The sequence below is a fragment of the Kurthia populi genome (genome assembly GCF_042686175.1).
In the GTDB taxonomy this organism is placed as follows: domain Bacteria; phylum Bacillota; class Bacilli; order Bacillales_A; family Planococcaceae; genus Kurthia; species Kurthia populi.
Window position 1 is genome coordinate 1 of the sequence record NZ_JBHUOR010000039.1, and the last position, 52,899, is coordinate 52,899.

The following is a 52,899-nucleotide window of genomic DNA, read 5'->3' on the forward strand; positions in this document are numbered from 1 at the left end:
TGGTAATTCCCAATTTATACATAAAAATAGAGAAGGTGATGTCAAATTCGACATCACCTTCTCTATTAAAGGCTGGAATTTTCACTTATGTCCCAGCCTCTTTCAATTTAATAATTAACGCATTTTGATTTCTTCTAAAGCAGTAAGGAATTTATTGTTTAAAACTTTAATATAAGTTCCTTTCATACCTAGAGAACGTGATTCAATAACCCCAGCAGATTCTAGTTTACGTAAAGCATTTACAATCACAGAACGTGTAATACCAACACGGTCAGCAATTTTAGAAGCAACTAATAGACCCTCTGAACCATCTAATTCTTCAAAGATATGTTCAATTGCTTCAAGTTCTGAATAAGAAAGTGAATTGATAGCCATTTGTACAACTGCTTTTGAACGTGCTTCTTCTTCAATTTCTTCCGCTTTTTCACGTAGAATTTCCATACCTACTACTGTTGCGCCATATTCAGCTAATACTAAATCTTCATCTTCAAATGAGTTTCCGATACGACCAAGTACTAATGTACCTAAACGTTCTCCACCACCAACGATTGGAACGATAGTTGTTAAACCATCTTTGAATGTATCTTTATTTTCTACAGGGAATACTGTATGTTCATCATCGATACCTATGTTTGCAACTGTTTCTTGAAAATCATATAAATTTTTAGTATATGCTTCTGGGAAACGACGTTCTTCAAACATTTTTTTAATACGTTCGTTTTCGATTTGTTGATTAATTGTAAGACCTAATAGTTTACCTTTACGACTTACGATATATACATTACTATCAATTACTTCGCCAAGTGTTTCTGACATTTCTTTAAAGTTCACAGGCTTACCAGCTGACGCTTGAAGCATTGAGTTAATTTTACGAATTTTTGCTAATAAATTCATTTTAAAAGTGTTCCTCCTGATTGAATTGTCCTTTATTTACGGAATATTCAAAAGTTTTTATACATTTCAATTATAAACTATAAAATAAACTCTGACAAATCTTTGTTCTTAACGATTTTTCCGAGCTTACTGTTCACATACTGAGGTGTAATATCAATATGTGCTGGTGCGATATCAGAAGCCTCAAATGATAGGTCTTCTAATAGTTTTTCTAAAATAGTGTGCAAACGACGAGCACCGATGTTATCAGTATTCAGATTTACTTCCATCGCGATATCTGCTAAACAATCGATGGCTTCGTCGGTAAATGCAATTGCAATACCCTCTGTTTCAAGTAATGCTTGATATTGTAAAATTAATGAATGATCTGGTTCTTTCAAAATTCGTACAAAGTCTTCTTTCGTTAATTTTTCTAATTCAACACGAATTGGAAAACGACCTTGTAATTCTGGAATTAAATCAGATGGTTTTGACATATGGAAAGCACCTGCTGCAATAAACAGCATAAAATCTGTGCGTACAGTACCATATTTCGTATTTACTGTTGAACCTTCTACAATTGGTAAAATATCTCGCTGTACACCTTCTCTAGATACACCAGGTTGACCACCATTATTACCTCTAACTGCGATTTTGTCGATTTCATCAATGAAAATAATACCCATTTGTTCAGAACGACGAACAGCTTCTTCAGCTACCTCATCACTATCAATAAGTTTATTCGCTTCTTCAATCGTTAATACGCGGCGCGCTTCTTTTACTTGTAAGCGGCGTTTTTTCTTTTTCTTTGGCATCATACTAGACAATAAATCGCCCATACCTGTGCCATTCATATCCATACCAGGCATTCCTGGCATCATCATCATGCTCATTTGTTCTTCAACTTCAACAGTGACCCATTCGTTTTCAAGTTTTCCGGCAGCTAAATCTTCAGCAATTTGGGAACGTTTAACACGGACTTGTGTATCTTCCGTTGTATCTTCATCCTCCTCTTGTTGATTGCCAAAAAACATTTCAAAAGGATTCGCCATATTTGGTTGTTTATTTTTGCGCATGCTTGGAACTAAAAGTTTAACAATTTGTTCATTCGCTAATTTCTCAGCTTGATCATGAACTTCTTCTTGTTTTTCTTCTTTTACAAGACGATTCGCAACTTCTACTAAATCTCTGACCATTGATTCTACATCTCGCCCTACGTAACCAACTTCAGTAAATTTTGTTGCTTCCACTTTTAAAAATGGCGCTTTTACTAACTTAGCGATACGACGTGCAATTTCAGTTTTACCAACACCCGTTGGTCCAATCATTAAAATATTTTTAGGAATCACTTCTTCGCGCATTTCTTCTGATAAACGTTGGCGACGATAGCGGTTGCGTAAGGCTACTGCTACAGATTTTTTTGCCTCTGTTTGGCCAACAATATAGCGATTTAAGTATTCAGTCATTTGTTTTGGTGTTTGTTGTATTGTCATACGTCTAAATCCTCCACAATGATATTATGATTTGTAAAAACACAAATATCTGAAGCTGTTTCTAAAGAAGCTTTTGCAATTTCTTTAGCAGTCATATACTCTCCAGCGTGTTTTTGCAATGCTCTACCTGCTGCAAGTGCGTAGTTCCCACCTGAACCAATTGCTAAAATCCCATCATCTGGCTCAATAACTTCTCCTGAACCAGAAACAAGAAGTAACGTTTCTTTATTCATGACAAGTAATAATGCTTCAAGCTTCTGAAGCATTTTATCTCCACGCCATTGTTTCGCTACCTCTACAGCAGCTCGCTGTAAATTTCCATTATACTCTGTTAATTTGCCTTCAAACATTTCAAATAATGTAAAAGCATCTGCCACAGAACCAGCAAAACCTGCTAGTACTTGACCATTGTATAAACGACGAACCTTACGAGCAGTATTTTTCATAATAACTGATTGGCCTAATGTTACTTGACCATCACCAGCCATTGCACTTTGGCCTTTATGTTGAACTGCAAAAATAGTTGTTGCGTGCATTTGCATATCCACAATCTTCACTCCTCTTTATCATTACGCTCTCGGATGAGCATTCATATAAGTATTTCGAAGATGTTCTTTCGTTACATGTGTGTAAATTTGCGTAGAAGATAACGAAGAGTGTCCAAGTAATTCTTGGACTGTTCTTAAGTCCGCTCCATTATTCAACAAATGCGTAGCAAATGTATGACGTAACATATGCGGATATATCACCCCGTGCATCTCTGCCTTTTTCAGCATTTCGTTTAAAATATAACGAACGCCACGTGATGTTAGTTCCCCACCACGCATATTTACAAATAATTTACTATGTGGCTGATTCATCAATGGTGTGCGCACTTCATTTATATAACGCACAATAGCTTCATGAGCATAATGACCAAACGGTACATACCGTTCCTTTCTCCCTTTCCCCATGACACGTACAATATCCAATGATAAATCAACATCTTTTACTGTTAATGATGTAAGTTCACTCACGCGAATCCCCGTTGCATATAGCAATTCTAAAAGTGCTATATTCCGCAACGACTTTACATCATCCCCTTCATTTCTCTCAAACAAATTCGTTAATTCTTCCTCATAGAAAAAGCGCGGTAAGCGGCTTTCTTTTTTCGGATGATATAACGCTTGGAATGCAGCATCATCCAATTGATACTCTTTATTTAAAAAGCGGAAAAACGAACGAATCGCAGAAATCTTTCGTGAAATCGTCGCACGCGCTTTTTGCTCATCATATAACTGTGTTACATATAATCGCGCATGAAGATACGCTACTCTTTCTAAATCTTCGACACCTTCTTGTTTTAAAAATTCAAAAAAGTAATATAAATCTTTTTCGTAATTTAAAACAGTTGAAGACGCGTAATTTTTCTCAAGTTTAATATATGCTATAAACTCATTAAGCGCTTGAATCTTCTGAATCTCCATTCGAACACCTCACATCGAGCAATCTATCTTTATTCTCTCATTGTCTCACTATTAAATAAAGCGAGAAGGCTCTAAGCAAAACATAGATTGTACTTATTTTCTGTCAATTCGTGACGATTTTTTGAACAACCTATTACTAAGTGAAGGTATCTTACTTGAAGCATTAAAAAAGCCCTTCAAAGTATAACAACTTTAAAGGACCGAATCAAATTTATTTCTAGAGAATACAATTGTGTACCATAGAAAGATTATCGAATTAAAGTACAGTTGAATCTTTAAATTGCTTTAATGCAGCTAACGCACGAGCTGCATGACGTTCGCCACGTTCTTGTTTTGATTTAATGCGTTCTCCTAGTTCAGGGAATAAACCAAAATTCACATTCATTGGTTGGAAATGTTTTGCATCTGCTTCAGTAATATAGCGCGCCATACTACCAAGAGCTGTCTCTTTAGGGAAGATTACAAGTTCTTGCTCTAATGCCATATGTGCTGCATTAATCCCTGCCACTAACCCTGCTCCAGCTGATTCTACGTAACCTTCAACGCCTGTCATTTGACCTGCAAAGAATACAGTTGGTTGTGCCTTTAGTTGATATGTTGGAGCTAATACTTTGGGTGAGTTAATGAATGTGTTACGATGCATAACACCATAACGTACAATTTCAACATTTTCTAAACCTGGGATCATTCTAAATACACGTTTTTGTTCGCCCCATTTTAGATGTGTTTGGAAGCCTACAATATTATAAAGTGTGCCAGCTGCATCATCTTGACGAAGTTGAATTACTGCATATGGACGTTTGTCTGTTTTAGGATCTTCAAGACCTACTGGTTTCATTGGTCCGAATAACATTGTTTTTTCGCCACGTTCAGCCATTACTTCAATCGGCATACAACCCTCGAAGTATTTTTCTTTTTCAAATTCTTTTAGTGGAGCTTTCTCCGCTCCGATTAGTGCTTCACGGAAAGCATAGAACTCTTCTTTATTCATTGGGCAATTTAAATATGCTGCTTCGCCTTTGTCATAACGTGATTTTAAATATACTTTATCCATATCAATTGAATCTTTTTCAATAATTGGTGCTGCTGCATCATAGAAGTATAAATAATCTTGACCTGTTGCTTCACGTACTTTTTCAGCTAATGCCGGTGATGTTAATGGACCTGTTGCAATAACCGTAATACCTTCTGGAATTTCTGTTACTTCTTCGTTAATCACTTCAACATTTGGATGATTTTTTACCTTTTCAGTAATATATCCTGAGAATTCGTGACGATCAACTGCTAATGCGCCACCTGCTGGTACTGAACAATTATCTGCCGCATCAATAATTACTGAATCTAATTGGCGCATTTCTTCTTTAATTACGCCAACAGCATTTGTTAAAGAGTTTGCACGTAATGAGTTTGAACATACAAGCTCTGCGAATTTATCTGTATGGTGCGCTGGAGTTTGTTTTACTGGACGCATTTCATATAAGCGTACCTTTACGCCACGTTTTGCGATTTGCCATGCTGCTTCACTACCAGCAAGACCTGCTCCGATTACATTTACGATTGGTGTCATGTTACATACCTGCCTTTTTTTCTTTTGCGTTTTTCGCAATATAAAATTCATTTTAACAGTACACTAAATAAAACGCTACTATGTTTTACCAAGAGAATCATTGTTTAGGATAGAACTGTTTTATCACATAGTAGCAGTTGCTCACTTTTTTTCATAATTAAAAAAGCGACTGAAACACAATTGTAGCTCATTTCAGTTTATTGGTGCACAAAAAAAGGAATCACGCGTCAGCACGATTCCCTCTTTTATTATGCTTATATGTTTAAGCTGAGCTTTCCCTTTTGGCCTAGCTTCTTACATAGCACTCTTATTTTTCAACTGTTTCTTCTTTATAATCACATTCTGTACATTGTACTTGTGTGCCTTTTTTAACTTTCTTCTCAACTAATAAATGGTCACCTTTTGGACATTTACGAGCAATTGGTTTATCCCATGATACGAAATCACATTCTGGATAACGATTACAGCCATAAAAGACACGTTTCGTTTTGCTCTTACGTTCAACAATTTCGCCTTCATGACAAGTCGGACATTTCACACCGATTTCTTTTATAATCGCTTTTGTGTTGCGACATTCTGGGAAATTACTACATGCCATAAACTTACCGTAACGACCAAGTTTGAATACCATTGGATGGCCGCACAGTTCACAATCTTCACCAGCAGGTTCATCTTTGATTTCAACTTTTTCCATTGCAACTTCAGCATGTTTTAAACTTTTTTCAAAATCTTGATAAAAGGCATCAATGATTTTAACCCATTCTATTTTGCCTTCTTCAATACTATCCAAATCTCGTTCCATTTTTGCCGTAAATTCAATATTAATAATTTCTGGGAAAAATTCATTTACTAATGAATGAACGATTTCACCAAGCTCTGTTGGTACAAAACGCTTCGTTTCAAGCGTCACATAGCCACGCTTTTGAATCGTATCTAGCGTTGGCGCATAAGTTGATGGTCGACCTATACCTAGCTCTTCTAAGGTTTTTACTAACCGCGCTTCAGAAAAACGTGGTGGTGGTTGTGTAAAATGTTGTTTCGGCGCAATTTCAAGGCTTTTAACAATATCGCCTTCTTGCATCGGTGGTAACAATTTATCTTTTGATTTATCTTCTTTCGAATCGTCATTACCTTCAATATAGACTTTCATAAAGCCTGAAAATTTTACATGTGATCCTGTTGCACGGAATGTAATATCTCCATTAATTAAATCAGCTGTTACGGTATCTAATACTGCTGGTGCCATTTGGCTCGCAATAAAACGTTCCCAAATTAGACGATACAGACGCAATTGATCACGTGATAACACTGCTTTTAATTGATCTGGATGACGTAATGTAGATGTTGGACGAATCGCTTCGTGCGCATCTTGTGCTTTCTCAGATTTTTTAGCTTGTTGTGAAACAGGCGTTGTATATTCTTCACCATATGTTTGCTCAATATAACTAAATGCTTCTTTTTTTGCTGTTTCTGAAATACGCGTAGAATCCGTACGCATATAAGTAATTAAACCTGTAATACCTTCTTTTTTACCTAGGTCAATCCCTTCATAAAGTTGCTGCGCTAACATCATTGTTTTCTTTGCGCGGAAATTTAACTTACGCGCAGCTTCTTGTTGAAGAGAAGAGGTTGTAAATGCCGCCGCAGCATTACGCTTACGTTCACGTTTTACAATTTTTGTAACTTTGAAATCTTCACCGTCTATTTGTTTTAAGATTGCATTTACTTCTTCTTCATTTGTTAATTTTACTTTGTCAGTGCCTGTGCCATAAAATAATGCATCAAATTGTTTTTTGTCCTTTTCAAATTGTGCATCGATTGTCCAATATTCTTCTGGTTTAAAATTATTGATTTCATTTTCACGGTCAATAATTAAACGTAAAGCAATAGATTGAACGCGACCTGCAGATAACCCTTTTTTGACTTTCTTCCATAGTAATGGGCTAATGTTATAACCTACTAAACGGTCTAAAATACGGCGAGCTTGCTGTGCATCAACTAAATCCATATCAATTGGACGCGGATGTTTAAAAGATTCTTTAATCGCATCTTTTGTAATCTCATTAAAGACGACACGACAATCCGAATCTTTATCAATATTTAATGCTGTAGCTAAGTGCCAAGCAATTGCTTCCCCTTCACGATCTGGATCGGCTGCGAGAAAGATTTTTTTCGCTTTTTTTGCTGCGTTTTTTAAATCTTGTAAGACAGGGCCTTTACCACGAATCGTAATATATTTCGGTTCGTAGTTATTTTCCGTATCAATACCCGTTTGACTTTTCGGTAAGTCACGAACATGACCTATAGAAGCTTTTACCTTATATTTTTTTCCTAAATATCGCTCGATTGTTTTGGCTTTCGCGGGCGATTCTACAATAACTAGATAATCTGACATGTGATTTCCCCCTTATGAGAGGTGAAGTTTCTTATTGAAAACAAATACCTGTTGCAAAATGTATAACAGAAATCCAAGTTTTGCAACCATTTTTCATTTCAAAAATAAAAAATCGGCCATTTCTTCAAGGATTTGAGAGCCATTCCATACAAGCGTAGCACCCTCTGAGGCCAATTTATGGGGTAATTCAGAGAGTGGTGACAAAATATTTCCAGGAAGCACAAAAATTGAGCGTCCGTGCTCTAATCCATAGTCAACTGTCGATAAAGTGCCACTCTTTTTTTGAGCTTCTGTCACAAGAATTCCCCAACTTATCCCACTAATCAATCGATTTCTCATTGGAAATTGCCATTTTTTTGGCCCCATATACGGTGGATATTCGCTAATCAGTAATTGTGTTTGACTCATCACTTTTATTAATCCCTCATGTTCCTTAGGATAAACATGTTGAAATCCATAGCCTAATACACCAATTGTAGCCCCTCCAAGCGTAATTGTCACATCATGAGCCATTTTATCAGCTCCTCTTGCCAAACCGCTTACAACGACAAATTCTTCGTTTAAAAGTGGTGGCAGTAAATGTTCTAGCGCATCTTTTGAATATTGAGTTGCTTTTCGAGATCCTACAACGGCAATTCTCCGTTCATTTTGTAAAATATTTATGTTTCCCTTTGTATAAATAACACTCGGTGGATCATAAATATGGCGCAAATTTTTAGGATAGGCTGCATCAAAAAAAGTAATCGGGATGATTTTTTGTTGTTTATAATATGAAGAAAAAGAAAAATGTCTATGTGCATTTAAAAAATGTTGTAATTTTAAGGCTTTTTGAGGTGTAATTTTGAGGAGTTTTGATAGTTGCATAGAAGAAATTTTTTCTAATGATTCGCATGATAACAAGGGCCATAAACGATTGATAGAAGCAGGCATAACATAATGTAATGCTAGTAAAAATTCTTTTAGTGATTGTTCGAACATACTTTTCATCCTCTCTTAAAAACACAAAAAGGACCGCGTATATAACGCGATCCCGATTTATTTATTTTAAAAATTAAACATGTTGTTTTTCAGCATGTGTTTTTACTTGATCGTAAAGACCTTGCTCTTTTACAACTTTAATAAATGTTTCACCAATTGTTGATGGTGTAGGAGCAACTTCAATACCTGCTGCGTTCAGTGCTGCGATTTTATCCGCTGCTGTACCTTTACCACCTGAAATAATTGCACCAGCATGACCCATTCGTTTGCCTGGAGGTGCTGTTTGACCAGCGATAAATGCAACAACTGGTTTTGTCATATTGTTTTTTACGTATTCAGCTGCTTCTTCTTCCGCTGTACCACCAATTTCACCAATCATAACAACACCTAATGTTTCTGGATCAGCTTCAAATTCTTTTAATACATCGATGAAATTTGTACCATTTACAGGGTCTCCACCAATACCAACTGCTGTTGTTTGACCAATACCTGCTGTTGATAATTGATGTACCGCTTCATAAGTTAATGTACCAGAACGTGATACAACACCTACATGGCCTTTTGTATGAATATATCCTGGCATAATACCAATTTTACATTCATCTGCTGTAATAACACCTGGGCAGTTCGGTCCGATTAAACGTGTTTTCTTGCCTTCCATATAACGTTTTACACGAACCATATCTAATACAGGAATATGTTCTGTAATACAGATAACCATATCTAATTCGGCTTCTACAGCTTCTAAAATTGAGTCAGCTGCAAAACGTGCTGGTACATAAATTACTGATACATTACATCCCGTTGCGTCAACAGCATCTTTTACAGTATTAAATACTGGAACACCTTCAACTTCAGTGCCGCCTTTACCTGGTGTAACGCCCGCTACGATTTTTGTACCATATTCAAGCATTTGTTTTGTATGGAAAAGTGCAGTTGAACCAGTAATACCTTGAACAAGCACTTTTGTATCTTTATTAATGAAAATACTCATGTTTATTCCACCCCTTCTTAGCCTACAAGCTCTACGATTTTTTGTGCGCCGTCTGCAAGTGATGCTGCTGCTACGATATTTAATGTTGAATTTCGTAGAATTTCTTTACCTAACTCAACATTTGTACCTTCTAAACGAACAACAAGTGGCACTTCTAAACCTAGTTCGCCTGCTGCCGCTACAACACCTTCTGCAATAACATCACATTTCATAATACCACCAAAAATATTAACGAAAATACCTTTTACATGTGCATCTGAAAGGATGATTTTAAATGCTTCTTTAACTTTCTCTGCTGTCGCGCTACCACCAACATCTAAAAAGTTTGCTGGACTGCCGCCGTAGTAACCGATTGTATCCATAGTTGCCATCGCAAGTCCGGCACCATTTACTAAACAACCAATTGAACCTTCTAGTGGAATATAGCTTAAATCATGTTTTGATGCTTCAATTTCTTTCGGATCTTCTTCATCGTAGTCCCGTAGTTCTACTACATCTGCATGACGATATAGACTATTACCATCAAAGTTGAATTTCGCATCTAATGCGATAACTTCATCCCCATTTGTTACAACAAGTGGATTAATTTCAACAATAGATGCATCTTTTTCGATGAATGTTTTATATAAACCTAGGAAAAGGTCTGCTGCTTTATTTATCAAATTATTCGGAATATTAATATTAAATGCAAGACGTCGTGCTTGGAAAGCTGTAAGGCCGACAATCGGATCCACCACTTCTGTGAAGATTTTTTCAGGTGTTTCTTCCGCAACCTCTTCGATATTCATACCGCCTTCTTCAGATCCCATTAATGTGACACGAGAAGTAGCACGGTCAACGAGTAAACTTACGTAATACTCTTTTTTAATATCTGAGCCTTCTTCTATGTAAAGGCGCTTGATTTCTTTACCTTCTGGACCAGTTTGGTGTGTCACCAATACTTTACCTAAAAGTTCTTTTGCATATTGTTCTACTTCGTCTAGTGATTTTGCGATTTTAACACCGCCTGCTTTACCACGCCCCCCAGCATGGATTTGAGCTTTCACTACTACTACCTCGGTGCCTAATTCTTTAGCTGCTTTCACCGCTTCTTTTGGTGAAAATGCAACGATACCTTTAGGAACCTTTACCCCATTTTGACGAAGAATCTCTTTCCCTTGATACTCATGGATATTCATGAAACTTCCTCCCATCTCTTTGTAAAACTTTCTGTTACCTATTTCATTGTATATAAAATATTCTGAACTGTCTATGTTTTATACTACAATATCTTTTATATTTTCTATAAAATTCTTCTTTAGACACAAAATCCGCTAAATTTCGCACCACGAAATTTAGCGGATTTTTTTTTGAACACCATCATATGTACGTTCTAATCGATAAATAAAAGCAAAAACCTCTGCAACTGCTTGGTACAATTCTTCAGGTATCGATTCATTTAAGTCCAATTGTCCAAGTAATTGAACAAGTGAGGGGTCTTCTTGAATTGGAATGTCATGCATTTTTGCCTGTTCTAAAATATTTTCAGCAATTTTCCCTTTACCTTTTGCCAGGACTTTTGGTGCTCCACCATCAGTTGGATCAAAACTTAATGCAACTGCCTCATGTCTTTTTTCATATTGTTCCGTCATATGCGCAAATCAACACCGCCTTCTCCATTAGTTGTTGTTGCATGAAAAATTGGTTTCACTTCTTTTTCCACACGTTCAAATGATTTTATTAAAACACCTGATAACTTATAATCATGTGTTTGTAATCCTTTTTCTAATGACTCACGTAGCGGTTCTGCAAATAATGCTAGATCTTGTTTTTCATTATACACAGTTACAGTAACTACGCGACTTTGAACTTGCATATCAATAATTGTTTCCTCTAGTGAAGCTAAATCTAAATAGAACATAACACGTGCATAATCCGTATCAATTTTACTATTCTTTTTCATACGTCCATTCCATTGCAAAGTTGCATCAGTTTGTCTACCAAATAATTCAAGAGGTACTTGCATAATCAATTGATGTTGTGGTCCATTCTCACCCGATAAAAAATGCATTCCATTCATACGAGATATGATATTTTCCGCTGCTTGACGTGTTGCAGAATGCGCTGATTCATCTTGTAATAGCGCCATTAATTGCGGTTTTAATTGTTGCTGCAATTGTTCTAAATTTGTCTCTTTATTATTTAAATTTGCTTCATAATTAAGTCCTAAATTTTGTAAGGTATGCCGTAAGATCGTTTCAAACGCTTTTCCATTCAGCTGCTGTTGTAATTGTAATTCAGTATTTTGCAATAGTTGCTGTGCTGTAGCATTTACATTTTTTGTTGTTTGATACGTTAGTGCTTCTAATGCTTCATCCATTAGCTTCGGTTGAACACCTAATAATTGCATCAATTGTGTTTTAGTTTGTTGTGACGCATTTTGTTGAAAAGGCTGTTGCTGTAGTTGGTCACTATAGTCTTTTACTAATTCTTGCTGAACTAGTTTAGCCAGATTTTGAATAGATTGTGCCGTTGCTGGCGTCGTATTAAATTTTTGGACCAATGTTTGGATAGCTTCTTTTGTAGCTACAGATAATTGCGTATCTTGATTCACAGATTGTGTTAATTGTGTTAAAACAGGTGCTATATTTGTTGATTTTGTTTGTACTACAGCCGTTAATAATTGTGCTGGCGTTAAAGAATCTGCTGTTTTCATTGCATTCGTCGTCGCTGTATTTAATTGAGCCGTATACGTATTCGTCGGTGAAATCTGCACCCGATTTAATGCTGTTATAATCGCTTCTTTGGAAGCTGTATTTAATCCTGTGTGATTTAAAACAGCCTGCTGTAATCCTATTCTAGCTTCTACATTTTGCGGACTTTGTTGAACAAGTTGTAACGCATTTTGTAGCGTCTGTGTTGGATTAGCATCAACTTTCCCTAAGGCGCCTGATAAGAAATTCATCATATTGGCATTTTGAGGTAATACGCCTGCTTGACGAAGCATAGATAACATCGCTTGTTTTGTTGACGCATTGGTTGCAGTAGAAATTAGACTATCTAGCATTTTCGCTAGCATTATACTACCTGTTTCAATCGCTAATGGTTTCTCCAAACGCAATAAACTATTTAATAATGTATCTTTAAGTGTCGTACTTAATGTTGCATCATTTTGAATCAATTGTTGCAAGTTATTTAATGCTGCCTGGAATCCTGTTTTAGCACCACCTTGAACAATCGCTTGCAATGAACTTTCTGTCATCGGTAGTTTTAATTGAACAATTTTGGATAAAGCATCTAGCGCTTGTGTCGTTGGAATCGTTGTGGCTCTCAACACTTGCTCTGCTTGAATAAGTTGTTCGCGTGACATTGGTACATCATTTTTCAAAAATTGCTTTACAATTTGCTGCATTTCTTTTGAATCCGGTAAATCCATGCTATTTATTAATTGTAGCGCCTGTTGTGACGCTGATTGTGACGTTAAGGGCCCTGAAACTACTTTTAAGGATAAATTAGGTGAAATAACCGTCACTTGAAAGAAATGCGCGTCACCGGCTTTTAATGGCGTTTCAAGTTGTGCCATCATTTTTTGATTCCCTACTTGAATTTCAACTTTCTGGTCCGGGTACAATTTTGTAATTGTGCCATGTAACACTTGTCCTTCTTTTACAACAACAGCTTGTTGTGTTGTTTGCATTTGTGACTGCTGTACATTTACACCTGTTAAATTCATCGTCTCATCCTTTCAAAAGCATTGTTTTTATCGGTTCAAATGTTTTACGGTGAATCGGTGTGACCCCAAGATGTTCCAACGCTTCTAAGTGTTGTTTTGTTCCATATCCTGCATGTTTTGCAAAACCATAACCAGGATATTTTTCATCCATCTCTTCCATATAATGATCTCGTGCAGTTTTGGCCAAAATAGAGGCTGCTGCAATAGCTAAGCTTTTTGCATCTCCTTTGATAATTGAACTTTGTGCTATTTCGATATCTAGCTTCATAGCATCGGCCAATACATAATCGGGCTTTACTGCCAAACGCTCAATAGATGTCTTCATTGATTCACGTGTTGCTTCATAAATATTAATATCATCAATCACTTCGACTGATTGAAAATGAACGGCGGTTGCTACTGCAGTTTGCATAATCTTCTCAATAAATTCTTCACGTTTATCATATGATAATTGTTTCGAGTCGTTTAACCCAAGCAATGCTTCACATGCATTATTCGGTAAAATCACAGCAGCTGTCACAACGGGGCCGGCTAGTGGTCCTCTACCCGCTTCATCAGTCCCGGCTATAAGAGAAGAACTGTTCTCACGAAATGATTGATCAAATGCTAACTTCGACTGGTGCTCATCTATTAATTTTTGCTGTTTCTCTTGTGCACGTTTCCATGATTTTAATGCATTTTGAGCGCCTGTACGTTCATCTTTGGCTAATTCATCCATCCAACTTTGCCATACTGTCTCTGTTGATAATTTCTCTTTAATTTCTTTAATCGTTGTCATCTACACTTACTCCTTTTATCGGTTAAAATTGTCACGATATAATGAAAAAATCGACAATGCCTAAAAGACATTGTCGATAAAGTGGCATTTACTCGTAATCTTCTACAAAATCAAATGTTAATTTTCCTAAATGTTCATTTCGAATGTCACGAACGATTAATTCAGATACCATTGAATAATCAATATCGCCACCTGACATTTTAATGTTGCGTAGTTTACCGATGTGATCAAATGTGCCAACAATTGGATCTGTTAAACCTTCAATTTGATAACGTTCATGTAAACGTTGAGGGTAATATGTTTCTAAAAAGTTTAGCCCAAAAATCGCTAAATCATCCATATTCATAATTGCATCTTTAATGGCACCCGTTACCGCTAATTTAGCTCCTACACGCTGATCTTCAAATTTTGGCCATAAAATCCCTGGTGTATCAAGTAATTCTAACTCTTTCCCAACCTTGATCCATTGCTGAGATTTTGTTACCCCTGGCATGTTACCTGTTCGTGCGATATTTTTTTTCGCTAAGCGGTTAATCATTGTCGATTTCCCAACATTTGGAATCCCCACAATCATCGCGCGAATGGCACGCGGTTTTAAACCTTTTTTACGCATACGATCCCATTTTTCTGCCAACACATCTTCCGCAGCTTTTGTAACGCGTTTTAATCCTTTACTATCAAGTGAGTTTACAGCTACTGCTTTATGTCCTTTTTCTTCAAAAAATTGAATCCAACGCTTAGTTTGCGTTTCATCTGCCATATCGGCTTTATTTAAAATGAGTAATCGTTTTTTTTGATGAATAATATCATCTAGCATGGGGTTACGAGATGACATTGGTAAACGTGCATCAATTAACTCAAAAACAATATCTACTAACTTTAAATTTTCTGTAACTTGTCGGCGGGCTTTAGCCATATGCCCTGGAAACCATTGAATTGTCATAATATCTCTCCTCTTAATCTATCGTACCAAAGTTTTCAATTGGCCAGAAGACAACGCTTGCCTTCCCTACAATTTTTTCTTTTGATACTAGTCCAATATGTCGACTGTCTTTACTATTTCGTCGATTATCACCCATTACAAAATAATATCCTTTTGGAATTATTTTTTTACCTGTGTAATCTAATAGGCTAAAATCTTCGGTTAGTGTACCACCATCAACAATTTGGTTTTTATAATCTTGTAAATACGTTTCATTTACTTTCTTGTCGTTAATGTATAGTTGATCATTTTTATATTCAAGTGTATCACCAGGAACCCCTATCACTCGTTTAATATAATCTTTCTTTTCAGGTGCGTGGAAAACAACAATATCAAAACGCTGAATATCTCCAACTTTATAATTTAGTTTATTTACAATCATACGTTCGCCACTTTCAAGAGTAGGCATCATGGACTCACCATCAACAACAATTGGTGTAAAGAGTACAAAGCGGATCAATGCTGCTAATAAAAAAGCAATAATAAGCGCTTTAATCCATTCCCATAAGTCGCTTTTTTCTTTTTTTAATTTTTCCTCTTCCATACAACCACCCCTCACTCTACATTATTTATTGTACAAGTATTTCTAAAAGCAGGCAAAAAGATTCTCTCTTTTAGACATGAAAAAAGTGTAGAGCAAATTGCTCTACACTCTTTTTTGCTAGTAAAAAGAAATTAGCGAATTTCTTTGATACGAGCAGCTTTACCACGTAAGTTACGTAGGTAGTATAATTTAGCACGACGTACTTTACCACGACGAGTAACTTTAAGTGCTGCGATTTTTGGTGTGTTAACTGGGAATGTACGTTCAACGCCTACACCGTAAGAGATTTTACGAACAGTGAAAGTTTCGCTGATACCGCCACCACGACGTTTGATTACAACACCTTCGAATTTTTGGATACGTTCGCGAGTACCTTCGACAACTTTAACGTCGATAGATACTGTGTCACCAGGACGGAAAGCTGGCATATCAGTACGTAATTGTTCTTTTGTGATTTCTGTAATAATGTTTGACATTTTATTTTCTCCTTTGACAGATGCTCATATAGTTCGCTTAATGGTTGCTACAGCGGAACACCGTAATACGGCATTTCTTTAAGAAATGCACTTTAAATACTAACATATCTATACGTTTGTTTCAAGTCCATTTCCTTGTCACAGATGATTATTTTTCATACCCAAGTGAACGTAAATAGCTCTTTTGTTTTGGTGTAAGATTAATATTCTCTAATAAATCAGGTCGACGTTCGAATGTACGTTTTAATGATTGTTCTTCACGCCATTCTGCAATTTTCGCATGATTTCCAGACATTAAAACATCCGGAACTTTCATCCCACGAAAGTCTGCTGGGCGTGTGTAATGTGGATGCTCCAATAAACCTGTAGAGAATGAATCATTAATATGTGAAGCTTCTTGTCCCAATACACCTGGTAAAAGGCGCACTACACTATCAATGATTGTCATGGCAGCAAGCTCACCACCTGTTAACACAAAATCACCAATTGAAATTTCATCGGTAACAAGGTGCTCACGAATACGCTCATCGTACCCTTCATAATGACCACAAAGGAAAATCAAATCTTCTTCTAAAGATAGTTCTTCTGCTTTCTTTTGAGAATATCGTTCACCTTGAGGACACATTAAAATAATACGAGGTTTTTTGCCTTGTGCTTGCAATGCTTCTACAGCATTAAATAATGGCTCAGGTTTCAATACCATACCCGCGCCACCGCCGTAAGGGTAGTCATCTACTTGATTATGTTTATTGTTTGAAAACGAGCGAAAATCCGTTACATCAAATGTTACAGCACCTTTATCTTGTGCTTTTTTCATAATAGATGCATTAAAAACACCATCGAACATATCTGGAAACAATGATAAAACTTGAATATTCATCATGATAATAAACCTTCCATTAATTCAATTGTGACGCGTTTATTTTCAACATCTACTTCCTTAATTACTTCAAAAATAACCGGTAAATAATGCTCTTTACCATCTATGCCTGTAACAGTCCAAACATCATTGGCACCCGTTTCAAAAATTTCTTTAATTTTACCAATTTCATTGCCATTTTCATCAAACACGTCACAACCAACGATTTCATGATAATAAAATTCATCTTCTTCTAATTCTTCAAGGAAGTTTTCATTTACTTTTAGCATGCTTCCTTTGAATTTTTCAACATCATTAATATTTGGATAACCTTCAAATGAAAGAAGAATAAAGTTTTTATGTTTTCGAGCAGTTTTAATAATAACTGTTGTAGGACGTTTTTCACCCGGCGCAAAAATACCAAGTTTTGCACCTACTTCATAACGATCTTCTGGAAAATCTGTTTGTGAAATCACACGAACTTCACCACGAATACCATGTGTATTAACAATTTTACCAACGTTGTACCATTTCATACTAGGACACCTCTTTTTTATACTTATATACAACAAAAAAGGAAGGAACCAATGCTCCCTCCTTTTACGCTAATCTATGATGTCGACATATGTCTTCTTCATATGGTGACTGCTTGCAGCAGAATAAACAATTGTTCGAATCGCTTTCGCGACACTTCCTTGTTTACCTATGACTTTGCCGACATCTTGAGGATGGACAGCAAGTTTATAAACGACACGATTTTCTGATTCATTCACCGTAATGCGAACATCATCTGGAAAATCGACTAGTGGTTGTACAATTGTTTTAATCAGCTGTTCCACAACGTCACCCCCGATTATTTATAAGGTAAAATTATTTACCTTGTTTTGATTCATGGAATTTAGCCATGATACCTTGTTTCGAGAACAAGTTACGTACAGTATCAGATGGTTTTGCACCATTAGCTAACCAAGATAATGCTTTTTCTTCATCAATTTTAACTTCTTCTGGAGAAGTTAATGGATTGAATGTACCGATTGTTTCAATAGAACGACCGTCACGTGGAGAACGTGAATCAGCAACTACGATACGGTAGAAAGGAGCTTTTTTAGCACCAATACGTTTTAAGCGAATTTTTACTGCCATGTTTCTTTGCACCTCCGAATAAGTTTCACACAAGATAGTATAATATCAAGCTTTCGATTGTTTGTAAAGTGTTTTTTCTTAACACAAGTTATTCTACAGGATTCTGAGTAAGATTACAAGTGTTTGTAAAGTATTTTTTCTTAACAACTAAAAACAATTAATTCTACGGATTTTTTAAGCTATTTAGCATACGAAAAACTCTACAAATGCAGAGCTTTTGTATTACATTTTAAATAATGAATCCATACCTGGTAATTTCAGCTTTTTCTTTTTACCTGCACCAGGTGCACCGGCTAATCCAGACATTTGTTTCATCATTTTTTTCATTTCATCAAATTGCTTAATCAAACGGTTAACTTCTTGTACTGAACGCCCAGATCCTTTAGAAATACGTTTACGACGGCTCGCATTAATAATTTCTGGATTTGTGCGCTCTGCAATCGTCATTGATTGAATAATCGCTTCAATATGATTAATTTGTTTATCATCAAAGTTCATTTTATCTAACCCTTTGACTTTGTTCATACCAGGAATCATTTTAATAATATCTTCCAATGGACCCATTTTCTTCACTTGACTCATTTGATCAAGGAAATCGTCAAAAGTAAAACTTTGTGTTTTGAATTTTTCTTCTAATTCTTTTGCTTTGTCCGCATCAACCGTTGCTTGCGCTTTTTCAATAAGTGATAATACATCACCCATACCTAAAATGCGCTGTGCCATACGTTCTGGGTGGAATGGTTCAAGTGCATCCATTTTTTCACCCATACCAACAAATTTGATTGGTTTCTCTGTAACTGAGCGAATTGATAATGCCGCACCACCACGAGTATCCCCATCTAATTTAGTTAATACGACACCTGTAATTCCGACAGCTTCATTAAAGCTTTCCGCTACGTTTACAGCATCTTGACCTGTCATTGCATCAACAACTAAGAATACTTCATCCGGCTCTTTAAGTGCTCGAATATCTTTTAATTCTTGCATTAATGCTTCATCGATGTGTAATCGACCAGCTGTATCGATGATCACAACATCGTGATGCTCTTCTTTAGCCAATTCAATTGCTTCACGAGCAATCTCTACTGGTGAAACATCCGTTCCTTTGTCAAACACTGGGATTGACAATTGTTTTCCTAGTGTTTGTAGTTGTTGTACAGCTGCTGGACGATAAACATCGGCTGCTACAAGTAATGGCTTTTTATTGTATTTTTTACGTAATACATTTGCTAGTTTCCCTGTAGTAGTCGTTTTACCGGCACCTTGTAAACCTACCATCATAATAACAGTCGGCGGACGAGTCGAGAATTTAACAGGTGATTGTTCGCCACCCATTAATTGTGTTAATTCTTCTTGAACAATTTTAATAACTTGTTGACCCGGCGTTAAGCTTTGCATAACGTCAGAACCTACTGCACGTTCACTAACTGATTTTACGAATTTTTTTACTACTTTTAAGTTAACATCGGCTTCGATTAAAGCAAATCGAACTTCACGCATCATTAATTTAACGTCTTGTTCTGTTACTTTACCTTTACCTTTAATTTTGGCAATTGTACCTTGGAGTCGCTCTGATAAGCCTTCAAATGCCATAGTGGTCGCCCCCTAATCCCATTCTTTCAATTGTTCAATATAACGTAATGCATCCTCTTTTGGCGCATTTTCTTCAATTGCTGCAATTAATGCCAGCGCAATTTGCTGTCTTTTTTGAAACTTTGTAAAAAGTTGAAGTTTTTCTTCATATTCTTCAAGCATCGCTTCCGTACGTCGGATATTATCATAAACTGCTTGGCGTGATACTTTATATGATTCTGCAATTTCTCCTAATGACAAATCATCTAAATAATAAAGTTGCATATAGCTTCTTTGTTTATCCGTTAGAAGTGCTTGATAAAAGTCAAAGAGAAAGTTCATACGTGTTGTTTTTTCTAATAACATACATAACCTCTCCTTTACATACATATTCCATCGTATCATATAAGAAAAGCGAGGACTCTGTCAAGGTAAACCCCTTGTCCAAAACCTCGCTTTTTATTGATATATCAACGTTTATCGTTGTTTATACGTCTTTGTGTTATTCATCCAATTCATCGATTTGTTTATCTAATGAATCTGCGAATAAACCATACACATAACGTTCCGCATCAAATGGTTGTAAGTCATCCATTTTTTCACCAAGACCAACAAATTTAACTGGAATATGCAATTGATTACGAATGGCTAATACAATACCACCTTTTGCAGTACCATCTAATTTCGTTAATACAATCCCTGTTACTTTTGTAGCTTCCTTGAATGTTTTCGCTTGTACAAGTGCATTTTGTCCAGTTGTAGCATCTAAAGCTAATAAGACTTCATGCGGTGCACCTGGTACTTCACGTTCGATAACACGATGTACTTTTTGAAGTTCATTCATTAAGTTAACTTTATTTTGTAAGCGACCCGCTGTATCACAAATTAAAATATCTACTCCGCGGTTCTTGGCTGCATTGATTGCGTCATACATAACAGCTGCTGGATCCGAGCCTTCTGATTGTTTGATCACTTCAACACCCACTCGGTCGCCCCAAACTTGCAATTGGTCAATTGCACCAGCACGGAATGTATCACCAGCTGCCAGCATAACTTTTTTACCTTGTTGTTCAAAACGATGCGCTAATTTGCCAATTGTTGTTGTTTTACCAACACCATTTACACCAACAAATAAAATAACTGTTAATTCACCATCTGGTTGCATATTTAAATCAGTAATATCAGCTTCACCTTGCTCATAAATTTCCACTAATTTTTCCGAGATAACTGCTTGAATACCATCTGTTGATTTAATATTTTTGCGTTTTACTTCCATTTCAAGTTCATCGATTAATTGCATTACTGTTTCAAATCCAACATCGGCTTGTAGTAATAATTCTTCTAATTCCTCGAAAAACTCTTCATCTACTGTACGGTAACGTGCTACTAAATCATTTACTTTTGAAGAAAATGAATTACGTGTTTTTTCAAGACCATGCTTGAATTTTTCAGTAATTGCTGCTGGAGAAAACCAATGACGCTTTTGCTCTGATTCTTCTTTAGTTTCTGACTCTTCTTCAACAATCGTTGGTAGTTCTTCTAAAGCCTCTTCAACGACTGGTTCTTCGATTACTTCAGGTTCTTCCACAATTTCTTTGACAGGCTTTTCTACCGATTCAATTACTTTTGTTGTTTCCTCTGCTTGGCTTTCTTCGATTTCAGCATTGTCCTCTATGGCACCTGCTTCATTTGTTTCTTCTAGTTGTTCTAACTGTTCTTCATCTTTTTTACCAGTTAGCTTTTCTTTCATACGTTGTAAAAAGCCCATACTTCATTCCGCTCCTTTAGGACATCTCTTGTTCTAATTTTACTGATACGAGTTTTGAAACGCCGGATTCTTGCATCGTAATACCATACAACACATCGGCGCCTTCCATCGTACCTTTACGGTGCGTGATCACGATAAATTGTGTATCATCGCTGAATTTTTTCAAGTATTGACTATAGCGACTAACATTCGCTTCGTCAAGCGCTGCTTCGACTTCATCCAAAATACAGAAGGGTACTGGACGAGTTTTTAAGATTGCAAATAATAAAGCAATTGCTGTCAATGCACGTTCCCCACCAGATAATAAACTCAAGCTTTGCAATTTCTTACCAGGTGGTTGCGCAACAATTTCAATACCCGTTTCTAATAAGTTTTCTGGGTCTAACAAAATTAAATCTGCTTTACCACCACCAAATAATTCACGGAAAACTTCTTGGAAATGTGTGCGAATAGACGTAAATGTCTCACTAAACCGAGCTGTCATTTCTTCATCCATTTCACGAATGGCTTCATGCAACGTATCTTTCGCCTCCAATAAATCATTGCGTTGATTTGTTAAGAATTCTTGACGTTCAGACACGGTTTTGTATTCTTCAATAGCGTGTACATTCACATCGCCAAGCTCATCAATTGACTGACGTAATAACTTCACTTTACGCCGTGCTGTATCAATATCAACATCAACAGCTTCCTCAAGCAATGCTTCTTGGAATGTTAAGTCGTATTCTGTTAACAATTGATTTTCTTGATTGCTACGGTTTGCATCAATACGATTCATTTTCACATCGATGTCACGAATAGCGTTTAGCACGCCTTGGTGAACACGTTGTGCTTCTGTAAGCAATGTATCGACGTTTTGAATCGTTTTTTGCAATTCTGCACGTTTTACTTTTGCATTAGCAATAGAAGTGTTTAAAGTATCTCTACGCGCTTTCAATGATACAGTACGCTCTGTCAATTCTTCCTCAGAAGGGCCTTCTTCTCCTTCGCTTGTTAATAACCATTCACGTTCTTGTTGTTGAGCATGCAAATGCTGTTTACTTGTCATTAATTTATTTGTTAAGTCTTCTACTTGCATACGAAGTTGTAGTACTTGCTCAGCTTTTACAGCCTGCTGTGCTTTTGCATCAGCTAAATCACTTTGCAATTGATCACGTTCGGTTATACTTTGTGCTTTTAATGACTCTAAGCGCTCTACATCTTTATTTAATGTAGCTGTCTCTTCATCTAAAGATACTAAACGTTTTTCAAGGGTGATTTTTGAATCTTCCAATGAACCTAAACGACTTGTGACATCTTGCTGTTCAGAATCAAATAAAGAAACACGTTGTGATAAGCGCTTAACCGTCGCTGAAATGGTTTCTAGTGCGATATTTTGGCGATATTCACGTTGTTTTAATGTATCCCCTCTTTGACGCTGTTGCTCCAACTCTGCTTCTTTTAAACCGACACGTTTTTCTAGTTCTTTCACTGTTTGTTCTGCTGCTAAGATAGAGACTTGCAATTTATCTACATTGTCTGTTAACTGTTCTAATTCTGCTTTACGACTAAATACAGGGTTTTGTTTATTTGTCGATCCACCCGTCATTGAACCACCAGCATTTACGACATCGCCTTCTAATGTAACGATACGGTAGCGATAATGACATGCGTTTGCGATAGCTTTAGCGCCGTCCAAATCTTTGGCGATAATAACATGCCCTAATAAATGAGCAACAATCGTATCAAACGTTTCTTCTGCTTCAACAAGTTTGTCAGCTGTGTTGATAAATGATGGATGTCCCGCTACACGCGTTAATACATCTGTTGGAATTTGACGCGATTTCATAATATTCTTCGGTAAGAACGTAGCACGTCCACCGTTATGATTACGTAAATAATGAATCGCTTGGCTCGCATGTTTATCCGTTTCCGTAATAATATGCTGTGCTGTTGCACCAAGCGTTGTTTCAATAGCAGTTGCATAAGGAGCCGGCACTTGCAACATTTCGGCTACAGCGCCATGAATACCTGTTAAACGATTTTCATCACGAGCTTGTAAAATCATTTTAGGACCTTTATAAAAGCCTTCAAAATTTGATGATAGCTCTTCTAACGTTTCTTTACGTCCTTGCATGGTTTTCAATTGATTATAGCCTTGATAAAGCATGTCTCGTTTTTTCGAATACATGTCACGTAATTTTTTATACGTCTCTTGTGATTCTTTATAACGTGCTAATTGCTCAGCTAATTCAATCGAAATGGCTTCTAGTGATGCCGCAGCTTGTTCTTTTTCTGCGTTATGACGACGTAACTCTTCAATTGTTTCTCCAGAAGCGGATGACATTTTTGTTGTCTCTGCTTGCTCTTGTTCCAATTGACGAATAATATTTTTTAATTCGTTATTTGTGGCAGCACGCTCACTTAAACGATCAACATAAACATTTTTAAGTTGTTCAATTTCACGCTCAATTTCAGATGTAGAACGTTCCAAAGTTTGTGTCATCTGCTTTACTTCTTGACAAATCTCTTTAAACGCAACGTCATACTCTGCTAGTTGTTGTGCCTTTACTTCTTTCAAAGCAGCATCTTGTTCATATTGTATTTTGGCAGTTTGAATTGATTTTTCTAAACTTGCTAGTTGTTGTGAAATATTTTGACGTTTTTGTAATAAGACCGCTTTACGTCCTTCATAGCGTTCTACATCTGTACTAACATCTACAAGTTCTGCTTGCTCTAAATCCAATGTTGTATCAATTGTTTGAAGTGCTTCGCGATGCATACGTTGCTCTTTTTGAAGCGCTTCGATCTCTAATTGTTGTGCATTTCCTTTTTCGGAAAGAGTACTTTTTTGCACAGCCAATTGTTTGAAAGAAGTTTCTAACATTTCGATATCATGGATTAAGACAGCAATATCAATGCCTCGTAGTTCTTTTGTCATCGACACGTAGTCTTCTGCGGCAGATGCCTGAATACGCAACGGTTCAATACGTCCGTCTAATTCATGTAAAATATCGAGCACACGATTTAAATTATCATCTGTTTCAAATAGTTTATGCTCTGCTTTTTTACGTCGTTTTTTATATTTTAAAACACCAGCAGCTTCTTCAAAAATCGCACGACGGTCGTCTGGTTTACTGTTTAAAATTTCATCAACACGACCTTGTGAAATAATTGAAAAAGCTTCTTTTCCTAGTCCAGAGTCTAAAAATAAATCTGTAATATCTTTCAAGCGACAGCTTTGTTTATTTAATAAATATTCGCTTTCACCCGAACGATAGACACGACGAGAAACGCTCACCTCATTATAAGAAAGTGGCAAGCGTTCATCTTCGTTATCTAGGATGAGCGTTACTTCTGCAAAGTTAAGCGGTTTGCGTGAGTCACTACCCGCAAAAATAATATCTTCCATTTTTGCACCACGTAGCGATTTCGCTGATTGTTCGCCAAGTACCCATCGAATGGCATCTATGACGTTACTTTTACCACTACCATTTGGACCGACTACCGCCGTCACTCCTGGCACAAAGTCAATTCCGATTCGATCGGCAAAAGATTTAAAACCAATCACTTCAAGCCGTTTAAGGAACAAAATAATACCCCCTACTAATCTTTTGCCTCATTAGTCTATACTGTTGTACATTCACGTACGTTCTGTTTGCTATTGGGCTTCGTTGTTATTTTTATTCATTTGTTGTTTTTTAAAAGCAACCATAGCACTTTGAGCAGCTCGTTGCTCAGCTTCTTTTTTCGATTTACCATTCCCGACACCTAACTCTGCACCACTTAACATGACTTGAGATACGAAAGTACGGTTATGCGCTGGACCATTTTCTTTAATAATAGTGTATTGAAGCGCACCTGAGTTTGCTTGTTGCACCATTTCTTGTAATTGACTTTTAAAGTCCATTACATGTGAAAACATACCGAGCTCTACTTTTGGAAAAACGACTTTTTCCAAGAAGCCAACAACTGTTTCTAAACCTTGGTCTAAATATAAAGCACCGACAAATGCTTCGAAGCAGTCCGCAAGTAATGCTGGACGTTCACGACCGCCTGTAATTTCTTCCCCTTTACCTAGTAACACAAATTGTCCAAAATTTAGTTCGTTTGCAAAGATAACAAGTGACGGTTCGCAAACAATCGCTGCGCGAAGTTTTGTTAATTCGCCTTCTGTCATTTTAGGGAATTTCAGGAATAAAAACTTAGAAACAGTTAGCTCTAACACTGCGTCACCTAAAAATTCAAGACGTTCATTGTCTTCATATTGTTTGCGGCGATGCTCGTTTACATAAGATGAGTGTGTAAACGCATTGTATAATAAATTTTTATTACCAAAGTGTAAGCCTAAAATATTTTGTAATTTTTCAAATTTAGCGCGAGCCTGTTCAGGGATTGCACCGTTTTTTTGTGATAATTCTTCGATTTCCATCGTTCATCAACCTTCTTAGTTTGCTAAATTAGTACTCTTTGATAGTGTACCTTTTTCTTACGCAATGTGCAAAACATTAAAAAATTTGTCACAAAAACATAACTTCCCTTGCAGCAAGCTACAAGGGAAGTTTAAGTATTTATTCAAAACAGCTTATGTGATTAAGCTTGTGCTTTCTCGATGAATGACACTGCATCACCAACTGTTTGGATTTTTTCAGCATCTTCATCTTCGATTTGCATATCGAATTCTTCTTCAAATTCCATTACTAATTCAACAACGTCTAGTGAATCAGCACCTAAATCTTCACGGAATGATGCTTCCGGTTTTACTTCGCTTTCGTCAACACCTAAACGGTCAACGACAACTTTGCTTACGCGTTCTAAAACTGTAGCCACAAAATACACCTCCTCTCAAAGACTAACTGGTATGACCAGTTTATGATTTCTAGCATAGTATAGCATTTTTCATCGGTGAATAAAAATAATATTTATTACATCACCATGCCGCCATCAACATGTAGTACTTGACCTGTCATGTAGCGGCTTGCATCGCCTGCTAAGAACGATACCACATCTGCAATATCTTCAGGCTGTCCTAATTTTGCTAATGGAATTTGAGCTTCCATACCTGCTTTTGCCTCTGCTGGCATAGCATCTGTCATTTCCGTTTCGATAAAGCCTGGTGCAACAGCATTTACTAAAATATTACGTGCTGCTAATTCTTTTGCAGATGTTTTTGTTAAACCAATGACCCCCGCTTTAGATGCTGTGTAATTCGCTTGCCCAGCATTCCCAACAATTCCGACAACTGACGCCATGTTAATGATGCGCCCTGCACGTTGTTTCATCATTGGACGTGCTACAGCCTTCGTACATAAAAAGACTGATTTTAAGTTTGTATCGATTACTGCATCCCAATCGTCTTCTTTAAGACGCATTAATAAGTTATCGCGCGTAATGCCCGCATTATTTACTAGCACATCAATTGTGTCAAATGTTTCAAGCGTTGTATCGATTAACTTTTTAACATCGTCCGCTTCTGCAACATTTGCCTGAACGATAAGTGCTTCTACGTTAAATGCTTGTACTTCTTTAGCGACTGCTTCTGCACGTTCTTGAGAACCACTATAGTTGACAACAATATTGTAGCCGTCTTTTGCTAATTTCAAGGCAATTGCACGACCAATTCCGCGGGAAGCACCTGTTACGATTGCTGTTTTAGACATGAGACCACTCCTTTGCTTGTGTTAACACATCTTGTAATGATGCTTCATCATAAATACAGTACGTTGTTGCTTTACGATCCACTTTCTTCACTAAACCGCTTAATACTTTTCCCGGGCCACACTCAATAAATGTATCGACACCTTGTGCTAATAATTCACGAATTGACTCTTCAAAACGTACTGGTGAATACAACTGTTCCACTAATAATTTTTCAATCTCTTCAGGTCGCGTAACAGGCTTTGCCGTTACATTCGCAATAACCGGAATTTGCGCTTCGTGTAATTCAATCGCATCTAAGGCTGCTTTTAATCGTTCTGCCGCAGGTTTCATCAACGCCGAGTGGAATGGTCCACTAACGTTTAACGGTAATGCACGACGTGCGCCTGCTTCTTTTGCACGTTCACATGCTACTTCTACTGCATGTTTTGTACCAGAAATAACAATTTGACCTGGACAATTTAAGTTCGCCATTTGGACAACTTCACCAAGTTCTGACGATACTGCTTCCGTGACAGCGCCAAGTTGTTCTGAATCTAACGCTAAAATAGCGGCCATAGTTCCTTCACCTGCAGGAACTGCCTCATTCATTAATACACCGCGCTTATGAACGATTTTCACAGCATCTTCAAAACTCATTACTCCTGAAGCTACTAACGCTGCATATTCACCTAAGCTATGACCAATTGTGAAATCCGCTTTAATACCTGCATCTGCTAGTTGTTTTGCTACAAGTACACCAGTTGTTAAAAGTGCAGGTTGTGCATTGTATGTAAGTGTTAATTGATCTTCTGGGCCTTCTAACATAAGTGATGATAAATCATATGCTACAAGCGAATCCGCATCTTTATAGAAATTTGCGTAAGCACCTGTTAAGAGTTCAGCACCCATACCTACTTTTTGAGAGCCTTGTCCTGGAAAAAGAAAAGCAATTTTTGTCATGTTAATTCTCCTTTGAAATCGTAGAATCAATCGTTGCGCAGACATTATGTTTCACCATTTTTCGTGCTTGACGAATTGCACTGTAAAAACCTTGTGCATCTGATGAGCCATGCGCTTTAATAACTGGGGCTTTCAATCCAAATAATACCGCTCCACCATATTCTTTATAGTCCATTTTATTTTTAATGGTTTTCAAGCTTGGTTTCATTAAAACCGCGGCTACTTTCGTTTTTGTTGATGACATAAAGCCCTCTTTTAATAAAGAAAACAATGCACCAACAGACCCCTCGATTGTTTTTAATACCATGTTGCCAGTGAACCCATCTGTCACAACAACATCAGCGGCGTGATTTAATAATTCCCGCGCTTCGACGTTACCGATAAAATTAATCGGTGCTTCTTTTAATAAATCAAAAGCATGTTTTGTTAAATCATTACCTTTTTTATCTTCTGTACCAATATTTAATAAACCTACAGTTGGGTTTTTTACGCCGCGCACTTGTTGCGCATAAATGCTACCCATAATCGCATATTGTACAAGATTTTCTGGTTTAGCATCTGCATTCGCACCTAAATCAAGCATATCAAAACCAGCATCATCCAATGTTGGTAGTGTTGTTGATAATGCGGGGCGGTCAATGCCGTCAATACGACGAACAATAAATAAACCAGCTGCCATTAAAGCACCTGTATTCCCAGCAGATACGCATGCTTCTACTTCACCATCAGCAACAGCTTGCGCTGCACGCACCATTGAAGCATCTTTTTTACGACGAACGGAGCGCACTGGCTCATCTGTTCCTTCGATTACTTCTATACAATGAATTACTTCTAAACGATTATGCTGTTTTAAAAAAGGTTTCATTTTCTCTTCGTCGCCATAAAGAACGATTTCTAAATCAGAAAAATCTGCAAGCGCTTTGTAGACACCTTCAATAATTTCTTTTGGCGCATTGTCGCCACCCATACCATCAATTGCAAATTTCATTTTATTCACCTTTACCTTTCGTACGGTACATTTCAAAATCTCCCGTAAACACTGTCGTACCATTTACTGTTGATGTCACACTTACAAATGTACGATTATTGTCATCACGACTTGTTACAGTTGCTTTTGCAATAACGCGATCTCCTGCATGTACAGGGCGCGTGAATGATAACGTTGATTTAACAGTTAACGCTAAATCGTCATCAATGACAGCGACCGCCAATGAATTTGCTTGTGCAAATAAATGGTGTCCTCGTGCAATATTATTACGCTGGAAAACATGATCCTCTGTCACATCAAAAATAGACAATGCTCGTTCATCTAACTCGATATCAATAATCTCACCAATGATTTCATCGAGAGGTAAAGTTTTTACTTCATTTTCAAAATTATGTGCTGCTACGTCTTTAATGCGTTCGCGTAACTCGGGGATAGATAATTCCATACGGTCTAATCGGATTGTTTGAACACTAACATTAAATTTTGTTGCCAGTTGATCATCCGTAATAAAAGGATTATCTTCAATAGTCTGTTTTAACAACTTTTGTCGTTCTTTTTTTGAATACTTCATCGTTTCAATATGCCGCTCCCTTTGTATTAGCACTTGGTACTAATATCAGTATATAAATATAAAAAGGAGAATGCAAGTATAAATTGCACTCTCCACTTCTAATCAATGCGCTCACCCGTCATAACACCTGACTTTTCAAGTGATTCACGCAGTGGACCATACTCCTCGTCATGCCAAAATTCATCGGTATACACAAGGTTGTTCGCATCGCGTCGTGCTGTTTCTAATGCTCGATAATCATGAACTAAATCAGCCATTTTAAATTGTGGTATACCACTTTGTTTACGCCCAAAAAAGTCGCCCGGACCGCGAAGTTCTAAATCTTTTTCAGCAAGGCGGAATCCATCATTCGTTTCGGTCATAGAAATCATGCGTTCTTTTCCTTCTTCGCTTTTAGGATCCGCTACTAGTACACAATAAGATTGATGCTCCCCGCGCCCTACACGTCCTCTTAACTGGTGTAACTGTGCGAGGCCAAAACGCTCTGCATCATAAATAACCATAAACGTGGCATTTGGTACATTCACACCAACTTCGACAACGGTTGTTGATACGAGTACATTGATAGCACCTTCGCTAAATGACCGCATAACCGCATCTTTTTCATCGGCTGGTAAACGACCATGCATAAGTCCTACTGTAAATTTATCAGCAAAAATAGTTTGTAGCTGCGCATGAAGCTCCACTGCATTTTGGACATCTAATTTATCCGACTCCTCAATCAATGGACAAATCAAATAAGCTTGACGTCCTGCTGCCAATTCCTGCTCCATACGTTGTAAGACTAGATTGAACTGCTCCGCTTTCAGCCAATTTGTTTCAATTACTTTTCGCCCTGCTGGCATCTCATCAATAATGGATACATCCATTTCGCCAAAAGCTGTAATCGATAATGTACGTGGAATAGGTGTCGCCGTCATAAACAACTGATCAGGACTTTCTCCTTTTTCACGTAACACGCGCCGTTGGTTGACACCAAAGCGATGCTGTTCATCGGTAATCACAAGCCCTAATTTATGAAACGCAACATCTGGTTGGATCAATGCATGTGTACCAATTAACACATCAATGTCGCCAGTTGCTAAATCTGCTAATAATGCCCGACGTGCTTTTGCTTTCGTAGAACCAGATAATAACTCAACACGAACATCAAATGGCTCTAGCCAGCTTCGTAAATTTTCTAAATGCTGCTCTGCTAAAATTTCAGTAGGAGCCATTAAAGCACCTTGAAATCCTGCTGTCACTACTGCATAAAGGCCACTCGCTGCAACGACGGTTTTACCCGAACCTACATCACCTTGTAGTAAACGGTTCATTCGTTGTGGCGTTAGCAAGTCCTTACAAATTTCATTAACAACACGTTTTTGCGCCCCTGTTAAATCATATGGTAGAGCCGCAAAAAATGTGCGTAATTTTTCAACATCATAGTGAATCGCTAAGCCAGCCTCGTCTTCACGACGTACTTTACGAAGCGCCTGCATCTTTAGCTGAAAGACGAGTAATTCCTCGTATACAAAGCGTCTACGTGCTTGCTTTGCATGCATCGCATTTTGAGGGAAATGCACGCCTTCTAATGCTTCATGAATTCCTAATAGCTTATATGACTCTCGCAATTTTCCTGGCAAAGTTTCCGGTATCATGAATGCTACTTCATCTAATGCTTGTCTCATAAAATGACGGTATTTTTTTTGTGTTAATTTCCCTTTTAAGCTATAAACGGGTTCAAAATCTGCCTGTGCATCTTTCGGTCCAAAGTGAACTTGTGAACCACTAATTTGCTGACGGCCTTGATCCCATTTGCCAGTTACAGTAATAATCGCACCCGGCTCTAATTTATTTTTTAAATATGCTTGATTAAAAAAAGATACGCGAATCAAATGGTTGCCTACAAGCATTTTAAATTGTAAGCGTGAACGACCTTTGCCCATAAACATGACATTTGGTACACTTTCAACGCGTCCTTCCACTGTCACACGCTCATTGTGAGGGGTTTGTGCTAAATCTTTCAGTCGAAAATCTTCATGGCGAAACGGAAATGTCATAATTAGTTCTTCTATTGTATGGACACCCATCTGTTCTAAATTTTCGGCAGCTGTCTTCCCAACACCCTTAAGCTCTGTAACAGGGCTTTTTAAATCAATTGCCACTGTTCGCTACAGCTCCTCCAAAAATACGTTTTTCTAACCAGCGACCGGTTGGTGTAGCAGCCAATCCGCCTTGTGCCGTTTCACGTAGTGCAGAAGGCATCGTTTGACCAATTCGATACATGGCATCGATTACTTCATCTGTTGGAATGCGACTTTCAATCCCTGCTAATGCCATATCAGCAGCTACCATTGCATTCGCTGCACCCATTGCATTACGCTTTACACAAGGTACTTCAACTAGCCCAGCTACAGGGTCACATACTAAGCCTAGCATATTTTTTAGTGAAATGGAGAATGCATGTGCAGATTGTTGCGGTGTTCCACCTGCCATTTCAACAATTGATGCTGCCGCCATTGCAGCTGCTGAACCTACTTCCGCTTGGCAACCACCCGCCGCACCTGAAATAGACGCATTATTTGCGACAACAAAACCAAATGCACCTGCTGTAAATAAAAAACGTACCATTTGTTCATGCGTAGGATTTAATTTATTTTTAACCGCAAATAACACACCCGGTACAACCCCTGCTGAGCCTGCTGTTGGTGTGGCGCAAATCATGCCCATCGCGGCGTTTACTTCGTTCGTTGCAACAGCTTTGCTAACAGCATCTAATAAGAAATCTCCGCTCAATCCTTTACCAGACTGAATGTATTTTTGCATTAATACAGCATCGCCACCTGTTAGACCAGTAACCGATGTGACACCTTTTAATCCACGTTCAATTGCTTGGTCCATAACTTCTAAGTTACGTTCCATTTGGGTAAAAATTTCTTCACGCGTACGTTCAGACATCCCCATCTCTTGCTCAATCATAATCTCTGATAATAATTTATTTTCATTTTCTGCGCGTTCGACTAATTCACGAACGTTACGAAATAACACTTCCATCTTCATTCCTCCTAGCTATTTTTGATACGTGATACTTGCGTAATATTCGGTAGTCTTTCTAGCTCATTTAAAATATCTTCATGTAGATTTTGATCGACTTCAATGACCATTAAAGCCATCGTACCGCGTTCTTTCCGTGACACTTCCATATGTCCAATATTAATCTGATGGCTCGCTAGACATACAGCCACATGTGCGACAACACCTGCACGGTCATTATGCACGACTAAAATAGCGGGCATACCACCTGACATACGTAAACGGAAACCATTTAATTCCGTAATTTCAATGGCACCACCACCAATTGAAATTCCGCACATCGACATTTCGTTTCCTTCTTCATCCCCTAAAATAATACGTGCTGTATTCGGATGCTCTGAAGCACCTGTTTCAGGAATAAATTCAAATGTTAAACCAACCTTTTCTGCTTCGTCAAAAGATGTTTTAATGCGCTCATCGTATGTTTCATAGTCTAATAAACCACCAATAATTGCGACATCGGTACCATGACCCTTATACGTTTCCGCAAATGAGCCATATAAATGTATTTTTGCCCATGTTGGTTGTTTACCAAATAAATCTCGTGCTACGCGACCAATTCGCGCTGCTCCTGCTGTATGGGACGAAGAAGGCCCAATCATAACAGGACCAATAATGTCAAAAACGGATGAAAACTTCATTCGTAGTCCCCCTTTAGTAAATAAGTAATTGTAGTATCATTTTATCCTATTCAAGTCATAAACCCAACATTTATGCAATTGGGAACGATTGCATTTTACTATTTTGTCCGACTAAATAAGACATGCCAGAAAAAAAACGTAAAATAGTGTTGTACAAGGCGTGTAAGATGCGTTTTCACGGTGTACATTACGAGGAAAATTTTTCATAAAAAAGAGGCTGGGACAAAACGTTGCATTTTCCTTTTTTAGTGTTCGCAACGAAAAACCGGAACCGCGCCACAGCACGATTCCGGTTTTTCTTATGCTCCTATGAGAGGTTGTTTTACATGTATGTCCTAGCCTCTTCAATAGTTACTCGATTATTCAACTGAGATGATGTAAGGATATACCGGTTGTTTACCGTTATGTACTTCCACTTCTACATCTTCATAATTTGCTTCAATAAATCCTGTTAGTTGAGCTAATTGTTGTTGTGTCGTATTTTGACCATAAAGGATTGTAACGATTTCAGAATCTTCATCGATTACTTTTTTCACTGCTTCTTCTGCAGCTTCCTCTAATGTTTTAACAGACGCCACAATTTTACCTTCAACCATTGCCATGAAATCATCTGTGTGAATTTCAACGCCATCGATTGATGTATCACGAACTGCTGTTGTAATTTGTGCGGTTGAAACGCCCGCAAATGCGCGTGTCATTGCTTCAGCATTTTCTTCTACTGATGCCTCTGGGTTAAATGCTAAAATAGCGCTCATACCTTGAGGGATTGTTTTCGTTGCAACAACAGCAGCTGGAATATCTAATAATTCAACCGCTTGTTCTGCAGCCATCACAATGTTTTTATTATTTGGTAAAATTAATACTTTTTCAGCGCCAACTTCTTTAATTGCATTAACGATATCTTCTGTAGATGGGTTCATTGTTTGACCACCCTCGATAACATATGATGCACCAACGCTTTCAAGTAATTCTTTTACCCCTTCACCTAGTGCTACTGTAACGATTGCATAAGGTGCTTTTTTCACTTCTTTTGCTGCTGTAGGTTTTTCGTCACCTACGATAGCTGTATGTTGTAAACGCATGTTATCTACTTTAATCTTCACAAGGCTACCATATTGGTGACCATATGAAATAACGTCACCTGGTGTTTCAGAGTGAACGTGAATTTTAACGACTTCATCATCAGCTATAACTAATAGTGAATCACCAAATTTGCTCATTTCTTCACGGAATTGTTCTTCGTTGAATGGACGTTTGTCTTCCTCGAAGCGTACCATGAACTCTGTGCAATAACCGTAAACGATTGCTGAAGTATCCATGAAATCTTGTACACGATGGTGCTCAGCATTTACTAAATCATCTAAAGAAGATTCAATTTTCGCTGGTAACTCTTCGCCTTTTAAACTAGCAACAAAGCCTTCATATACAAATACTAGACCTTGGCCGCCACTATCGACAACGCCAACTTCTTTTAAGACTGGTAATAGGTCTGGTGTTTTGTCTAAAGCGACTTTAGCAGCTGCTAAAACTTCTTCCATTAACACAATAATATCGTCTTCTGTTTCAGCTACTTCAACAGCTTTTTCGCCTGCTAAACGGGCAACCGTTAAAATTGTCCCTTCTGCAGGTTTCATAACTGCTTTATAGGCTGTTTGAACACCATAGTTTAATGCATTTGCAAATGTCTTTGTTGTTAATGTTTCTTCTTTCTCAACCGCTTTACCGAATCCTCGGAATAATTGTGAAAGAATAACGCCTGAATTTCCGCGTGCCCCCATTAATAAACCTTTTGATAAGGCTTGTGATACTGCACCAATATTTTCTGTGACATTGTTTGCTACTTCTTTAGCACCTGATGTCATCGAAAGATTCATATTTGTACCTGTATCACCATCTGGTACTGGGAATACATTTAGTGAATCTACGTAATCTGCGTTTTGAGATAAATGATGTGCTCCAAGTTGCACCATTTCCGCAAATTTAATGCCGTCTAATGACTTCATTGATTTAGTTCCTCCTCTTAATCGTTCGCTACTCGAACACCTTGCACATAAACATTTACTGAATTAACAGCCATGCCTAATGTTGTATCAAGTGTATATTTTACTTTTGATTGGACTTGATAAGCTACTTCTGAAATTTTTGTACCATAGCTAACGATTACATACATGTCTATATGTAAATTTTTATTTTCATCTTCGCCGTCTTGACGTACTAGTACGCCACGTGCAAAGTTTTCTTTACGTAAAATATCTGTTAATCCATCACGAATTTGATGCTTACTTGCCATGCCGACAATTCCGTAACATTCGATTGCAGCTCCTCCAGCAATTTGTGCTACAACATCATTTGCGATATCAATATGACCGAATTCATTTGTAATTTCTACTGACATGATATGGCCCCCTGTCTAAAATTAACTTCACTTTATTGTACTATACAAAATCTTATTATAAAAGATTCCGCTGTATTCGTCCATTTTTGCACAAAACATAGTGTAAAGGTTTTTTTCTTGAAAGTCTAGGATTTAGTTATTGCAAAGTGCCAATCTGTATGTTAAATTATTATAGTATGTGAAATACCGAAGTGAAACACACTCTTTCAACTTCTTAAATGAGGAGGAAATTAATATGCCTAAACAATGCGTAATTACTGGACGTAAATCTCGTTCTGGTAACAACCGTTCACACGCTATGAACGCTTCTAAACGTACTTGGGGTGCAAACTTACAAAAAGTTCGTATCTTAGTAAACGGCAAACCTAAACGTGTTTGGGTTTCTGCACGTGCACTTAAATCAGGTAAAGTTGAACGCGTATAATTTTTAGCGCTGTCGAGACACCTTGCTATAAGCAAGGTGTTTTTTTGTACAAACAAAAAGAAGAGGCTGGGACAAAACACGTCATTTTCCTTTTTTAGCGTTCGCAACGAAAAACCGGAACCGCGTCACAGCGCGATTCCGGTTTTTCTTATGCTCCTATGAGAGGTGATTTCTACACGTATGTCAAAGCATCTTTTCTTATACTCATCAATTTTAATTAGATTTCTTTTTGTTTAGTCGTTGCTACGAATCATCAATAAAGCGCCCTCTGAAAAGCTAACAGTCGCGGACGCACTGATAACCTCATTACTCGTAAAACGCGTTGTACCCATTTGTACAAGCTCTGAATGTGTTTCATAGGCTACTCCCTTTAATGTTACGTCCGGAACATCTCGTCCAAAGGCAAAAAAGGACATATATTTATAGCGTTGATCATAAGGTAAACGTGATGTCCCTGGTAAAATAAAGCGCACTTCATTTGTTTTATTCATTAAACGAATCGAACAGTTAGGTGCTTCCTTTTGTAAACGATACACTAAATGTAAATTTGATTCATAATGATCTAAGCGACCACCTGTAGCACCTGTTACGGTAATTTTTTGTGGTTTCATTTCTAAAGCGCGGATAATGGCAAGTTCAGTATCCGTTTCATCTTTCTCTGGTTCATGGCGCTCAATAGTCTTCACTTCTCGTTCTACTCGCTGCCACTCTTCAATTGTTAATGAATCAAAATCACCGACTGCCATTGTAGGTATAATTCCTTTATCTAATAAATAAATCGTGCCGTGGTCCGCTCCAATAAAGACGGCATCATCAAAAGAAAGGAGGATGTCGCGTTCTGCGACCTCCTCCTCTGGACCTCCTGCACAAATAATAACGTGCATTAAAGCGCCGCTTCTCCGGCTTCTTTAATTGCTTTTAAAGCAGCGGTACGATCTTCTTTACCGAAGATAGCGGAACCTGCAACAAAAATTGTTGCACCTGCTTGTGCACAAGGTACGATTGTTTCGGCGTTGACGCCTCCGTCGATTTCAATCGCAACATCTAAATTTTTCTCTTTAATAATATCTGATAGCTCTTTAATTTTTGGTACAACAGAATGAATGAATTTTTGACCACCAAAGCCTGGATTTACTGTCATAAATAGCACCATATCAATATCTTCTAAAACATGCTTAATTGTTTCAATGGGTGTATGTGGGTTTAAAACAACACCTGGTTTTACGCCATATGAGCGAATCAATTGAATCGTACGATGTAAATGACGGCAAGCTTCTACATGGACCGTAATATACGCTGCGCCTGCTTTCGCAAATTGCTCGATGTATTGGTCTGGATTTTCAATCATTAAATGAACATCTAATGGTAACTCTGTATGTGGACGAATCGCATCCATAGCAATTGAACCAAATGAAATATTTGGCACGAAATGGCCATCCATTACATCAACGTGAATTAAATCCGCGCCTGCTTTTTCGACATCTTTCACTTCTTCAACAAGTTTACCAAAATCTGCTGCTAGAATTGATGGTGCAATTTTAATCATAATATTAGTACCTCGGCTTTCTATCTGTTATCTCTTGTAGGAATTGTAGATAATGATCATAGCGATATTGCTGTAAATCACCTGCTTCTAGTGCTGCTTTAACGGCACATTTAGGCTCTTTCACATGTAAACAACCACGGAATTTGCAGTTTTCTGAGAGACGCGCTAAATCTGGGAAGCAGTATGTTAATTCCTCTTTCTCTATTGTATCAAAATCAAATGAACTAAAACCAGGTGTATCCGCAATTAATCCACCTGCTACTTCGATTAATTCAACATGGCGTGTCGTGTGTTTACCACGACCAAGTGCATCAGAAATAACACCCGTTTTTAAATTCAATTGTGGCATTAACGTATTCAACAGTGTTGATTTACCAACACCTGATTGCCCAGCAAGCACAGACGTTTTCCCTGCTAATAGCGGCGTTAATTTCCCTAAAATAGAAGCATCGTCTTTAAACGTTTCAATAACCGTGTAGCTAATCCCCTCATAATCCGCAATATAGCGTGCCATATCTTCACGTTTTTCTGCTGGGAGTAAATCCATTTTCGTTAAGCAAATAAGCGGTTGAATATGGAATGATTCGAGTACAACTAAAAAGCGGTCCAATAAAATCGTATTAAAATCAGGTTCTACGACAGAGAACACTAAAATTGCTTGATCAATATTTGCAATCGGTGGTCGCACAAGTTCATTCTTTCGCTCTGCAATCTTTGTCAACGTGCCATCATTATTTCCTTCCACCTCATACTCTACAAAATCTCCAACGAGTGGTGTAATGCCACGTTTACGAAAGACCCCACGTCCTCTCGTTTGAATAAGTTGTTCTCCATCTTGTACATAATAAAAGCCACTTAATGCTTTTCGAATTTGGCCTGTTGCCATATACTGCCTCCTATAAATCGTCGTAAAGGATTGTTTCGTCATAAATCGTCTCACCATCACGCGTAATACGATAAATGCCTTCTTCATCCTCTTCAATTACTAATTTTAATCGTTTTGTTGTTGTTTCCGTAATCGAGAATGTTTGATATACATCCTCTATAGAATGATCTTTATCTTGAATATAAATATCAATTTTTTGTGGTATTGGCTCTTCTTGTTCCGTATCTGACTCTTCTTCAGTTGCCGGTTCTTCAGTAGTTGCTTCATCGTACGGAATTTCAATCGTACGAATTAACGTTTTAGATGTTTTTTCAGCTGGACCTTTTGATAAAACGACTGTCACATCACTACCAGCACTTAGTTGTGTGCCAGCAGCAGGTGATTGTGATAGCACTTGCTCCTTCTCAAAAGTTTCTGAGTACTCTTCTCCGGTAATCCGAATGTTCACACCTGTCTGTGCTGCATAATCCTGAAGCTGTGATTTAGAATAGCCAAGTAAATTCGTTAGCTCAAATGTCTCAATACCTTTACTCACTGTCAATGTTACAGTCGTTTCTTCTGGTACGACTGATTTTCCAGCAGCTGGCTTTTGGCTTAAAATCTCATCGACTTCTTTAGAAGAATATTTTCGCTTCACCTTCACCTCAAAGCCTTGTTGTTCAAGTAATTGTTGTACTTGTCCAACATCACGCGCTACATAATCATTTAATGTCACCTGACGTTTACCGTTTGAAATCACTAAATCAATTTCGGTATTTTTATCAACTTTTTTCCCAGCCGATGGTGTAGTCGTAATAATATTGCCATCCGCGATATCATCAGAAGACTGGTTTTTTCGTTCGCCAATTGTTAAGCCCGCATTTTGAATTTCTGTTAGTGCTTTTTCAAGTGAAATATCGGTTACATCTGGCACTTCTACTTGCTGTGCTTTAAATAAACTCGGGAATAAAATAAGTGCTGCTAAAAATAAAATCATCAATATCCCTAATATGCCCAATGTGATAAGCCACTTATTACGTTTTCTCTTTTTCGGTGTTTCTTCGACTGGTTTTGGTGTAGGCTTTTGCTCTACTTCCATCACACGCGTCGCCTCATCATCTTCAGGACTTGGCGTAAAGTCACGAATAACTGGTAACGCCTTTGTCTTATCCATATCTTCTGGCACGACAAATTTCGGTTCATTACTACGCGTATCATCAAGCACCGTTTCTAAATCTTCACGCATCGCTTCGACTGATAGATAGCGGTATTTGGGATCTTTAGCTGTTGCCTTTAAAACTACATTTTCTAAGCTCTGGGGAATAGATGGTACGATTTTTCTGACAGATGGCGTTTCAGCCTGTAAATGCTTTAATGCAATCGATACCGCTGATTCCCCGGAAAATGGCAACTGCCCAGTTAATAATTCATACAGGACAATGCCTAACGCATACATATCCGATTTAACAGTGGCAATACCGCCACGTGCCTGCTCTGGCGATAAATAATGCACCGTTCCTAGCACAGAATTTGTCTTCGTAAAGGACGTTGCCGACAACGCCATTGCAATACCAAAATCGGTAATTTTCACCGTACCATGTTCATCCATCAAAATATTTTGCGGCTTAATGTCTCGATGAATAATTTGATTTTGGTGCGCATGTGCAATAGCAGATGTTAATTGCAGCATAATCGTTACGGCACGCTTTGGCGATACGGGTGCATGTTGCTGAATATATTGCTTCAATGTTTGACCCTTTACATGCTCCATTACGAGATAATGCATATCAGCTTCTTCCCCTACATCATAAATCGATACGATATTAGGATGCGTTAAGCTTGTAGCAGATGATGCTTCCCGCTGAAAACGACGATGTAGTTCATCTTCATCAGTAAAATTATAACGTAATACTTTAATAGCAACATCACGGTCTAAAATCACATCATGCGCTAAATAGACGTTGGACATACCGCCGCCACCAATGAGTTCTAGGATTTTATAGCGGCCGCCAATACTCTTGCCAATAAGCATGCGCTACACCTCCTCTCGATCAGCTTCTAGTAGGATAAACGAAATATTATCTTCGCCGCCATACTCATTTGCTAACCTAACCAATGTTTGACCTTTTTGTTGAAGAAGTTCATCTTCCACGACGATGCTATGTAATTCAGAAGGTGTTAGCTTATTACTAAGACCATCTGAACAAATTAATAGATAGGAATAAGGCAACAATTGGACCTCATAATAGTCTGGTTCAATTGTTGCCTCAGTGCCTAAAGATTTAATAATGTAGTTTTTCTGTGGATGCGTTTTTGCTTCTTCTTCACTAATTTGGCCGGTTTCTACAAGAACATTCACAAAGGAATGATCTCGTGTGATTTGTTCTATTTGATTTGCTTGAATAAAATAAGCGCGACTATCCCCTACATGACAAATTGTCACATGTTGCTGCTCAATTAAAGCGGCGATAATCGTTGTTCCCATACCTTGGCATTCTTCATGTGTCAGCGAATAACGATAAATTTCTTTATTAACGCGCTTCACAGTTGCTGCAAGCCATTGTTTCTTCGCTTCTCTATCGAGTGTCTCTACTTGCTCAAATGCTTGCTTAAATCCTTCAACTGCCATTGTGCTTGCGACATCACCGGCATTATGACCGCCCATGCCATCTGCAACAACTGCTAATTGAAGGTTTCCTCGCGATAAGAGTAGCGTTCGATCTTCATTTACCGAGCGCTTTTTTCCAATATCACTTTCAACCGTAAATCTCAAGGCACTTCACCTCTTTAACAATTAGTGTGCTGTTTCTTCTTCACGTTCTTGTGCACGTAATTGACCACAAGCAGCCGCGATGTCAGAACCTTGCTCACGACGAATTGTTACGTTAATACCACGGTCTTTTAATGTGCGCTCAAAAGCAAAAATACTGCTACGTGATGTACGAACATAATCACGTTCTGGCACGTAGTTAATCGGAATTAAATTGACATGACATTTAATGTCTTTAATTAAGTCTGCTAACTCATTTGCCACGTCTGTCGAATCATTTTGACCAGACATTAAGCCATATTCAAAACTTACACGACGACCTGTTTTTTCTGTATAATATTTAACCGCATCAAGCAATTCGTTTAATTTATATGCTTTTGCGATTGGCATTAATTTTTGACGTGCTTCTTGGTTTGGTGCATGTAATGATACGGCGAAGTTGATTTGTAATTCTTCATCCGCAAATTTATAAATTTTTGGCACAATACCAGAAGTTGATACTGTAATATGACGCGCACCGATATTTAATGATTGGTCATGGTTGATAATACGCAAGAATTGCATCATGTTGTCATAGTTATCGAACGGTTCCCCGATACCCATAATAACAACGCTTGATACACGTTCGTCTAATTCATCTAATTGACGTTGTACTTTCACAACTTGTTCCACGATTTCACCTGCTAATAAGTGACGTTTTAAACCACCTAATGTTGAAGCACAGAATGTACAACCGATACGACAACCTACTTGTGTTGTGACACAAATAGAATTTCCGTAGTCATGACGCATTAATACCGTTTCAATTGAATAGCCATCTTGTAATTGGAATAAAAATTTAATCGTACCATCTTTTGATTCTTGTTTTACAAGTGTTGATAACGTACTTAGCGCAAAGCTAGCTGCTAATTTATCGCGTAAGCCTTTTGATAGATTACTCATTTCTTCAAATGAACCAACACGTTTTACATAAAGCCAATCGAAAATTTGTTTTGCACGGAATGATTTTTCGCCATTATCTTTTAACCACTGCTCTAAATCTTTTGGTAGTAAAGAGTAAATTGATTCTTGTAAGACTGGCTTTTCTTTTTTGACACGTTTTTTTTCAGTTACTGGTTTTAAAATTTCTTGTTCCACGTTGGAATCTCCTTATTACTGTGGCTTAGAGGCCGTAGCCTGTTCAGCACTTAGTTATTTCACTTAGCTTTGTTTCACGAATGATGCGACAAAGAAACCGTCGCTATTAAAATCTTGTGGAAATACTTGCATCATACCACTGTCGCGTAATTCTTGCGCAGCTTCAGGTGCATTAGAGACAGGTGAAAGCTTCATATCTGGATGCTTCGCTAAAAATGCCTCCACTGTTCCGTTGTTCTCCATTTTATCAATTGTACACGTACTGTAAACCATTTTGCCTTGAGGTTTTAATAATTCATAGGCAGAATCCAATAAATCAAGCTGAATTGCATGTAATGAAGCAAAGTCTGATTCTGATTTTGTGTACTTAATATCTGGCTTACGACGAATCACGCCTAAGCCACTACATGGTGCATCGACTAAAACACGGTCAAATGACTGTTTCTCAAATTGTTCTTGTGCTTTACGACCATCTAACAATTGTGGCTTGATAATTGATAAACCTAAACGATCTGCATTTTCTTGAATCAATTTAATTTTATGTTTATGAAGGTCTGTTGCAATTAACTCGCCTTCATTATTCATTTTTTCAGCGATATGCGTTGTTTTACCACCAGGGGCTGCACACATATCATAGACGCGCATACCAGGCGCTACATCTAATGCATACGCAGGTAGCATTGAGCTTTCATCTTGAATAGTAATAATCCCCTCAGCAAAAGCATTTGAACGTGCTGGTTGACCTTCTAGGACATGCAGACATTCTGGAATGTTTTCGCTACGACGCACAGAAAATTTTTCATCCCATAACGCTTCTAGACCACCGCGCGTATCCGCCTTGATTGAATTGACACGTACAGTTTGAAGTGGTGGTAGATTATTTTCGATTAACATATCTTCTGTTGCTTCAATACCGAATCCATCAATATAGCGACGAACAAGCCACTCTGGGTGACTTGTTTCTACAGAAATACGCACAGCTGGATCTTTGATGGCTGTTGTTTCACGTAAGCCTTCACGTAAAATCGAGCGTAAAATACCATTTACAGTCGCGCTAACGCCACGGTGACGTGCACGATGTTTTGCGATTTCTACCGCTTCATTTACTGCCGCATGGTCTGGAATTTTATCAAGATATGCAATTTGATAAAGTGCTAGACGTAATAGCCAGCGTACCCATGTATCTAATTTTCCGCGTACATACGGCTCTAAATAATAATCTAATGTTAATTTATATTGTAATGTGCCATAAGTTAATTCCGTTAATAAACCACGGTCTTTTGCTGAAATATTATATTTCTCAATTGTTTTATGAAGTAATAAATTACTGTAGGCTTGCTTTTCATCAACGGCTAATAAAATCGTTAAGGCTGCGTCACGTACATTTCCGTCCCAAATGACGGCTTTCTTTTTACTCATTCAAATAAATCCCCAATCGCTAATTTTGAGCCTACACCGTTTAAATAGTTCACAGCTGGCATCGCTTTTTTTCCTGCTGGTTGAATTTCTAGCACATCAACCGCTGTTCCTTCACCACACGCTACAGTAAAGAATTTTTTTGCTTTGGCAACGACTGTGCCTGGTGCGGCTGTTGTTGTTTCTGCAGACTCACGTACAGCCCATATTTTGACGTTTTCATCCGCGAATGTCGTATAGGCAACTGGCCAAGAGTTTAAGCCACGTACTTGATTAAATACGGTACGCGCTGATTTTGTCCAATCAATGCGCTCTTGCTCGCGTGAAATATTATGTGCAAATGTCACAAGTGATTCGTCTTGTGGTGTGCGGCTATTTGTTCCTGCCACAATCGCTGGAATTGTTTCTTTTAGTAGGTCACGACCAATGATGCTTAATTCATCGAATAATTGACCCGTTGTATGATGGTCTTCGATTGTGATAGCACGTTGTGAAATAATATCACCTGCATCTAATTTTTCAGCCATATACATAATCGTAACACCTGTTTCAGCTTCTCCATCTAAGACAGCTTGGTGAATTGGTGCACCCCCTCGGTATTTAGGTAGTAGCGATGCGTGGACATTAACACAACCTAGTTTTGGTGTATCAAGTAACGATTTCGGTAAAATTTGACCAAAAGCAGCAGTTACAACTAAATCTGGATTTAGTGCAATAATTTGTTGTAACTCTTCTGAGCCACGTAATTTTTCAGGTTGAATAACTGGTAAGCCTAACTCAAGCGCTGCCGCTTTTACTGGTGGTGGCGTTAAGATACGTTTACGGCCTACTGGACGGTCTGGCTGTGTGACAACAGCTAATACGTCATAACCTTCCTCAACTAGCATTTGAAGGACTGGTACTGAAAAATTCGGTGTACCCATAAATACGATAGACGTCATTATTCTTCCTCCCCAAACATATCAGCCATTTCTTCTGGCGTATACATTTTTGATGCTTTTGTTGTGAATAATACCCCGTGTAAATGGTCAATTTCATGTTGAATAACACGCGCATCATAGCCGATTGCTTCTAATTTATATGTTTTACCGAAGCGGTCTTCAAATTCCACACGGACACCATTAGCACGCTCTACATCACCAAATTGCTCTGGGATGCTTAGGCAACCTTCTAAATCAACATTCGTATCTGTTGAATATTGAACGATTTCTGGATTGATTAATTCTAAGATTTCTTCCTCTTCTTCAGAATCAATATTCATTAAAACGATAACGGCTTGTAATGATTGGTTGACTTGTGGTGCGGCAATCCCAACACCCTCACTTTCAACCATTGTTTCATACATATCATCTAATAATTTATGCAGTTTTGCATCAAATTTTGTGACAGGTTTTGCTTCTGCTAACAAGATGTCAGCTGGTTCTGTTACTACGTTTAAAATAGCCATAAAATCCTCTTTTCTATATGGACGATGGGTCGAGATCGACGAATAATTGTACGCCGTCTTTTATCCAATCCGTACGATACATTCTAATTAATTGTTTCAATGCCTCAATCAAATTAGGCTCTACTTTATATTTTATCAAACATTGATAGCGATATCTATTTTGGATTCGACTAATTGATGCTGGTGTTGGACCAATTAAGCCAACTTGTGGCGATAAATTTGCTTGAATGAAGCGCATCGCTTGGTGTGCATAGTCCGACGCCTTCATGGCATTTTCATGACTAATTTGAATAAGGACAACAAAAAAGTATGGCGGATAGCTAAAACGATGGCGCATTTTCATTTCGCGTTTATAAAATGGTTCATAATCTTGTGATTGTGCAAGCTCAATTGCATAATGTTCTGGCGTATACGTTTGAATAACGACCTGTCCCGGTAGTTCATGACGTCCGGCACGACCACTGACCTGTGTTAGTAGCTGGAATGTCTTCTCTGCTGCTCGGAAGTCTGGTAAGTTCAGCGACGTATCAGCACTCATAACACCAACAAGCGTAATATTCGGGAAATCCAGTCCCTTCGCAATCATTTGTGTACCAAGTAAAATATCTGCTTCACCACGACCAAAAGCATCTAAAATGCGCTCGTGTGCCCCTTTTTGACGTGTTGTATCCACATCCATTCGTAGCACACGCGCTTCTGGGAATACTTTATGCAATTCCTCTTCAATCTTTTGCGTTCCTGTACCAAAGAAGCGAATATGCTCACTTTGACAGCTTGGACAAACCTTTGGCATCGGTTCCTCATAGCCACAATAGTGACAGCGTAAGGAATGCGATGTTTTATGATACGTTAATGAAATATCACAATTTTTACATTGCACAACCGTTCCACAGTCTCGACATAATACGAACGATGAAAAGCCACGGCGATTTAAAAACAGCACCATTTGTTCCCCGCGCTCAAGACGCTCACGAATCCCTTGTGCTAATATAGTAGAAAACATCGAACGATTCCCTTTATGTAGCTCATCACGCATATCAACAATTTCAACGCTTGGTAATGCTTGATGCTTCGCACGTTCAGTTAGTTTTAATAACGTGTATCGTCCTTTTTGTGCACGAGCGGATGACTCTAGTGCTGGTGTGGCACTCCCTAAAATAACCGGACAGTTATAAAACTGACTGCGCCAAATAGCTGCATCTCGTGCATGGTAACGCGGTGTGTCTTCTTGCTTGTATGTGGATTCATGCTCTTCATCTAAAATAATTAAGCCAATATTCGTAAATGGTGCAAAAACGGCCGAGCGCGCACCAACGACAACGCTCACTTCACCACGCTGTACTTTTCGCCACTCATCGTATTTTTCACCCATCGATAAGGCACTATGCATCACGGCTACCTTATCTCCAAAACGTGCACGGAATCGTTCCGTCATTTGTGGCGTTAATGAAATCTCAGGAACGAGTACAATCGACTGTTTTCCTTCGTTCATCACATGCTGAATAGCTTGTAAATAAACTTCCGTTTTCCCACTTCCGGTAACACCTTGCAGGAGAAATGTTTCCGCACGTTTCGCATCATAAGCAGCGTTAATGGACGTTAGTGCCTGTTGTTGCTCCTTTGTAAGCGTTAAAGCATTTGTTGCTTGCACTTCTTTTGAAAAAGGATCACGGTACGTTTCTTCATCTGTAAAGGTTGCCGCACCACGTTCTACAACACCCTTTAATACCGCATCTGACACGTCTAATAATGCTGCTAGTTCTGCTGGCACAAATTCTTCGCCTGCATGCTCAGACATCCACTGCACAACATGCAATTGCTTTTTCGCACGCGCTCCCATTGACTCTGCAAGTTCTTGTAAGAAAAATTTATCGTCATGTACTTTAATTTTACGAACCGTCTTCGCTTTCCCTTGCTGCTTTACGGCGGTAACCACTTCGACTTGGCCATCTCGAATCGCACGCTTTAAAGGTGCCAGTAAACCTTCTTTTTCAAATAGTTTATACGTTGAAATTTGTCGCTTCCCAAATACACGTTGAAGCGACTCATCTAGAGCTGTCACAGCCACGTTTAAAACGACTTTTTTCTCATATTTTGCACGCAATGCATTCGGTAGCATTACTTGTAGTGCATCAATTTCATAACATAATGTTTTTTGCGTCATCCACTTCGCCATCTCAAGCATTTCAGCTGTTAAAACAGGTGTTAAATCTAGTAGCTCCGCAATATCTTTTAACTTACCTGCCGGCACATCCGTCGTTTCACTAAATCCCACGACAAAGCCGAGGACATTGCGTCGGCCAAAGGGTACTTTGACACGACTGCCTGCCTCGACTAAATGGACTAACTGTTTTGGGACACCATAATCAAACGGGCGGTCAACTGGATAAGCGGACACATCAACAATTACTTTTGCAATCATTTTGCAACACCTGACTGTGCAATGATTGTTTCTAATAATTGCATTGCTAGGGCGCGTTTAGATGTGGACGGGAAATGTTGTACAAAATCATGGCCATATAAGGTCACTATATTTTGGTCCGCACCAAAGCCGCGATCTGTTTTTGACACATCATTGGCGATAATATAATCTGCATTTTTACGTGCTAATTTATCAAGTGCATACGTTTCCACATCATTTGTTTCAGCAGCAAAGCCGATTAACAGTTGATGTGTCTTTTGAGCGCCAAGCGTCGCTAAAATATCCGGTGTTCGCTCAAGCTCCATCTGTGTATCACCCTGCTGTTTTTTTACTTTCTGTTGTGCTGCCTGCTTTGGACGATAATCTGCTACTGCAGCTGCTTTAATGACATAATCTGCTGCGTCATAGCGCGATAAAATCGCTTCTAGCATCTGTTCGGCACTTTCAATCGCAATAACGGTCATACCACTTGGATCTGGTAGCGCTACGGGCCCATGTACAAGCGTCACAGCAGCACCTAAATCACGTGCTGCTTCCGCCATTGCATAGCCCATTTTGCCACTTGAGAAATTCGATAAGTAACGTACCGGATCGATTCTTTCTAGCGTAGGTCCAGCAGAAACAATCACTTGCTTGCCTTTTAGTGGTAAATTTTGTGGTTCAAAAAATTTACTCACTAGCGCTGTAATTTTTTCAGGCTCCTCTAAGCGGCCTTTCCCTACATAACCACATGCAAGATACCCAGCTGACGGCTCGATAAAACGAATACCATCTGCATAAAGACGGTCAATATTACGTAATACTGCTGGGTGGTCATACATATGGACGTTCATTGCTGGTGCAATCCAAACAGGTGCTGTTGTCGCAAGCAATGTTGTCGTCACCATATCGTCGGCAATGCCATTTGCTAGTTTCCCAATGACATTCGCTGTTGCTGGTGCTACAAGTACTAAATCCGCCCAGTCTGCTAAATCAATGTGAGCAATGACATGCGAATCTTTTTCATCAAATGTATCGTAAAATACATCATTTTTAGACATCACTTGAAAACTTAATGGGTTCACAAATTGACGTGCTGATTCTGTCATAATCACTTTCACATGTGCGCCAGCTTGCGTCAATTTACTAACAAGCGCAACGGCCTTATAGACAGCAATCCCACCAGACACACAAAGTAAAATCTTTTTATTCACAAGCATTCGTATTCCTCCCCAATAAAATAGAAAGCTCCCAAGAATCATACCTGGGAGCTTCTTCGATTCTCATCGAGTAATTGTTGTTGATGGCGAAATTAAACTTCGTCTTCGTATACTTTTGATTCGTCTTGTTTTTCTTTTGTTAAAACGCCTGCAGCTACTTCTTCAAGTGCTTTACCAACGTTTTTCACAGATTTATAATCGCTTAAAAGTTCAGCAGAACCCTCTTGCATAGTGCGCGCGCGTTTTGCAGCAAGGCTCACTAAAGAATATTTTGAATCAATTTTTGTTTTTAATACGTCAACTGATGGATAGATCATCGGTTATTTTTCCCCTTTCAACATAGCTAAATATTGTTTTTCTACACGTTCACGACGGCAGTGTTCAGCTAAAATAATAGCATTAATGCGCTCACATGCAAGCTCAACTTCATCATTTTCGACTACATAATCGTAAAGATTCATCATTTCAAGCTCTTCGTTTGCAGCAGCAATACGATTTTGAATAACTTCTTGCGATTCTGTACCGCGGCCGATTAAACGGTCTTGCAGTTCAGAAAGGCTCGGTGGCGCAAGGAAGATAAATAAAGCATGAGGTGCTTTTTCACGAATTTGTGTAGCGCCTTGTACTTCAATTTCTAAGAAAACGTCGCGACCAGCATCTAAAGTTTCATTAACATAGTCAATTGGCGTGCCATAGTAGTTGCCTACATATTCCGCATACTCTAGTAATTTGCCTTCTTCAATTAATTTTTCAAAGCCTTCTCGTTCTTTAAAGAAGTAGTCTACTCCATCTACTTCGCCTTCGCGCGGTTTACGCGTCGTCATTGAGATTGAGTATTCATAGTTCGTATCCGGTTGTGAGAATAATTCTTTACGTACAGTACCTTTACCGACACCAGACGGACCAGATAGGACAATTAATAATCCACGTTCTTTTATCATTTGTTCTCCCTCATCGTTCCAAATTAATTATTTTACATTTTTTTCAGTGATTATTCAATATTTTGAACTTGTTCTCGCATTTTTTCAAGAACCGATTTCATTTGCACCACTGCGACAAATGCTTCAGATGATTGATTTTTTGAACCAATCGTATTTGTTTCGCGATGAATCTCTTGCAAAAGGAAATCAAGCTTACGCCCAATTGAAATGTCCTCTGCTAGCGTTTCATCTAATTGTTTTAGGTGACTATTTAATCGATCTAGCTCTTCTGCTATATCAATTTTTTCCGCAAACACAGCAACTTCTGTTAACACACGTTCATCGACACTTGTACTTTCCGTTACTTCTTTGATTCGTAATAATAGCTTTTCGCGATACTTCACAACCGCATCATCTGATACGGCGCGAATGCAGTCGATTTGCTCGACAAGCTCTTGCTTAAAGCCACACATGACTTCATACAATACAGCACCCTCGCGCTCACGCATCGCAATTAAATTGTTTAGCGCCTCTGTCAAAGCATCACGAACTGCCTCAATCACTTCTTCATGCGGTAGTTGCGCGGTCTCTACTGTTAAAGCACCCTCTAGCTTTAGCAACTCCGTCATATCCCATTCTTCCTTTAAGGGAACCTCTGCTGCTAACTCTTTTCGCGCTGCTTTATACGCATTGACCAGTGGCCAATTAATAACCATTGTTTGTTCATGCTGATGATTTTCATTCACAAAGACAGAAACGTCTAATTTTCCGCGTGATACTTTTGATTGAATCAATTTTTTTGCGGCGAGTTCAGCTTCCATCCATTCTTTAGGAAAGCGGCTAGAAATCTCCAAGAAACGATGATTAACGGAACGGACCTCTACCGTTAATTGGAAATGTTCCGTTTGTGTGACACCCCTGCCAAATCCAGTCATGCTACGAACCAAGGTCAGTCACATCCTTCTTTGCATAATAGTATAAGTATAGCATAGCAACGAATATTTTTGCTTGTCGATTTAAAAAAATCAATGAATCGTTAAAAAGACACAGCACCCTTAAGAAATGGTAAAATAAAAGGACGTTAAAAATGAAAGAGGTTTTCGATTATGGCTTATGATGGCTTATTTACTGTCGCAATGACAAAAGAGCTTCAACAATTTGTCACAGGACGTATTGCTCGCGTCCATCAACCAAACTCACAAGAAATTATTTTAACCGTCCGTGCAAATGGACGTAATGATAAATTATTATTTTCGATTCATCCATCTTACGCACGTGTGCATCTAACAGAAAAAGCGATTGATAACCCACCTGAGCCGCCGATGTTTTGTACATTACTACGCAAGCATATCGAGGGTGGCTTTATCGAATCGATTGAACAGCTTGGTGCTGACCGCGTAATTGTCTTAACGATTACAGCAACCAATGAAATTGGTGACCCAATCACACGTAAACTATATGCTGAAATTATGGGTCGCCATAGTAATTTAATTCTCGTGGAAGAGCAAGGAAAAATCGTCGATAGCTTGAAACATTTACCACCGAGTGTCAATAGTTATCGTACAGTGCTGCCGGGCTTTGAATATATCGAGCCACCGAAGCAAGATAAAGAGAATCCACTGACGATTTCATTAAATGAATTAGATGATTTTTTTGGCATGCCACGTGAGCCTCAGGAAATCGTCCAAGAATTTGTTGGCTTTAGCCCACTGCATGCGAAGGAATTTGTACATCGTGTCAATACGGAAAGTTTATCGATGGCCGATGCCTTTCAACCATTTATTCAACAGTTTAAAGAGGGTGGCAATGAACCAACCTATATTGAGATTGGCAATAAAGTCTACTTCTCTCCAATCGCACTAACACATATCGATGAAAAGAAAACCGTCTACCCTAACTTAAGTAAACTGCTAGACCGTACATTTTTTGCACGCGCTGAGCGTGACCGCGTGAAGCAGCAAGCTGGTGATTTGGAGCGCTGGATTCATAGCGAATTAAGCAAATTACGCTTAAAACTTAAAAAATTAGACAAAGATTTAAAACGTGCGCAAACCCTAGATAAATATCAATTATACGGCGAACTTTTAATGGCCAATCTATATGCCTTTGAAAAAGGCCCTACAGAAGTAACTGTCACAAATTATTATACAAATGAGCCGATTACGATTCCAATTAGCGTGCGTAAAACACCGATTGAAAATGCGAAAAGCTATTATGCAAAATATAATAAGTACAAAAACGCACTTATCATGGTTCAAGAGCAGATCGATAAAACAAATGATGACATTCAATACTTTGAAATCATTATGCAACAAGTCGAGCAAGCTTCCCCTGCTGATATTGAAGAAATTCGTGAGGAATTAGCAGACCAAGGTTATTTGAAGTTAAAAAAATCAAAACGTCGGAAAAAATCGACACGTCCAAAGCCTGAGGAATACATTTCATCAACCGGGACGCGTATCTCCGTTGGGAAAAATAATAAGCAAAATGATTATTTAACATTTAAAATTGCCCGTAAAAATGAAATTTGGATGCATACAAAAGATATTCCAGGTTCCCATGTGGTCATTCACGAAGAAGAACCTGATGAACCAACAATGCGTGAAGCTGCAAATTTAGCAGCCTACTTTAGTAAGGCACGTGCATCAGGCTCTGTACCAGTAGATTATACGCAAGCACGTCATGTCAAAAAACCAAGCGGCGCAAAACCTGGCTTCGTCAATTATTTTGAACAAAAAACCATTTTCATCGATCCAGATGAAGATCAAATTATGAAATTAGAGCATCGCTAATAAAAAATGAGGCTGGGACAAAACCCTAGTCAATAAGAAAAGACATTCACGATTTTATTCAAATCATGAATGTCTTTTTTATCTGCTTGTCAGCCGTTGTTCATCGTTTCGG

50 protein-coding genes are annotated in these 52,899 nt (G+C 38.2%); 2 read left to right on the forward strand and 48 right to left on the reverse strand.

The window, feature by feature from the left end; genetic code table 11:
- Nucleotides 1–114: 114 nt before the first annotated feature.
- From codY to ACFSY7_RS07325, 34 genes are all read right to left on the reverse strand, one after another.
- Complete coding sequence (gene codY, locus ACFSY7_RS07160; protein WP_020189437.1) at nt 115–894, reverse strand: GTP-sensing pleiotropic transcriptional regulator CodY; 780 nt, start codon at nt 892–894, stop codon at nt 115–117.
- A 77-nt stretch (nt 895–971) separates the two neighbouring features.
- Complete coding sequence (gene hslU / locus ACFSY7_RS07165) at nt 972–2,366, reverse strand: ATP-dependent protease ATPase subunit HslU (protein ID WP_020189436.1); 1,395 nt, start codon at nt 2,364–2,366, stop codon at nt 972–974.
- Nucleotides 2,363–2,908 (reverse strand): ATP-dependent protease subunit HslV, encoded by a 546-nt coding sequence (gene hslV / locus ACFSY7_RS07170; RefSeq protein ID WP_044527260.1) that lies wholly within the window; start codon nt 2,906–2,908, stop codon nt 2,363–2,365. Before hslV ends, hslU begins: the two co-directional genes overlap by 4 nt.
- Nucleotides 2,909–2,935: 27 nt before the next feature.
- A complete protein-coding gene (xerC, locus tag ACFSY7_RS07175; RefSeq protein ID WP_380147381.1) occupies nt 2,936–3,832 on the reverse strand; it encodes a tyrosine recombinase XerC in 897 nt (298 codons plus the stop codon).
- A gap of 256 nt (nt 3,833–4,088) precedes the next feature.
- Nucleotides 4,089–5,399, reverse strand: coding sequence for an FADH(2)-oxidizing methylenetetrahydrofolate--tRNA-(uracil(54)-C(5))-methyltransferase TrmFO (gene trmFO, locus ACFSY7_RS07180; RefSeq protein ID WP_020189433.1), 1,311 nt, complete (start codon nt 5,397–5,399; stop codon nt 4,089–4,091).
- 307 nt (nt 5,400–5,706) lie between these two features.
- Nucleotides 5,707–7,794 carry a type I DNA topoisomerase gene (topA, locus tag ACFSY7_RS07185; RefSeq protein ID WP_380147382.1) on the reverse strand — a complete coding sequence of 696 codons (2,088 nt, stop codon included), beginning with the start codon at nt 7,792–7,794 and terminating at the stop codon, nt 5,707–5,709.
- A gap of 93 nt (nt 7,795–7,887) precedes the next feature.
- Nucleotides 7,888–8,772 carry a DNA-processing protein DprA gene (gene dprA, locus ACFSY7_RS07190; protein ID WP_380147383.1) on the reverse strand — a complete coding sequence of 295 codons (885 nt, stop codon included), beginning with the start codon at nt 8,770–8,772 and terminating at the stop codon, nt 7,888–7,890.
- Between the two features lie 73 nt (nt 8,773–8,845).
- Nucleotides 8,846–9,766 carry a succinate--CoA ligase subunit alpha gene (gene sucD / locus ACFSY7_RS07195; RefSeq protein WP_020189430.1) on the reverse strand — a complete coding sequence of 307 codons (921 nt, stop codon included), beginning with the start codon at nt 9,764–9,766 and terminating at the stop codon, nt 8,846–8,848.
- 17 nt (nt 9,767–9,783) lie between these two features.
- Nucleotides 9,784–10,944, reverse strand: a complete 1,161-nt coding sequence (sucC, locus tag ACFSY7_RS07200) for an ADP-forming succinate--CoA ligase subunit beta (RefSeq protein WP_020189429.1) — start codon at nt 10,942–10,944, stop codon at nt 9,784–9,786.
- A gap of 156 nt (nt 10,945–11,100) precedes the next feature.
- On the reverse strand, nt 11,101–11,397 hold the full coding sequence (locus ACFSY7_RS07205) for an EscU/YscU/HrcU family type III secretion system export apparatus switch protein (RefSeq protein ID WP_380147384.1): 297 nt from the start codon (nt 11,395–11,397) through the stop codon (nt 11,101–11,103).
- Nucleotides 11,394–13,478 carry a hypothetical protein gene (locus ACFSY7_RS07210; protein WP_380147385.1) on the reverse strand — a complete coding sequence of 695 codons (2,085 nt, stop codon included), beginning with the start codon at nt 13,476–13,478 and terminating at the stop codon, nt 11,394–11,396. The genes ACFSY7_RS07205 and ACFSY7_RS07210 overlap by 4 nt, the downstream gene beginning before the upstream one ends.
- A gap of 4 nt (nt 13,479–13,482) precedes the next feature.
- A complete protein-coding gene (locus tag ACFSY7_RS07215) occupies nt 13,483–14,256 on the reverse strand; it encodes a ribonuclease HII (protein WP_020189426.1) in 774 nt (257 codons plus the stop codon).
- An 88-nt stretch (nt 14,257–14,344) separates the two neighbouring features.
- Entirely contained in the window at nt 14,345–15,199 is an 855-nt protein-coding gene (gene ylqF / locus ACFSY7_RS07220) for a ribosome biogenesis GTPase YlqF (protein WP_126990769.1), read from the reverse strand.
- 13 nt (nt 15,200–15,212) lie between these two features.
- Entirely contained in the window at nt 15,213–15,782 is a 570-nt protein-coding gene (gene lepB, locus ACFSY7_RS07225; protein WP_380147387.1) for a signal peptidase I, read from the reverse strand.
- Nucleotides 15,783–15,913: 131 nt separating this feature from the next.
- The gene (rplS, locus tag ACFSY7_RS07230) at nt 15,914–16,258 is read right to left on the reverse strand and encodes a 50S ribosomal protein L19 (RefSeq protein WP_020189424.1); all 345 of its coding nucleotides are present in this window, start codon (nt 16,256–16,258) and stop codon (nt 15,914–15,916) included.
- Nucleotides 16,259–16,406: 148 nt separating this feature from the next.
- A complete protein-coding gene (gene trmD, locus ACFSY7_RS07235; protein ID WP_044527259.1) occupies nt 16,407–17,138 on the reverse strand; it encodes a tRNA (guanosine(37)-N1)-methyltransferase TrmD in 732 nt (243 codons plus the stop codon).
- Nucleotides 17,138–17,653, reverse strand: coding sequence for a ribosome maturation factor RimM (gene rimM / locus ACFSY7_RS07240; protein ID WP_380147388.1), 516 nt, complete (start codon nt 17,651–17,653; stop codon nt 17,138–17,140). Before rimM ends, trmD begins: the two co-directional genes overlap by 1 nt.
- A gap of 69 nt (nt 17,654–17,722) precedes the next feature.
- Nucleotides 17,723–17,956, reverse strand: coding sequence for a KH domain-containing protein (locus ACFSY7_RS07245; RefSeq protein ID WP_020189421.1), 234 nt, complete (start codon nt 17,954–17,956; stop codon nt 17,723–17,725).
- A gap of 31 nt (nt 17,957–17,987) precedes the next feature.
- On the reverse strand, nt 17,988–18,260 hold the full coding sequence (rpsP, locus tag ACFSY7_RS07250) for a 30S ribosomal protein S16 (RefSeq protein WP_020189420.1): 273 nt from the start codon (nt 18,258–18,260) through the stop codon (nt 17,988–17,990).
- Between the two features lie 222 nt (nt 18,261–18,482).
- Nucleotides 18,483–19,853 carry a signal recognition particle protein gene (gene ffh, locus ACFSY7_RS07255; protein ID WP_020189419.1) on the reverse strand — a complete coding sequence of 457 codons (1,371 nt, stop codon included), beginning with the start codon at nt 19,851–19,853 and terminating at the stop codon, nt 18,483–18,485.
- A 12-nt stretch (nt 19,854–19,865) separates the two neighbouring features.
- Nucleotides 19,866–20,198: a putative DNA-binding protein gene (locus ACFSY7_RS07260; RefSeq protein ID WP_020189418.1), complete on the reverse strand. Its 333-nt coding sequence runs from the start codon at nt 20,196–20,198 to the stop codon at nt 19,866–19,868.
- Between the two features lie 136 nt (nt 20,199–20,334).
- Nucleotides 20,335–21,600: a signal recognition particle-docking protein FtsY gene (gene ftsY / locus ACFSY7_RS07265; protein WP_380147389.1), complete on the reverse strand. Its 1,266-nt coding sequence runs from the start codon at nt 21,598–21,600 to the stop codon at nt 20,335–20,337.
- A 16-nt stretch (nt 21,601–21,616) separates the two neighbouring features.
- Entirely contained in the window at nt 21,617–25,171 is a 3,555-nt protein-coding gene (gene smc / locus ACFSY7_RS07270; protein ID WP_380147390.1) for a chromosome segregation protein SMC, read from the reverse strand.
- Between the two features lie 69 nt (nt 25,172–25,240).
- Nucleotides 25,241–26,011 (reverse strand): ribonuclease III, encoded by a 771-nt coding sequence (rnc, locus tag ACFSY7_RS07275; RefSeq protein ID WP_126990773.1) that lies wholly within the window; start codon nt 26,009–26,011, stop codon nt 25,241–25,243.
- Between the two features lie 161 nt (nt 26,012–26,172).
- The gene (locus ACFSY7_RS07280) at nt 26,173–26,409 is read right to left on the reverse strand and encodes an acyl carrier protein (protein WP_020189415.1); all 237 of its coding nucleotides are present in this window, start codon (nt 26,407–26,409) and stop codon (nt 26,173–26,175) included.
- Between the two features lie 95 nt (nt 26,410–26,504).
- On the reverse strand, nt 26,505–27,239 hold the full coding sequence (gene fabG, locus ACFSY7_RS07285) for a 3-oxoacyl-[acyl-carrier-protein] reductase (RefSeq protein ID WP_020189414.1): 735 nt from the start codon (nt 27,237–27,239) through the stop codon (nt 26,505–26,507).
- Nucleotides 27,232–28,179, reverse strand: coding sequence for an ACP S-malonyltransferase (gene fabD / locus ACFSY7_RS07290; protein ID WP_126990775.1), 948 nt, complete (start codon nt 28,177–28,179; stop codon nt 27,232–27,234). Before fabD ends, fabG begins: the two co-directional genes overlap by 8 nt.
- A 1-nt stretch (nt 28,180) precedes the next feature.
- A complete protein-coding gene (gene plsX / locus ACFSY7_RS07295; protein WP_380147391.1) occupies nt 28,181–29,167 on the reverse strand; it encodes a phosphate acyltransferase PlsX in 987 nt (328 codons plus the stop codon).
- 1 nt (nt 29,168) lies between these two features.
- Nucleotides 29,169–29,738, reverse strand: coding sequence for a transcription factor FapR (gene fapR, locus ACFSY7_RS07300; protein ID WP_020189411.1), 570 nt, complete (start codon nt 29,736–29,738; stop codon nt 29,169–29,171).
- A 98-nt stretch (nt 29,739–29,836) separates the two neighbouring features.
- On the reverse strand, nt 29,837–31,885 hold the full coding sequence (gene recG / locus ACFSY7_RS07305; protein ID WP_380147392.1) for an ATP-dependent DNA helicase RecG: 2,049 nt from the start codon (nt 31,883–31,885) through the stop codon (nt 29,837–29,839).
- Complete coding sequence (gene sdaAA, locus ACFSY7_RS07310) at nt 31,875–32,774, reverse strand: L-serine ammonia-lyase, iron-sulfur-dependent, subunit alpha (protein ID WP_020189409.1); 900 nt, start codon at nt 32,772–32,774, stop codon at nt 31,875–31,877. The genes recG and sdaAA overlap by 11 nt, the downstream gene beginning before the upstream one ends.
- 11 nt (nt 32,775–32,785) lie before the next feature.
- On the reverse strand, nt 32,786–33,454 hold the full coding sequence (gene sdaAB / locus ACFSY7_RS07315; protein ID WP_020189408.1) for an L-serine ammonia-lyase, iron-sulfur-dependent subunit beta: 669 nt from the start codon (nt 33,452–33,454) through the stop codon (nt 32,786–32,788).
- A 359-nt stretch (nt 33,455–33,813) separates the two neighbouring features.
- On the reverse strand, nt 33,814–35,457 hold the full coding sequence (locus ACFSY7_RS07320; protein ID WP_020189407.1) for a DAK2 domain-containing protein: 1,644 nt from the start codon (nt 35,455–35,457) through the stop codon (nt 33,814–33,816).
- A 17-nt stretch (nt 35,458–35,474) separates the two neighbouring features.
- Nucleotides 35,475–35,849 (reverse strand): Asp23/Gls24 family envelope stress response protein, encoded by a 375-nt coding sequence (locus ACFSY7_RS07325; protein ID WP_020189406.1) that lies wholly within the window; start codon nt 35,847–35,849, stop codon nt 35,475–35,477.
- 235 nt (nt 35,850–36,084) lie between these two features.
- Here ACFSY7_RS07325 and rpmB point away from each other — a divergent pair, with 235 nt between their 5' ends.
- Nucleotides 36,085–36,273 carry a 50S ribosomal protein L28 gene (rpmB, locus tag ACFSY7_RS07330; protein ID WP_010286489.1) on the forward strand — a complete coding sequence of 63 codons (189 nt, stop codon included), beginning with the start codon at nt 36,085–36,087 and terminating at the stop codon, nt 36,271–36,273.
- Between the two features lie 233 nt (nt 36,274–36,506).
- Here rpmB and ACFSY7_RS07335 read toward each other — a convergent pair whose 3' ends face one another.
- The 14 genes from ACFSY7_RS07335 to ACFSY7_RS07400 form a co-directional block, all read right to left on the reverse strand.
- Nucleotides 36,507–37,157 carry a thiamine diphosphokinase gene (locus ACFSY7_RS07335; RefSeq protein ID WP_380147393.1) on the reverse strand — a complete coding sequence of 217 codons (651 nt, stop codon included), beginning with the start codon at nt 37,155–37,157 and terminating at the stop codon, nt 36,507–36,509.
- Complete coding sequence (rpe, locus tag ACFSY7_RS07340; protein ID WP_020189404.1) at nt 37,157–37,819, reverse strand: ribulose-phosphate 3-epimerase; 663 nt, start codon at nt 37,817–37,819, stop codon at nt 37,157–37,159. The genes ACFSY7_RS07335 and rpe overlap by 1 nt, the downstream gene beginning before the upstream one ends.
- 4 nt (nt 37,820–37,823) lie before the next feature.
- Nucleotides 37,824–38,705 (reverse strand): ribosome small subunit-dependent GTPase A, encoded by an 882-nt coding sequence (gene rsgA / locus ACFSY7_RS07345; protein ID WP_380147394.1) that lies wholly within the window; start codon nt 38,703–38,705, stop codon nt 37,824–37,826.
- Between the two features lie 10 nt (nt 38,706–38,715).
- Nucleotides 38,716–40,716 (reverse strand): Stk1 family PASTA domain-containing Ser/Thr kinase, encoded by a 2,001-nt coding sequence (pknB, locus tag ACFSY7_RS07350; RefSeq protein ID WP_380147396.1) that lies wholly within the window; start codon nt 40,714–40,716, stop codon nt 38,716–38,718.
- Nucleotides 40,717–40,719: 3 nt separating this feature from the next.
- Entirely contained in the window at nt 40,720–41,457 is a 738-nt protein-coding gene (locus ACFSY7_RS07355; RefSeq protein WP_020189401.1) for a Stp1/IreP family PP2C-type Ser/Thr phosphatase, read from the reverse strand.
- 21 nt (nt 41,458–41,478) lie between these two features.
- Nucleotides 41,479–42,591 carry a 23S rRNA (adenine(2503)-C(2))-methyltransferase RlmN gene (rlmN, locus tag ACFSY7_RS07360; protein ID WP_380147397.1) on the reverse strand — a complete coding sequence of 371 codons (1,113 nt, stop codon included), beginning with the start codon at nt 42,589–42,591 and terminating at the stop codon, nt 41,479–41,481.
- Between the two features lie 63 nt (nt 42,592–42,654).
- Nucleotides 42,655–44,010: a 16S rRNA (cytosine(967)-C(5))-methyltransferase RsmB gene (gene rsmB, locus ACFSY7_RS07365; RefSeq protein WP_380147398.1), complete on the reverse strand. Its 1,356-nt coding sequence runs from the start codon at nt 44,008–44,010 to the stop codon at nt 42,655–42,657.
- A complete protein-coding gene (gene fmt, locus ACFSY7_RS07370; RefSeq protein WP_126990785.1) occupies nt 44,007–44,948 on the reverse strand; it encodes a methionyl-tRNA formyltransferase in 942 nt (313 codons plus the stop codon). Before fmt ends, rsmB begins: the two co-directional genes overlap by 4 nt.
- Nucleotides 44,948–45,454: a peptide deformylase gene (def, locus tag ACFSY7_RS07375; protein ID WP_020189397.1), complete on the reverse strand. Its 507-nt coding sequence runs from the start codon at nt 45,452–45,454 to the stop codon at nt 44,948–44,950. The genes fmt and def overlap by 1 nt, the downstream gene beginning before the upstream one ends.
- Nucleotides 45,455–45,467: 13 nt before the next feature.
- Nucleotides 45,468–47,876, reverse strand: a complete 2,409-nt coding sequence (gene priA, locus ACFSY7_RS07380; protein WP_380147399.1) for a primosomal protein N' — start codon at nt 47,874–47,876, stop codon at nt 45,468–45,470.
- Nucleotides 47,873–49,075: a bifunctional phosphopantothenoylcysteine decarboxylase/phosphopantothenate--cysteine ligase CoaBC gene (coaBC, locus tag ACFSY7_RS07385; RefSeq protein ID WP_380147400.1), complete on the reverse strand. Its 1,203-nt coding sequence runs from the start codon at nt 49,073–49,075 to the stop codon at nt 47,873–47,875. The genes priA and coaBC overlap by 4 nt, the downstream gene beginning before the upstream one ends.
- Nucleotides 49,076–49,167: 92 nt before the next feature.
- Complete coding sequence (rpoZ, locus tag ACFSY7_RS07390; protein ID WP_020189394.1) at nt 49,168–49,392, reverse strand: DNA-directed RNA polymerase subunit omega; 225 nt, start codon at nt 49,390–49,392, stop codon at nt 49,168–49,170.
- Between the two features lie 3 nt (nt 49,393–49,395).
- Entirely contained in the window at nt 49,396–50,016 is a 621-nt protein-coding gene (gmk, locus tag ACFSY7_RS07395; RefSeq protein WP_020189393.1) for a guanylate kinase, read from the reverse strand.
- A gap of 50 nt (nt 50,017–50,066) precedes the next feature.
- Nucleotides 50,067–50,942 (reverse strand): YicC/YloC family endoribonuclease, encoded by an 876-nt coding sequence (locus tag ACFSY7_RS07400; RefSeq protein ID WP_126990789.1) that lies wholly within the window; start codon nt 50,940–50,942, stop codon nt 50,067–50,069.
- Nucleotides 50,943–51,101: 159 nt separating this feature from the next.
- Between ACFSY7_RS07400 and ACFSY7_RS07405 the strand changes: the two genes are divergently transcribed.
- Nucleotides 51,102–52,787, forward strand: a complete 1,686-nt coding sequence (locus ACFSY7_RS07405; RefSeq protein ID WP_380147401.1) for an Rqc2 family fibronectin-binding protein — start codon at nt 51,102–51,104, stop codon at nt 52,785–52,787.
- The last annotated feature ends 112 nt before the right edge of the window (nt 52,788–52,899 follow it).

Coding starts and splice junctions, on each gene's coding strand:
- rpmB (WP_010286489.1), top strand. CDS start 36,085: ATGCCTAAACAATGCGTAATTACTGGACGTAAATCTCGTTCTGGTAAC.
- sdaAB (WP_020189408.1), bottom strand. CDS start 33,454: ATGAAGTTTTCATCCGTTTTTGACATTATTGGTCCTGTTATGATTGGG.
- ACFSY7_RS07205 (WP_380147384.1), bottom strand. CDS start 11,397: ATGACGGAACAATATGAAAAAAGACATGAGGCAGTTGCATTAAGTTTT.
- ACFSY7_RS07210 (WP_380147385.1), bottom strand. CDS start 13,478: ATGAATTTAACAGGTGTAAATGTACAGCAGTCACAAATGCAAACAACA.
- fabG (WP_020189414.1), bottom strand. CDS start 27,239: ATGTCTAAAACAGCAATCGTAACAGGTGCTTCCCGCGGAATTGGTCGT.
- gmk (WP_020189393.1), bottom strand. CDS start 50,016: ATGATAAAAGAACGTGGATTATTAATTGTCCTATCTGGTCCGTCTGGT.
- pknB (WP_380147396.1), bottom strand. CDS start 40,716: ATGCTTATTGGCAAGAGTATTGGCGGCCGCTATAAAATCCTAGAACTC.
- sucD (WP_020189430.1), bottom strand. CDS start 9,766: ATGAGTATTTTCATTAATAAAGATACAAAAGTGCTTGTTCAAGGTATT.
- ACFSY7_RS07335 (WP_380147393.1), bottom strand. CDS start 37,157: ATGCACGTTATTATTTGTGCAGGAGGTCCAGAGGAGGAGGTCGCAGAA.
- coaBC (WP_380147400.1), bottom strand. CDS start 49,075: ATGCTTGTGAATAAAAAGATTTTACTTTGTGTGTCTGGTGGGATTGCT.
- ffh (WP_020189419.1), bottom strand. CDS start 19,853: ATGGCATTTGAAGGCTTATCAGAGCGACTCCAAGGTACAATTGCCAAA.
- trmFO (WP_020189433.1), bottom strand. CDS start 5,399: ATGACACCAATCGTAAATGTAATCGGAGCAGGTCTTGCTGGTAGTGAA.
- hslV (WP_044527260.1), bottom strand. CDS start 2,908: ATGCAAATGCACGCAACAACTATTTTTGCAGTTCAACATAAAGGCCAA.
- rplS (WP_020189424.1), bottom strand. CDS start 16,258: ATGTCAAACATTATTACAGAAATCACAAAAGAACAATTACGTACTGAT.
- topA (WP_380147382.1), bottom strand. CDS start 7,794: ATGTCAGATTATCTAGTTATTGTAGAATCGCCCGCGAAAGCCAAAACA.
- rsgA (WP_380147394.1), bottom strand. CDS start 38,705: ATGGCAACAGGCCAAATTCGAAAAGCATTAAGTGGCTTTTATTATGTA.
- ACFSY7_RS07260 (WP_020189418.1), bottom strand. CDS start 20,198: ATGTTATTAGAAAAAACAACACGTATGAACTTTCTCTTTGACTTTTAT.
- rimM (WP_380147388.1), bottom strand. CDS start 17,653: ATGAAATGGTACAACGTTGGTAAAATTGTTAATACACATGGTATTCGT.
- fabD (WP_126990775.1), bottom strand. CDS start 28,179: ATGACAAAAATTGCTTTTCTTTTTCCAGGACAAGGCTCTCAAAAAGTA.
- ACFSY7_RS07405 (WP_380147401.1), top strand. CDS start 51,102: ATGGCTTATGATGGCTTATTTACTGTCGCAATGACAAAAGAGCTTCAA.
- trmD (WP_044527259.1), bottom strand. CDS start 17,138: ATGAATATTCAAGTTTTATCATTGTTTCCAGATATGTTCGATGGTGTT.
- ylqF (WP_126990769.1), bottom strand. CDS start 15,199: ATGACAATTCAATGGTTTCCAGGGCATATGGCTAAAGCCCGCCGACAA.
- sucC (WP_020189429.1), bottom strand. CDS start 10,944: ATGAATATCCATGAGTATCAAGGGAAAGAGATTCTTCGTCAAAATGGG.
- fapR (WP_020189411.1), bottom strand. CDS start 29,738: ATGAAGTATTCAAAAAAAGAACGACAAAAGTTGTTAAAACAGACTATT.
- rnc (WP_126990773.1), bottom strand. CDS start 26,011: ATGGAAATCGAAGAATTATCACAAAAAAACGGTGCAATCCCTGAACAG.
- ACFSY7_RS07215 (WP_020189426.1), bottom strand. CDS start 14,256: ATGACAACGATTAAAGAAATTAAAGAGAAATTATCAACAGAGACAGTA.
- rpe (WP_020189404.1), bottom strand. CDS start 37,819: ATGATTAAAATTGCACCATCAATTCTAGCAGCAGATTTTGGTAAACTT.
- rpsP (WP_020189420.1), bottom strand. CDS start 18,260: ATGGCAGTAAAAATTCGCTTAAAACGTATTGGTGCTAAAAAAGCTCCT.
- priA (WP_380147399.1), bottom strand. CDS start 47,876: ATGATTGCAAAAGTAATTGTTGATGTGTCCGCTTATCCAGTTGACCGC.
- lepB (WP_380147387.1), bottom strand. CDS start 15,782: ATGGAAGAGGAAAAATTAAAAAAAGAAAAAAGCGACTTATGGGAATGG.
- ACFSY7_RS07325 (WP_020189406.1), bottom strand. CDS start 35,849: ATGTCAGTAGAAATTACAAATGAATTCGGTCATATTGATATCGCAAAT.
- plsX (WP_380147391.1), bottom strand. CDS start 29,167: ATGAAATTTGCAATTGATGGTATGGGTGGCGACAATGCGCCAAAAGAA.
- ftsY (WP_380147389.1), bottom strand. CDS start 21,600: ATGGGCTTTTTACAACGTATGAAAGAAAAGCTAACTGGTAAAAAAGAT.
- hslU (WP_020189436.1), bottom strand. CDS start 2,366: ATGACAATACAACAAACACCAAAACAAATGACTGAATACTTAAATCGC.
- xerC (WP_380147381.1), bottom strand. CDS start 3,832: ATGGAGATTCAGAAGATTCAAGCGCTTAATGAGTTTATAGCATATATT.
- dprA (WP_380147383.1), bottom strand. CDS start 8,772: ATGTTCGAACAATCACTAAAAGAATTTTTACTAGCATTACATTATGTT.
- codY (WP_020189437.1), bottom strand. CDS start 894: ATGAATTTATTAGCAAAAATTCGTAAAATTAACTCAATGCTTCAAGCG.
- fmt (WP_126990785.1), bottom strand. CDS start 44,948: ATGACGTCTATCGTATTTATGGGTACACCGAATTTTTCAGTACCAGTC.
- def (WP_020189397.1), bottom strand. CDS start 45,454: ATGGCTATTTTAAACGTAGTAACAGAACCAGCTGACATCTTGTTAGCA.
- rsmB (WP_380147398.1), bottom strand. CDS start 44,010: ATGAGTAAAAAGAAAGCCGTCATTTGGGACGGAAATGTACGTGACGCA.
- rpoZ (WP_020189394.1), bottom strand. CDS start 49,392: ATGATCTATCCATCAGTTGACGTATTAAAAACAAAAATTGATTCAAAA.
- ACFSY7_RS07320 (WP_020189407.1), bottom strand. CDS start 35,457: ATGAAGTCATTAGACGGCATTAAATTTGCGGAAATGGTGCAACTTGGA.
- sdaAA (WP_020189409.1), bottom strand. CDS start 32,774: ATGGAAGTGTTATTTCGTAACGTTCGTGAATTAGTCGAACGCGCAGAA.